The sequence below is a fragment of the Pseudomonas sp. Eth.TT006 genome (assembly GCF_054456575.1).
Genome location: NZ_JBTJEN010000002.1, coordinates 57,672 through 115,342, shown reverse-complemented (window position 1 = coordinate 115,342; position 57,671 = coordinate 57,672). Strand labels below are relative to the sequence as shown.

Annotated in this window: 50 protein-coding genes, 3 tRNA genes, 1 other RNA gene and 1 pseudogene (2 of these 55 cut by a window edge); 17 read left to right on the top strand and 38 right to left on the bottom strand. The window is 58.9% G+C overall.

From position 1 onward, the window contains the following. Positions 1-478, bottom strand: the start of a protein-coding gene (ptsP, locus tag ACXR0M_RS03705; RefSeq protein WP_458830024.1) for a phosphoenolpyruvate--protein phosphotransferase. Its footprint begins 2,384 nt before the window's first position; the window shows 478 of its 2,862 coding nt (coding positions 1-478); it begins with the start codon at positions 476-478; its stop codon lies beyond the left edge, outside the window. A 306-nt stretch (positions 479-784) separates the two neighbouring features. Between ptsP and cra the strand changes: the two genes are divergently transcribed. Then, entirely contained in the window at positions 785-1,780 is a 996-nt protein-coding gene (gene cra / locus ACXR0M_RS03700) for a catabolite repressor/activator (RefSeq protein WP_458830022.1), read from the top strand. A gap of 3 nt (positions 1,781-1,783) precedes the next feature. After that, positions 1,784-2,560, top strand: coding sequence for a TatD family hydrolase (locus tag ACXR0M_RS03695; protein WP_458830020.1), 777 nt, complete (start codon positions 1,784-1,786; stop codon positions 2,558-2,560). A gap of 95 nt (positions 2,561-2,655) precedes the next feature. Here ACXR0M_RS03695 and ACXR0M_RS03690 read toward each other — a convergent pair whose 3' ends face one another. From ACXR0M_RS03690 to ACXR0M_RS03670, 5 genes are all read right to left on the bottom strand, one after another. Beyond that, positions 2,656-3,045, bottom strand: a complete 390-nt coding sequence (locus tag ACXR0M_RS03690; protein WP_458830018.1) for a hypothetical protein — start codon at positions 3,043-3,045, stop codon at positions 2,656-2,658. A gap of 286 nt (positions 3,046-3,331) precedes the next feature. Continuing rightward, entirely contained in the window at positions 3,332-4,036 is a 705-nt protein-coding gene (locus ACXR0M_RS03685; protein WP_458830807.1) for a methyl-accepting chemotaxis protein, read from the bottom strand. Positions 4,037-5,606: 1,570 nt separating this feature from the next. After that, positions 5,607-6,446 (bottom strand): regulatory signaling modulator protein AmpE, encoded by an 840-nt coding sequence (gene ampE, locus ACXR0M_RS03680; protein WP_458830017.1) that lies wholly within the window; start codon positions 6,444-6,446, stop codon positions 5,607-5,609. Then, positions 6,443-7,003 carry a 1,6-anhydro-N-acetylmuramyl-L-alanine amidase AmpD gene (gene ampD, locus ACXR0M_RS03675; RefSeq protein WP_458830015.1) on the bottom strand — a complete coding sequence of 187 codons (561 nt, stop codon included), beginning with the start codon at positions 7,001-7,003 and terminating at the stop codon, positions 6,443-6,445. Before ampD ends, ampE begins: the two co-directional genes overlap by 4 nt. A gap of 64 nt (positions 7,004-7,067) precedes the next feature. Then, positions 7,068-9,254, bottom strand: a complete 2,187-nt coding sequence (locus tag ACXR0M_RS03670; RefSeq protein ID WP_458830013.1) for a DUF1631 domain-containing protein — start codon at positions 9,252-9,254, stop codon at positions 7,068-7,070. A gap of 388 nt (positions 9,255-9,642) precedes the next feature. On the opposite strand from ACXR0M_RS03670, the gene nadC reads away from it, so the two are divergent. After that, positions 9,643-10,491: a carboxylating nicotinate-nucleotide diphosphorylase gene (nadC, locus tag ACXR0M_RS03665; protein ID WP_458830011.1), complete on the top strand. Its 849-nt coding sequence runs from the start codon at positions 9,643-9,645 to the stop codon at positions 10,489-10,491. 88 nt (positions 10,492-10,579) lie between these two features. Here the strand turns inward: nadC and ACXR0M_RS03660 are convergent, their stop codons facing one another. Next, positions 10,580-10,879 (bottom strand): DUF6388 family protein, encoded by a 300-nt coding sequence (locus ACXR0M_RS03660; RefSeq protein WP_458830009.1) that lies wholly within the window; start codon positions 10,877-10,879, stop codon positions 10,580-10,582. Positions 10,880-11,155: 276 nt separating this feature from the next. Between ACXR0M_RS03660 and ACXR0M_RS03655 the strand changes: the two genes are divergently transcribed. Then, positions 11,156-11,650 carry a hypothetical protein gene (locus tag ACXR0M_RS03655; RefSeq protein WP_458830007.1) on the top strand — a complete coding sequence of 165 codons (495 nt, stop codon included), beginning with the start codon at positions 11,156-11,158 and terminating at the stop codon, positions 11,648-11,650. A gap of 6 nt (positions 11,651-11,656) precedes the next feature. On the opposite strand, the gene ACXR0M_RS03650 is transcribed toward ACXR0M_RS03655, so the two are convergent. From ACXR0M_RS03650 to rlmE, 16 genes are all read right to left on the bottom strand, one after another. Continuing rightward, positions 11,657-11,732, bottom strand: a tRNA-Thr gene (locus tag ACXR0M_RS03650). Positions 11,733-11,902: 170 nt separating this feature from the next. Next, entirely contained in the window at positions 11,903-14,008 is a 2,106-nt protein-coding gene (gene pnp / locus ACXR0M_RS03645; RefSeq protein ID WP_458830005.1) for a polyribonucleotide nucleotidyltransferase, read from the bottom strand. Between the two features lie 193 nt (positions 14,009-14,201). Then, entirely contained in the window at positions 14,202-14,471 is a 270-nt protein-coding gene (rpsO, locus tag ACXR0M_RS03640; RefSeq protein WP_003221553.1) for a 30S ribosomal protein S15, read from the bottom strand. Between the two features lie 115 nt (positions 14,472-14,586). Next, positions 14,587-15,504, bottom strand: a complete 918-nt coding sequence (truB, locus tag ACXR0M_RS03635) for a tRNA pseudouridine(55) synthase TruB (protein WP_203420702.1) — start codon at positions 15,502-15,504, stop codon at positions 14,587-14,589. A gap of 4 nt (positions 15,505-15,508) precedes the next feature. Further along, positions 15,509-15,910, bottom strand: coding sequence for a 30S ribosome-binding factor RbfA (gene rbfA, locus ACXR0M_RS03630; protein WP_007953741.1), 402 nt, complete (start codon positions 15,908-15,910; stop codon positions 15,509-15,511). Positions 15,911-16,069: 159 nt separating this feature from the next. Further along, positions 16,070-18,589, bottom strand: coding sequence for a translation initiation factor IF-2 (gene infB, locus ACXR0M_RS03625; RefSeq protein ID WP_458830003.1), 2,520 nt, complete (start codon positions 18,587-18,589; stop codon positions 16,070-16,072). A gap of 27 nt (positions 18,590-18,616) precedes the next feature. After that, positions 18,617-20,098: a transcription termination factor NusA gene (nusA, locus tag ACXR0M_RS03620; RefSeq protein WP_458830002.1), complete on the bottom strand. Its 1,482-nt coding sequence runs from the start codon at positions 20,096-20,098 to the stop codon at positions 18,617-18,619. 47 nt (positions 20,099-20,145) lie between these two features. Further along, positions 20,146-20,604, bottom strand: coding sequence for a ribosome maturation factor RimP (gene rimP / locus ACXR0M_RS03615; protein WP_458830000.1), 459 nt, complete (start codon positions 20,602-20,604; stop codon positions 20,146-20,148). 138 nt (positions 20,605-20,742) lie between these two features. Continuing rightward, a tRNA-Met gene (locus tag ACXR0M_RS03610) sits at positions 20,743-20,819 on the bottom strand. 97 nt (positions 20,820-20,916) lie between these two features. Beyond that, positions 20,917-21,002 (bottom strand) — tRNA-Leu (locus tag ACXR0M_RS03605). A 22-nt stretch (positions 21,003-21,024) separates the two neighbouring features. Then, on the bottom strand, positions 21,025-21,411 hold the full coding sequence (gene secG, locus ACXR0M_RS03600) for a preprotein translocase subunit SecG (protein ID WP_027610782.1): 387 nt from the start codon (positions 21,409-21,411) through the stop codon (positions 21,025-21,027). Between the two features lie 4 nt (positions 21,412-21,415). Continuing rightward, positions 21,416-22,171 carry a triose-phosphate isomerase gene (gene tpiA, locus ACXR0M_RS03595; protein WP_008088336.1) on the bottom strand — a complete coding sequence of 252 codons (756 nt, stop codon included), beginning with the start codon at positions 22,169-22,171 and terminating at the stop codon, positions 21,416-21,418. 65 nt (positions 22,172-22,236) lie between these two features. Beyond that, entirely contained in the window at positions 22,237-23,574 is a 1,338-nt protein-coding gene (gene glmM, locus ACXR0M_RS03590; RefSeq protein WP_458829997.1) for a phosphoglucosamine mutase, read from the bottom strand. A gap of 16 nt (positions 23,575-23,590) precedes the next feature. Further along, positions 23,591-24,442, bottom strand: coding sequence for a dihydropteroate synthase (gene folP, locus ACXR0M_RS03585; protein ID WP_458829995.1), 852 nt, complete (start codon positions 24,440-24,442; stop codon positions 23,591-23,593). 8 nt (positions 24,443-24,450) lie between these two features. Further along, complete coding sequence (ftsH, locus tag ACXR0M_RS03580) at positions 24,451-26,361, bottom strand: ATP-dependent zinc metalloprotease FtsH (protein ID WP_458829993.1); 1,911 nt, start codon at positions 26,359-26,361, stop codon at positions 24,451-24,453. Between the two features lie 202 nt (positions 26,362-26,563). Further along, positions 26,564-27,193, bottom strand: a complete 630-nt coding sequence (rlmE, locus tag ACXR0M_RS03575) for a 23S rRNA (uridine(2552)-2'-O)-methyltransferase RlmE (protein WP_458829991.1) — start codon at positions 27,191-27,193, stop codon at positions 26,564-26,566. Positions 27,194-27,294: 101 nt separating this feature from the next. On the opposite strand from rlmE, the gene ACXR0M_RS03570 reads away from it, so the two are divergent. Next, on the top strand, positions 27,295-27,603 hold the full coding sequence (locus tag ACXR0M_RS03570; protein WP_458829989.1) for a YhbY family RNA-binding protein: 309 nt from the start codon (positions 27,295-27,297) through the stop codon (positions 27,601-27,603). A gap of 9 nt (positions 27,604-27,612) precedes the next feature. Here ACXR0M_RS03570 and ACXR0M_RS03565 read toward each other — a convergent pair whose 3' ends face one another. The 8 genes from ACXR0M_RS03565 to grpE form a co-directional block, all read right to left on the bottom strand. Next, positions 27,613-28,017: an MFS transporter gene (locus ACXR0M_RS03565; protein WP_458829987.1), complete on the bottom strand. Its 405-nt coding sequence runs from the start codon at positions 28,015-28,017 to the stop codon at positions 27,613-27,615. 28 nt (positions 28,018-28,045) lie between these two features. Beyond that, positions 28,046-28,522 (bottom strand): transcription elongation factor GreA, encoded by a 477-nt coding sequence (gene greA / locus ACXR0M_RS03560; RefSeq protein WP_325719774.1) that lies wholly within the window; start codon positions 28,520-28,522, stop codon positions 28,046-28,048. 2 nt (positions 28,523-28,524) lie between these two features. Further along, positions 28,525-31,746, bottom strand: a complete 3,222-nt coding sequence (gene carB / locus ACXR0M_RS03555) for a carbamoyl-phosphate synthase large subunit (protein ID WP_458829985.1) — start codon at positions 31,744-31,746, stop codon at positions 28,525-28,527. Between the two features lie 126 nt (positions 31,747-31,872). Continuing rightward, positions 31,873-33,009, bottom strand: a complete 1,137-nt coding sequence (gene carA, locus ACXR0M_RS03550) for a glutamine-hydrolyzing carbamoyl-phosphate synthase small subunit (RefSeq protein WP_458829983.1) — start codon at positions 33,007-33,009, stop codon at positions 31,873-31,875. Between the two features lie 256 nt (positions 33,010-33,265). Further along, positions 33,266-34,072 (bottom strand): 4-hydroxy-tetrahydrodipicolinate reductase, encoded by an 807-nt coding sequence (gene dapB / locus ACXR0M_RS03545; protein ID WP_458829981.1) that lies wholly within the window; start codon positions 34,070-34,072, stop codon positions 33,266-33,268. Between the two features lie 9 nt (positions 34,073-34,081). Beyond that, a complete protein-coding gene (dnaJ, locus tag ACXR0M_RS03540) occupies positions 34,082-35,206 on the bottom strand; it encodes a molecular chaperone DnaJ (protein WP_458829979.1) in 1,125 nt (374 codons plus the stop codon). A 295-nt stretch (positions 35,207-35,501) separates the two neighbouring features. Beyond that, on the bottom strand, positions 35,502-37,418 hold the full coding sequence (dnaK, locus tag ACXR0M_RS03535) for a molecular chaperone DnaK (RefSeq protein WP_458829977.1): 1,917 nt from the start codon (positions 37,416-37,418) through the stop codon (positions 35,502-35,504). A gap of 102 nt (positions 37,419-37,520) precedes the next feature. Beyond that, entirely contained in the window at positions 37,521-38,087 is a 567-nt protein-coding gene (gene grpE, locus ACXR0M_RS03530) for a nucleotide exchange factor GrpE (protein WP_458829975.1), read from the bottom strand. Positions 38,088-38,327: 240 nt separating this feature from the next. On the opposite strand from grpE, the gene recN reads away from it, so the two are divergent. Continuing rightward, a complete protein-coding gene (gene recN / locus ACXR0M_RS03525; RefSeq protein ID WP_458829973.1) occupies positions 38,328-40,001 on the top strand; it encodes a DNA repair protein RecN in 1,674 nt (557 codons plus the stop codon). An 87-nt stretch (positions 40,002-40,088) separates the two neighbouring features. Here the strand turns inward: recN and fur are convergent, their stop codons facing one another. Continuing rightward, on the bottom strand, positions 40,089-40,493 hold the full coding sequence (gene fur / locus ACXR0M_RS03520; protein ID WP_016771770.1) for a ferric iron uptake transcriptional regulator: 405 nt from the start codon (positions 40,491-40,493) through the stop codon (positions 40,089-40,091). 97 nt (positions 40,494-40,590) lie between these two features. Here fur and ACXR0M_RS03515 point away from each other — a divergent pair, with 97 nt between their 5' ends. Next, positions 40,591-41,118 carry an outer membrane protein assembly factor BamE gene (locus ACXR0M_RS03515; protein WP_458829971.1) on the top strand — a complete coding sequence of 176 codons (528 nt, stop codon included), beginning with the start codon at positions 40,591-40,593 and terminating at the stop codon, positions 41,116-41,118. Positions 41,119-41,179: 61 nt separating this feature from the next. Here ACXR0M_RS03515 and ACXR0M_RS03510 read toward each other — a convergent pair whose 3' ends face one another. Genes ACXR0M_RS03510 through ACXR0M_RS03500 form a run of 3 tightly spaced genes read right to left on the bottom strand, consistent with a single transcriptional unit; the run spans position 41,180 to position 43,332 of the window. Beyond that, the gene (locus ACXR0M_RS03510; protein ID WP_458829970.1) at positions 41,180-41,494 is read right to left on the bottom strand and encodes an RnfH family protein; all 315 of its coding nucleotides are present in this window, start codon (positions 41,492-41,494) and stop codon (positions 41,180-41,182) included. Beyond that, positions 41,487-41,921, bottom strand: a complete 435-nt coding sequence (locus ACXR0M_RS03505; protein ID WP_458829968.1) for a type II toxin-antitoxin system RatA family toxin — start codon at positions 41,919-41,921, stop codon at positions 41,487-41,489. Before ACXR0M_RS03505 ends, ACXR0M_RS03510 begins: the two co-directional genes overlap by 8 nt. A gap of 7 nt (positions 41,922-41,928) precedes the next feature. Continuing rightward, positions 41,929-43,332: a sodium-dependent transporter gene (locus ACXR0M_RS03500; protein ID WP_458829966.1), complete on the bottom strand. Its 1,404-nt coding sequence runs from the start codon at positions 43,330-43,332 to the stop codon at positions 41,929-41,931. A gap of 119 nt (positions 43,333-43,451) precedes the next feature. Between ACXR0M_RS03500 and smpB the strand changes: the two genes are divergently transcribed. Next, a complete protein-coding gene (gene smpB / locus ACXR0M_RS03495; RefSeq protein WP_003221505.1) occupies positions 43,452-43,934 on the top strand; it encodes an SsrA-binding protein SmpB in 483 nt (160 codons plus the stop codon). A gap of 103 nt (positions 43,935-44,037) precedes the next feature. Here the strand turns inward: smpB and ACXR0M_RS03490 are convergent, their stop codons facing one another. Continuing rightward, positions 44,038-44,805, bottom strand: a complete 768-nt coding sequence (locus ACXR0M_RS03490) for a GntR family transcriptional regulator (protein ID WP_458829963.1) — start codon at positions 44,803-44,805, stop codon at positions 44,038-44,040. 261 nt (positions 44,806-45,066) lie between these two features. Here ACXR0M_RS03490 and ACXR0M_RS03485 point away from each other — a divergent pair, with 261 nt between their 5' ends. The 8 genes and pseudogenes from ACXR0M_RS03485 to ACXR0M_RS03450 all read left to right on the top strand — a co-directional run bounded on the left by ACXR0M_RS03485 (position 45,067) and on the right by ACXR0M_RS03450 (position 55,185). Then, entirely contained in the window at positions 45,067-46,761 is a 1,695-nt protein-coding gene (locus tag ACXR0M_RS03485; RefSeq protein WP_458829961.1) for a lactate permease LctP family transporter, read from the top strand. Positions 46,762-46,909: 148 nt separating this feature from the next. Further along, a complete protein-coding gene (locus ACXR0M_RS03480) occupies positions 46,910-47,734 on the top strand; it encodes a (Fe-S)-binding protein (RefSeq protein ID WP_458829959.1) in 825 nt (274 codons plus the stop codon). Further along, a complete protein-coding gene (locus ACXR0M_RS03475; RefSeq protein WP_458829957.1) occupies positions 47,731-49,185 on the top strand; it encodes a LutB/LldF family L-lactate oxidation iron-sulfur protein in 1,455 nt (484 codons plus the stop codon). Before ACXR0M_RS03480 ends, ACXR0M_RS03475 begins: the two co-directional genes overlap by 4 nt. Beyond that, positions 49,185-49,856, top strand: coding sequence for a LutC/YkgG family protein (locus ACXR0M_RS03470; RefSeq protein WP_458829955.1), 672 nt, complete (start codon positions 49,185-49,187; stop codon positions 49,854-49,856). The genes ACXR0M_RS03475 and ACXR0M_RS03470 overlap by 1 nt, the downstream gene beginning before the upstream one ends. Beyond that, positions 49,853-52,663, top strand: coding sequence for an FAD-binding and (Fe-S)-binding domain-containing protein (locus ACXR0M_RS03465; RefSeq protein ID WP_458829953.1), 2,811 nt, complete (start codon positions 49,853-49,855; stop codon positions 52,661-52,663). Before ACXR0M_RS03470 ends, ACXR0M_RS03465 begins: the two co-directional genes overlap by 4 nt. 130 nt (positions 52,664-52,793) lie before the next feature. Next, positions 52,794-53,072 carry a hypothetical protein gene (locus tag ACXR0M_RS03460; RefSeq protein ID WP_041066743.1) on the top strand — a complete coding sequence of 93 codons (279 nt, stop codon included), beginning with the start codon at positions 52,794-52,796 and terminating at the stop codon, positions 53,070-53,072. A 97-nt stretch (positions 53,073-53,169) separates the two neighbouring features. Next, positions 53,170-53,559, top strand: a transfer-messenger RNA (tmRNA) gene (gene ssrA, locus ACXR0M_RS03455). 535 nt (positions 53,560-54,094) lie between these two features. Continuing rightward, positions 54,095-55,185, top strand: a pseudogene (locus tag ACXR0M_RS03450) (beta family protein). On the opposite strand, the gene ACXR0M_RS03445 reads toward ACXR0M_RS03450, so the two are convergent. Further along, positions 55,182-55,727: a sce7726 family protein gene (locus ACXR0M_RS03445; protein ID WP_458829951.1), complete on the bottom strand. Its 546-nt coding sequence runs from the start codon at positions 55,725-55,727 to the stop codon at positions 55,182-55,184. The pseudogene ACXR0M_RS03450 and the gene ACXR0M_RS03445 sit on opposite strands and share 4 nt — an antisense overlap. Before the next feature lie 517 nt (positions 55,728-56,244). Then, positions 56,245-57,285, bottom strand: a complete 1,041-nt coding sequence (locus tag ACXR0M_RS03440; RefSeq protein WP_458829949.1) for a DMT family transporter — start codon at positions 57,283-57,285, stop codon at positions 56,245-56,247. 163 nt (positions 57,286-57,448) lie between these two features. Here ACXR0M_RS03440 and ACXR0M_RS03435 point away from each other — a divergent pair, with 163 nt between their 5' ends. Beyond that, on the top strand, positions 57,449-57,671 hold the start of the coding sequence (locus ACXR0M_RS03435; RefSeq protein ID WP_458829947.1) for a DUF2252 domain-containing protein. 1,184 nt of this gene lie beyond the right edge of the window; the window shows 223 of its 1,407 coding nt (coding positions 1-223); the start codon lies at positions 57,449-57,451; the stop codon falls past the right edge of the window.

Here is a 57,671-nt window from a genome sequence, read left to right as displayed (position 1 = left end):
CGGCCGACACCCCGAGGCCGATCATCTGCGCATCCAGCGCCAGTTCCTGCGGCGCACCCTGCAGCAGTTTCAGCAGCGCTTCCGGGGAACTGGCGCGACGCAGGGCCTGGCCCAGATCGGTCTCGCCGAGGGCGCGGGTCAGCAGTTGCAGCAGGCGCAAATGTTCGTCGGATTTGGCGGCAATGCCGATCGCCAGATAAACGATCTGCCCATCGCCCCAATCCACGCCCTCGGGAAACTGCATCAGGCGCACGCCGGTGGCGAATACCTGATCGCGGGTTTCCGGGGTGCCGTGGGGAATGGCAATACCTTGACCGAGAAAGGTCGAGCCCTGGGCTTCCCGGGCCTGCAAACCGGCGAGGTAGCCATCGGCAACCAGACCATCGGCGACCAGGTGATTGGCGAGCAATTGCAGGGCGGCGGGTTTATCCACAGCCGATTGGCCCATGGATATCTGCTCTATAGTGAGCTCGAGCATGCGATCTCCTTTTTGGCGCCTGATGACGCCAGGTATTGTTTTGGATTGTTTGCAGCTTAGGCGCTGGCGGCGATCCTTTTCAGGGGCAGTTTTGGCGGTTTCACGGCAGAACCGGCCAAAGGCGTCTAAAACGTAGAAAATACGCTTGCTGAAACGTTTAATCTAGATTGATCGGCACGTTACTCGATAATGTCTCATCCTTGAAGTCCAACTTGTCGGATGCGCTGCGACAATAGTCGCCTGCCCTTATCGGGTAGGATTGGCGAAAATGTCGCGGCTAGCTCGAAAAAACAAGGAAATACCGGGTTGAAACTCAGTGATATCGCACGGTTGGCCGGAGTGTCCGTGACCACCGCCAGCTACGTCATCAACGGCAAGGCCGAACAGCAACGCATCAGCAACGCCACGGTCGAGCGCGTGCGTGCGGTCGTCGAGCAACACGGCTTCACGCCCAACCCGCAAGCGGCCGGGCTACGCAGTCGGCACACGCGCACGCTGGGTTTTATTCTGCCGGACCTGGAAAACCCCAGTTACGCGCGGATCGCCAAACTGCTGGAGCAAGGCGCACGGGCGCGGGGCTATCAGTTGCTGATCGCCAGCTCCGACGATGCGCCCGACAGCGAGCGCCAGTTGCTGCAACTGTTCCGCGCGCGTCGCTGCGATGCGCTGATCGTCGCCAGTTGCCTGCCGGCCGGCGACGACAGCTACCGCCAGTTGCAGGCCAAGGGGCTGCCGATCATCGCCATCGACCGGGTCATGGAGCCGGAGCATTTCTGCTCGGTGATCAGTGACGACCGCGAAGCCAGCCTGCACCTGACCCAGAGCCTGCTCGACCCGCAACCGAAACAGATCGTGCTGCTCGGCGCGCGCCCGGAACTGAGCATCAGCCAGGAACGTGCCGCCGGCTTCAGGCAGGCGCTGATCGACTTCAAAGGCGAAGTGCTGGTCGAGCATGCCGAGTCGTTCAGCCGCGAGTGCGGCAAGCAGTTGATGGAAGAACTCCTGCAGCGCCTGGGGCATTTGCCGGACGCGCTGGTGACCACGTCCTACGTACTGCTGCAGGGCGTGTTCGATGCGCTGCATGACTTCCCGCTGAAGTCCCGGCCGTTGCGCCTCGGCACTTTCGGTGACACGCAGTTGCTGGACTTCCTGCCGCTGCCGGTCAATGCAATGGCCCAGCAGCACCAGTTGATCGCCGACAAGGCACTGCAACTGGCACTGGCTGCCGTCGAGCAATCCGAATACGAGCCCGGCGTGCAGGCCATCGCCCGTACCTTCAAGCAGCGTATTCACCGGGACTGAGCCGTGGAGCTGATCGACAGCCACACCCACCTCGACTTCCCCGACTTCGACGCCGACCGATCGGCGTTGCTCGCCGAAAGCCGCGCCCTCGGTGTGCAGCGCATGGTGGTGCTGGGGGTCTACGAGGGCAACTGGCAGCGGGTGTGGGATCTGGTGCAGAGCGATGCCGAGCTGTACGCGGCGTTCGGTCTGCACCCGGTTTATCTCGATCAGCATCGCCCGCAGGACCTGAGCACGCTGGGCGACTGGCTGACTCGCCTGCGTGGCCATCGGCAACTGTGCGCGGTGGGCGAGATCGGTCTGGATTACTTTATCGAAACCCTCGACCGCGAGCGCCAGCAAGCGTTGTTCGAGGCGCAGCTGCAACTGGCGGCAGACTTCGCCCTGCCGGCGCTGATCCACGTGCGCCGCAGCCACGCCGCGGTGATCGCCACGCTCAAGCGCTTCAAGCTCAAACGCGCGGGCATCATCCACGCCTTTGCCGGCAGCCGCGAAGAGGCGCGGGAATACATCAAACTCGGGTTCAAACTGGGACTGGGCGGCGCACCGACCTGGCCGCAGGCGTTGCGCATGCATCGGGTATTGGCGGATCTGCCGCTGCAGTCGATCGTGCTGGAAACCGATTCGCCGGACATGGCCCCCGCGATGTTCCCCGGAGTACGCAATACCCCGGTGCACTTGCCGGCGATCTGCACGGCGCTTGCCGAGTTGATGAAGATCAGCCCAGAGCAACTGGCTACTTCAAGCACTGCCAACTGCTGCGAAGTGTTCGGCTGGTAACCCACCCTCTGTAGGAGCTGCGGCACGCTGCGATCTTTTGATCTTGTTTTTCAGGGCCTGAATCAAAAGATCGCAGCGTGCCGCAGCTCCTACAGTCAGTCCGCGTGGGCCTTGGCCGCGTCGAGGATCAAGGTCATGCGCTGGCGATGATGAACAAAGCGCACCATCGCGAAGTACACGAAAATCACGATCAGTGAAGCGTTCAGCTGCTCGGTCACGCTGAGCAGCCCGATCCACTCCATGACCAACGCCACCAGCAACGCGGTGCACACCGTGAGTGACGCGCTGAAGCGCAACAGTCCCAGCGAATCGAGGGATTTGAAGCGTTTGATCTGTTTCGGGCAGCGCAGCTCCAGGCTTTTCTGGCAGTGCGCACACATGAACGGTTCGTTGATGGCGATGGCATTGAGTTGCCACGCCTTGAGCAACTGGGTGGTCTGACAATGCGCACAACGGCCCTGAACTCCCAGGGTTGCAACGGACATGAGCGGCCTCCTCGACGCAATCAACGGTATCGGGATACTGGCTCATTAGTGCCGAAAAGCCAGCCGTCGTCAGAAAACAGGAATTGGCTTACACGCGTGAGTTGCAAAGCATTACAAAATCTTCTGACATTGCCGCCTAACTTGTAGGAGTGAGCCCTGTGGTGAGGGGATTTATCCCCGATGGGCTGCGCAGCAGTCCCACGATTGATTGGCAGGGGACGCTTTGCGTCCGTCGGGGATAAATCCCCTCACCACAAGAGCTATTCCATGGGAGTTAACCCGGCCGTCACACGCGAAACGCGCTGATCAATTGTTTGAGCTCCACCACCTGCGCCGACAGCGCGCGGCTGGCGTCCTCGGTCTGATGCGCGCCTTGGGCGGTGCGTTCGCCGGCGCGGTTGATCTCGACGATGTTCTGGTCGATATCGTGCGCCACGGCGGTCTGTTGCTCCACGGCAGCCGCGATCTGCTGGTTCTGATCAACGATCATGCCCACTGCCCCCAGAATGTTTTCCAGCGCCTGCTGGACCTTTTCCGACTGGCCGACCGTGCCATTGGCCATCTGATGGCTGACGCCCATGGCTTTTACCGCTGCGCCAACCCCGCCCTGCAACCTGGCAATCATCTGCTCGATTTCCTCGGTCGATTGCTGGGTACGCCTGGCCAGAGTACGCACCTCGTCCGCAACCACGGCAAACCCTCGCCCCTGTTCACCGGCGCGGGCCGCTTCGATGGCCGCGTTGAGCGCCAGCAGATTGGTTTGCTCAGCGATGCTCTTGATCACTTCCAGTACGCGGCTGATCGACTGGCTGTCACTGGCCAACTGGTTGATCACCAACACCGACTGATCGATCTCACTGGCCAGCGCGGTAATGCTGCCCTGCTGCGCCTCGACCAGTCCGCGACCGCTGACGGTTTCTTCGTTGACGCTGTGCGCGCTGCTCACCGCTGCTGCCGCGCTGCGCGCCACTTCCAGCGAGGTCGCCGACATCTGGTTCATCGCAGTTGCCACTTGCTCGATCTGTGAGCGCTGGCCAGCCACGGCTTGATTGCTTTGCGCGGATACGGTTTCCACCTGCCCGGCCTGACGCTCGACTTCGGCCACGGTGTGACCGACCCGTTCGATCAAATCGTGAATCTTGCGCACGGTGCCGTTGAACACCTCGCCCAACTCGCCGAGTTCATCACGGCTCTGCGCGACGAAATTGACCGTCATGTCACCGGCCGCGACCTTGTCCATCATCGCCCCCAGGCGCTTGAGCGTGGTGCGGGTCGAGGCGTAGAAACCGCCGTAGAGATAAAAAATCAGCACGAACACCAGCGACAACGCCACCGCCTGCAACAGCATGTGCGTGCGGTTCTGCGCCAGGCGCTGTTGCAATTGGCTATCAAGGAATTTCAGGGTTGCGTCGTTGAGCTGGTAGGTGGCGTCCATCAGCCCGCTGACCTGATCGTAGAACCCTTGCCACGGCGTATCGAGGGTTTCGGCCACCACGACTTGCTGTTCAAACAGTTCGCTGGCCTGCTTGAGCGACGCCTTGCTGCCATCAGCCTGAGTGCTGAGGTCGGCGCGCGCGGCGTTGCTGGAATCAAGGGCATCCTGCAGTTTCAGCGCGTATTCGGCCTGGAGCTTTTCGATCTGTGCCAGCAACTCGTCAAACCGGGTGCTCGACGAGCTGTTGAGAAAGCCCTGACCCAACGAGTAAGAACCGATCGCCCGGCCCTCGCCAAGGGTTTGAGTCACGGCTGGTGTGATGTTGGTCAGCAGTTCGCTGAGTTGACGGATATCGCCCTGATTATCACGGCTCAGACCGGCCTGGCTGGCGATGATCTGGCTGAAAATCTGCGCGTTGCCGAGCAGTTTGCCGATCATTGCACTTTTGCTTTGCAGGGAGCTTTCCGCCTGCTGCGCCTTGAACGCGCTGAGCATTTCCTCGCGTTTGCCATCGAACAGCCTGATCTGCTCGGGGTCTTCGGTTGTCGCCTGCAGGCCTTGCAAGCGCGCAAGGACGGTCTGTTCCAGGCTGTTGATCTGCGCTTCGAGATTGTCAGCCTTTCCGGACTGGCCGAGGACGACGTTGATCTGCACTCGATTATTCAGGGTTTCCAGATCCCGGCGCAGGCTCAGGCTGCTGCCCAGCAGGTCGAGGCTCTGCAGTTCGACCCGGGTGCCCTGGAATTCGCGATAGGACTCGCGCACCAGATAGAAATTGGTCACCAGCATCGGCACCAGGAACAGCACGCTGATCAGGCTGAACTTCATGCCGAAGCTCAGGCGGTTCATCAGCGAGACGGCGGGATAGAGCAAGCTCTTCACTGGAAGTCTCCCTTGGCTTTTCTTGTTTTTATGGGCAGGCGCGGGGCGAAAGCAGATAGCCACTATCGGGCGCTGTCTCTGTATAGCGCAAAACGAAGGGAGGTTTTGTAACTTAAGGTTAACAACGATCGAGGTTGCCAGTTAACCCTGTGGTGAGGGGATTTATCCCCGATGGGGCGCGCAGCGGCCCCAAGGGTTTTAGGACCGCTGCGCAGCCCATCGGGGATGAATCCCCTCGCTACAATCAGTGAATCAGCACCGTCCACAAGGCAAACCCGGCATACCACAACACCGCCGCACGCAGCAGCAGTTCCCACAGGCAATCGAGGGTGTTGATGCCTTCCGGCCCGACCACTGGCGGTGGAATCTCACCCGCTGCCAGCCCGACCTTGTTGATCAGTTGTGCGGCGCTGATATTCCAGTTCAGCAGTTCATGCAACATCACCCGGCTGACCGCGACGAAGTTGCCGACCAGGGCCAAACTGGCGGCCAGCAGGCGCACCGGGACCCAGTCGAAGGCATGGCGCAACTGCCCTGCTCTTTCAGCCAGCGCCGGGGTCTGCGCGTGTTCTTCGGCCAGCGCCAACAAGCGATAGGCCAGCGCCGCCACCGGACCCAGCACGAAGTACCAGAAGATCACCGCAAAGAAGCTCTGATAGGCCTGCCACAGCAGGTGGCTTTGCACCTGTTCCAGCAACTGCTCGCCGCTGTCGGCGCAGAGGTCCAGGTCACGCTTGGCCACGTGCGCGGCGGCTTGCAGGTCTTCGCGACGCCAGGCGTCACGAAACGGCCCGAGTCCACCGAGCAGATCACCGCGACCCAAGGCGTAAATCACCACCAGCAAGTGCACCGGCAACGCCAGCAAGCCGTAGGCAACCGGTTCCAGCACCAACAGCAGCAAGCCGAGCATCGCCACCGGCAGTAACACCAGAATCGTCAGCACCAGCCATGGCCGATTGGCCAATCGTGGGCTGCTTTCGAGTTTGTGCAGTTCGCGGATCCATCCGCCATCGCGTTGAAGCCGATGGCGCAGGGCCGAGAACTTCTCGATCCACACCGCCAGCAGTAACACCAGAAAACTCATTGTCCTTCCTCTTGTGCCAGGGCCGCGCGGTAACGCGCCCAGTCGAATGCCGGGCCAGGATCGGTCTTGCGCCCGGGTGCAATGTCGCTGTGCCCGCAGATGCGGGCGCTGGTGATCGCCGGAAATGCCTTTTGCAGCTGACGGGTCAGCGTGATCAGCGCCTGATACTGCGCATCGGTAAAGGGCAGATCATCGGTGCCTTCCAGCTCGATGCCCACGGAAAAATCGTTACAGGTTTCGCGACCTTCGAACACCGACACGCCAGCATGCCACGCCCGCTCAAGACAGGAGACAAACTGGGTGACCTTGCCGTCACGTTCGATCAGAAAATGCGCAGAAACGCGCAGGTCGGCAATCCCGGCAAAATAGGGATGCTCGGTGACATCCAGACGATTCTGGAAAAACTCCTGGACCTTGCCGGTGGCAAATTGCGCCGGCGGCAGGCTGATGTTGTGAATCACCAACAGGGAAACTTCGCCCGCCGGGCGTTCATTGAAGTTGGGCGATGGGCAGACCTGCACCCCGTGACACCACCCGCTAGCGGGATCCAACTGCATACCGATTCCTTCAACGCCGACTGTGTTGGCGCCCAGTATGCCGCGATCGGCCCCCGGCGCGCGATCACTTGCCGCGATTGAGTCGCCGCAGATTGCCGAGCACCGACTCCAGCGCTCGATCGAACAGCAAGGTGTCGTCCAGCGCACGCACCGCGCCGCGGCGGAACTCCAGAGCCAGGCTGCTGCGGCTGCGCTCCAGGACTTTCATGCCGGTGCGGTCGACAAACACGTACTTGCCGGTGGTTTCGATGATCGCCGCCAGTTTGCAGCGCAGACTGTGCTCGTCATCTTCTTCGAACGCCACCCAACTGCCCACGCGCAACTGATCCACCTGGCGCAACGCCGCGTCATCATCGCCCAGACTGCTGGAGTTCAGGCTGCCCGAGCCCTCGTCGGCAGTGCGCAAGGTGATGTGCTGCGACACCTCGACCAGCGCCGCCGCGTCGGTCGGATCCGGCTCGGCAGCCGGATCGAGCAAGCGCACATGCAGCGCTTCGAGTTCACTGAAAAATTCGCTGGTGGCAAACGGATCGAACGCCGAACTGCTCAGACCGTCGCGCAATGACTTGAGCAATCCCGGCACCAGTGCCAGCAGACGCATGCCGGCGTCCGCCTCGGCATGCCGCTGCACGCTCCAGATCAGCTGTTCCATGGTCTGCACATCGGCCTGCCATTCGGCGGACTGGTCACCCTGCTTGAGGCAGGTCAGCAGCAGCACTTTGCTCCAGGCATCGCGCACGAACGTCACCACCGACGGCGGCAGGACTTTGCCCAGCAACGCCTGATTCAATGCCTGCTCCACCCGCTGGCGCGCCAGTTCGGTTTTCGCCCGGCCTTCTTCGGCGTCACGCAGACGCTGTTCGAGCAATTCACTGCGCCGACGCTCATCGCTGGTGAACGCGAGGAAATCGGCGAGCAGTTCAGAAAAGATCGCCGGGTCATCAACGAATTCGCTGAGCAAGCGCTGCACCACTTGTTCGATGCGCAGATACAAACTGTCCCGCGCCTCGCCGTTGCACTCGCCCCAGCCCAGCGCCGCATCGGCGATTTCATTGAGCAGGCGCCGCGCCGGGTGGCTGCTGCGGCTGAAAAAGCTTTTGTCGAGTACCGCTACCTTGAGCATTGGAATCTGCAGTCGCGCGATCAGCGCCTTGAGCGAATCCGGCAGGTTGCGATCCTCGAGGATGCAATCGAAGACCATGGCGATCAGGTTGATCACGTCCTCGTCGGCGCCTTCGACGATTCGCGACTTGCCGCTCCTGACGCTGACCCGCGTCAGCAACTGTTCGAGCTGGTTGCGCAGATCGAAGTCGTCCTGCGCGGCCAGTGCCGGCACGTATTGCTGCAAGTGCGAGAGCAACCGCAGCAGGTCGCGGGTGCTGATCGGTTGCGTCGCCATGCTCGGTTCCAGGGTCGGGGCGACGCTGCCGCGAACATGCCGGAGCAGTTCCTGTAACGCGGCGAACACTTCTTGCACGCCTTCGTCGGCGGGCTCCGGCTCGGCGCTTTCTTCGTTGCAGATACTCGCTGCGGCACGCTCGATCGCGCGGCGTGCCGGAGCCGGTTTCAACTCGGGCAACACACCGGTGGCAATCAGCAATTGATTGGCCTCGGCGTACAACTGCTCGGTGTCGGCCAGCACATAGCGCTCGAACAGTTTGAGCAGGATCAGCTTGACCTTGATCTCCACCCCCAGGTTGCGTCCGGCCTGCAGGAAAAACTCGCAGAGCATCGTCGGGCCGAGCGGGTTGTGCCGATCGTCAAAATTTTTGCCGAGCAGCGCGTTGAGCCGCGCCGTCAGTTGCTCGAGGGCAAAGCCGTCACGCTTGAGCACCCGGCCGACCATGGTGTCGACCGCCACGCTGCGCTCCATGTCATCGGTGCGCGGCGCGGATTCTTCGAATTTCAGCGAATCGGCCAGCGTGTGCTGGACGGGGTCGTACTGGATGAGCGCGACGAAGGCTTCGAAGAACTGTTCGAGAAACCCGCGCTCGATGTTCTTGCGCTTGAGGCGCAAGTCGCGCATGGCTTCGAAAAAGATGTTCTGTTCGACGTCATCGCGCGCGCGGTCGGCCATCTCGAACAGGGTGTCGTCGGCGTTATCGAACAACTCCTGCAAACCGTGGCGCAGTTGCTGCGCAGCCTTGTCGCGGACCTGAAGCAGAATCACAGGCAAGCGGGCGAGCGGCGAGTGATTCGCCTGATCGGTAGCGGCCTTGTGCAAAGGCACTACATTCCCGTCGTTGTGCATCCAAGCCTCCTGAAACGGTGATTCGTCGGTCACTCTCAACACAATTCCCCTGTGGGAGCGGGCTTGCTCGCGAAAGCGGGGGGCCAGAAAAATACATGTCGCTGACACGTCTTCTTCGCGAGCAAGCCCGCTCCCACAGTTTTAAAGCGACGCGCTCTAAATCGTCAAAGCCATGACGTCAAATGCAAGGCGGATTATCTGGCAAAAGTTGTCACGGGCGCCATAGTCGTCAGGGTTTCCCCTACACCTGCGCCCCTTCCAGTGACCACAAATATCGGTACTTTGCTCAAAGAAAATCGACCGGATGCACTCAGGCACCCGCGTTCTTGCCTTGGGTTGGCTCTGGCCATGCCCCTATAATCGGCGCACTTAGTTTGTGGAGCCCGTTATGCCGAATCTACGTCTCGCCGATCTGACCGCCGAAATCGAAGCCAACGTGCGCCGTGCGTTGTTCGAAGACGTCGGCAGCGGCGACATCACCGCGCAACTGATCCCGGCCGAACGTCTGGCCAAAGCCACCATCATCACCCGCGATGACGCCGTCATCTGCGGTACCGCTTGGGTGGACACGGTGTTCCGTCAGCTCGATCCGCGCGTTGCCGTGCACTGGCAAGTGGTCGATGGCCAGCGGGTCAAAGCCAATCAACCGCTGTTTCATCTGGAAGGCCCGGCCCGTTCGCTGCTGACCGGCGAGCGCAGTGCGCTGAATTTCCTGCAACTGCTGTCCGGCGTGGCCACGCGCGCGCAGTACCTGGCGGATTTCGTGGCGCAGACCCAGGTCAAGCTGCTGGACACCCGCAAGACCCTGCCGGGCCTGCGTCTGGCGCAGAAATACGCAGTGACCTGCGGCGGTTGCCACAACCACCGCATCGGCCTTTACGATGCGTTTCTGATCAAGGAAAACCACATCGCCGCCAGTGGCGGCATCGCCCAGGCCATCGCCGCCGCGCACAGGATCGCGCCGGGCAAACCGGTGGAGGTCGAAGTGGAAAGTCTGCAGGAGCTGAAGGAAGCGCTGGATGCTGGCGCCGACATCATCATGCTCGACGAGCTGAGCCTGGATGACATGCGCGAAGCCGTGCGCCTGAACGCTGGCAAGGCCAAACTGGAAGCCAGCGGCGGCATCAACGAAAGCACGCTGCTGCCGATCGCCGAGACCGGGGTGGACTACATCTCGATTGGCGCGATGACCAAGGATGTGAAGGCGGTGGACCTGTCGATGCGCCTGAGCCTTTAACAGCAGCGGCAAGATGCGAGCTACAAGCTGCAAGTCAAAGCGGTGGTGCTTTTACTTGTAGCTTGCGGCTTGTAGCTGGCAGCTCTCGTCAGACGACGAGATTGTTCATCTCGCAGTACTCGTCCCACTCGACACCCAACACCTCGGCCGCTTCCTTGTGCAGCACGAGACGCTGCGCCTCGAACGCTTCGGGAGTGCTGGTGTATTTGAGCGTCAGTTCCCACGGCTGCAGACCCTGAGCTTCGGCTTCGTCTTCGAAGGCCCACTGAATCTGGTCTTTCTGATCATCGGGACTCAGGTCCTTGATCTCTTCCTTCAGGTCCGGTACGTCCAGAAGGTATTTTTCCAGCGCTAGTTCGTGGCGTTGCTCTTGGGTTAATTCGGTCATGGTTTTCTCGCTGATCTTGAGAATGGAGGATGGATCTGGATCATCAAGGATCTCTCTGACGCGGACTGGCCGGCCTTCGGAACCATTCGGGATCATCTGAAAACTGCCAAGCGATGCTCATGCAGGCACCGAATATAGGACGTTTGCGTGACGAATTACACGGCTCTTTACATCTCTCGCACAAAAAGTTGACCTGCGGAACATAAATCCGGATCTTGAGTCATAGCAATGTGCCATAACGGCACTCACCCTCGCTGTTCACAAGGAAAACCAGTGATGCGCAGCTTTTCGAAAATGTCCGCCGTTGTCTCCACCACCGCTCTTATTGCGGCCATGGCTCTCCCCGCGAGTGCAATGGCACTGGAATTGAGCTCCAGCAGCCCATCCTACGGGGACAAGTTTTCGCTGATTCACAATGACTATGGCAAAGAGGTGGTGATCCGCAGCGATTTCAGCGTCGATGAATTGAAAAAGCTGCGCGATACCGTCAACGATCAATCTCGCCAGATCGAAGAACTCAAACGCAGCAGCGGTTCGAGCTCCAGCTCCAGCGGGAAGGAAATTGAAGAACTGAAAAACAAGGTCAAGGAACAGGATCGCAAACTTGAAACCCTCGGCCGTCAGGTCGAAGACCTCAAGCGTAACAGCGGCTCCAGCTCCAATTCGAACAGCAGCGAGATTTCCAGCCTGAAGCAGAAAATCAACGATCAGGATCGCGCCATGGATCAGCTCAAACGTACCGTCGAGGATCTGAGTCGCAAGGTGAAATAAGGGAAGTGGTGCCCGAGACAGGAATCGAACCTGCGACCTTCGCGTTACGAGTGCGCTGCTCTACCGGCTGAGCTACACGGGCGGTGGGCTAAACCTAGCACCGGTTTTCACAAAAGCAAAGATGCCCGGGCTTCACATCGCTTCTGTAGGAGCTGCCGCAGGCTGCGATCTTTTGATCTTTTATCGCGGCCAAAAAAATGCCCCGCCGTTTTCACGGCGGGGCATTTTTATTGCGCTAAAGCTGCGGGGTGATTAAACGCCCGAAGCCTTGGCCGCTGCCACGTCTTTGATGGACAGCTTGATACGGCCGCGGTTGTCCACGTCCAGTACCAGCACTTCCACTTCCTGGCCTTCTTTCAGGATGTCGGTGACTTTCTCTACGCGAGCGTCGCTCAGCATCGAGATGTGCACCAGACCGTCCTTGCCCGGCAGGATGTTGACGAATGCGCCGAAGTCGACGATACGCTCAACCTTGCCGACGTAGATCTTGCCGATTTCAGCTTCTGCAGTGATGCTCAGAACACGCTGACGGGCAGCTTCTGCTGCATCCTTGGTTTCGCCGAAGATCTTGATCGAGCCGTCGTCTTCGATATCGATCGAAGCCTTGGTCTCTTCGCAGATCGCACGGATGGTCGCGCCACCTTTACCGATAACGTCACGGATCTTGTCGGTGTCGATCTTCATCGCGATCATGGTCGGAGCGTTGGCCGACAGTTCGGTACGCGACTGGCCGATGATCTGGTTCATCTGGCCGAGGATGTTCAGGCGCGCTTCCAGGGCTTGGCCCAGAGCGATTTCCATGATCTCTTCGGTGATGCCCTTGATCTTGATGTCCATCTGCAGCGCAGTAACGCCTTTGGCGGTACCGGCCACTTTGAAATCCATGTCGCCCAGGTGATCTTCGTCACCCAGGATGTCGGTCAGGACGGCGAACTTCTCGCCTTCTTTAACCAGACCCATGGCGATACCGGCAACCGGCGCCTTCATCGGCACACCAGCGTCCATCAGGGCCAGGGAAGCGCCGCAAACGGAAGCCATCGAGCTCGAACCGTTGGATTCGGTGATTTCCGATACCACACGGATGGTGTACGGGAACACGTCAGCGGCTGGCAGCATGGCCGAAACCGAACGACGGGCCAGACGGCCGTGACCGATTTCACGACGACCGGCACCACCCATGCGACCACACTCGCCCACCGAGAACGGCGGGAAGTTGTAGTGCAGCATGAACGGGTCTTTTTTCTCGCCTTCCAGAGTGTCCAGCAGTTGCGCGTCACGGGCGGTGCCCAGTGTTGCAACAACCAGCGCCTGGGTTTCACCACGGGTGAACAGCGCCGAACCGTGAGTCTTCGGCAGTACGCCGACTTCGATGTTCAGCGGACGTACGGTCTTGGTGTCGCGACCGTCGATACGTGGCTTGCCGTTAACGATGTTTTCGCGAACGGTGCGGTATTCGATTTCACCGAAAGCGGCTTTGACTTCGGCAGCCGAAGGCTGGCCTTCTTCACCGGACAGCTTGGCAACGACCTGGTCTTTCAGCTCGCCCAGACGTGCGTAGCGGTCAGCCTTGACGGTGATGGTGTAAGCCTGGGAGATCGCTTCGCCGAACTCGGCACGGATCGCGCCCAGCAGCTCGGTGGCTTCTGGAGCCGGAGCCCAGGTCCAGGTCGGCTTGGCAGCTTCGGCAGCCAGTTCTTTGACAGCGTTGATCACAACCTGGAATTCGTCGTGAGCGAACAGTACCGCGCCCAGCATCTGGTCTTCGGTCAGCTCTTTGGCTTCCGATTCAACCATCAGCACGGCGTCGGAAGTACCGGCAACGACCATGTCCAGGCTCGAAGCGGCCTGCTGCTCGTAAGTCGGGTTCAGCAAGTAGCCGGTGCTTTCGTGGAAAGCAACGCGCGCGGCGCCGATCGGGCCGTCGAACGGGATGCCCGAGATCGCCAGGGCAGCCGAGGTACCGATCATCGCAGCGATGTCCGGATCGGTCTTCTTGCTGGTGGAAACGACGGTGCAGACAACCTGCACTTCGTTCATGAAACCTTCTGGGAACAGCGGACGGATCGGACGGTCGATCAGTCGGGAAGTCAGGGTTTCTTTCTCGGAAGGACGGCCTTCGCGCTTGAAGAAACCGCCAGGGATCTTACCGGCAGCGTAAGTCTTTTCCTGGTAGTGAACGGACAGAGGGAAGAAGCCCTTGCCTGGATCGGCTTGCTTGGCACCGACTACGGTCACCAATACGCTGACGTCGTCGTCAACGGTGACCAATACTGCGCCGGAGGCCTGACGGGCGATACGGCCAGTCTCGAGGGTAACGGTCGACTGACCGAACTGGAATTTTTTGATTACCGGGTTCACGGTGTCCTACCTTCTTTGTGGCTCTTGGGGGAACTGGTTTCTTGCGAAATTCTTGGGCAATGTCGGGAATCGGCCCGCTGACTGTCCGGGTAAAACGGTAGTGCAGATAAAACTTGAGGCTGGGAGCCTGCCAAGCTCCAGCGGAAAACCGCTGATGCCTGACAGACAACCAACCTCATAGCGCAATCGCTGATTAGCGACGCAGACCCAGGCGGCCGATCAGAGCGCTGTAACGGCTCAGATCCTTGCCTTTCAGGTAATCCAGCAGCTTGCGACGCTGGTTTACCATGCGGATCAGACCACGACGGGAGTGGTGGTCTTTACCGTTGGCCTTGAAGTGACCCTGCAGCTTGTTGATGTTGGCGGTCAGCAGTGCAACTTGCACTTCTGGCGAACCAGTATCACCAACAGCTTGCTGGTAGTCGGCAACGATTTGAGCTTTTTCTTGAACGTCGAGAGCCATGAGGCAATCCTTTTATCAGGAAACTGTTTCAGAAACAGTTTCAACAGGCCAGGGACAAATCCCTGTATCTATAAATGAGTAGTGACCGTGCCTGTTAACAGCCACACTCGTTCGGTCATTCTGACCGAATCAGTCGACGCGGCGCGATGCGCCCGTCTTCGCTCACTTCACCGATACCGATGAAGCGACCATTGTGATCCTGTACCCGTACCATGCCGAACTTCGGAGCATCCGGGGCACGTACCGGCTGGCCGTTGAGCCAGTAGAACGCGCTCGCTTCGGAGAAGTGCAGCAACGGCCAATCCTGCAGGCCGCTGTCCGATGGCATCAGGAAGCGATCAACCGCTTCGTTGCCGCCTTCGGCATGTACCGCTTCCAGCTCTTCGAGGGTGACGGTCTGCGCCAGGGTAAAAGGCCCGGCCTGGGTACGCCGCAGTTCTGCGACGTACGCACCACAACCGAGTTGCTCACCGATATCCTCCACCAGGGTGCGAATATAGGTGCCCTTGCTGCAATCCACCGCAAGACGCGCAGTATCGCCTTCGAAGGCCAGCAATTCCAAGCGCGCAATAGTAACAGAACGCGGTTCGCGCTCCACTACTTCGCCTGCACGGGCGAGCTTGTACAGCGGCTGCCCGTCACGCTTGAGTGCCGAGTACATCGGCGGTATCTGGCTGATTTGACCGCGAAAATTCGGCAGCACCGCTTCGACATCGGCGCGACCAACGGTCACCGGACGCTCCTGCAAAACCTCACCTTCGGCATCCGCCGTGGTGGTGGTCTTGCCCAGTTGCGCCAGGGTTTCATAACCCTTGTCCGAATCAAGCAGGTATTGCGAGAACTTGGTGGCCTCGCCAAAGCACAACGGCAAGACGCCGGTGGCCAACGGGTCGAGACTGCCGGTGTGACCGGCCTTCTCGGCGTTGAGCAACCAGCGAACCTTCTGCAACGCGGCATTGGAGGTGAACCCCAACGGCTTGTCGAGCAGGATGATGCCGCTGACGTTACGACGGATACGTTTGACCTGAGCCACCGAATTACTCCTTGGTGTCTTCAGGTTCAGCAGCGGCCACGTGCTGATTGTCTTCAGCCACGGCGCGCTCGATCAGGGCCGACAGGTGCGCACCACGCACGACGCTTTCGTCGTAGTGGAAGTGCAATTGCGGCACGCTGCGCAGCTTCATTTCACGGGCCAGCTGCATGCGCAGGAAACCTGCGGCAGCGTTGAGCACCTTGATGCTTTGCGCGATGTCTTCGGCGTTGTCCTGCCCCATCACGGTGATGAAAATCTTTGCGTGACCGACGTCACGGCTGACTTCCACAGCGGTAATGGTGACCAGACCAACACGCGGATCTTTGACTTCACGACGGATCAGTTGGGCCAGCTCACGCTGCATCTGATCGCCGATACGCTGGGTACGGCTGTATTCTTTTGCCATGATTTGTTACCTGTTACTGCCCTGCGGTGAAACCCGCAAGGTCTGAAAGCGGCAAACGCCCGGCCTGACAAATGCCAGACCGGGCGTTGCGTTTAGAGTCCTGACGCCGTGACGCGCATCTGCATGCGGCGGCTCGGCGTGGCCCTTGAAGTGCGCGAGTCAGAGGCTGCGAGCAACCTGAACCTTCTCGAAGACTTCGATCTTGTCACCGACTTTGACGTCGTTGTAGCTCTTCACGCCGATGCCGCATTCCATGCCGGCACGTACTTCGGAAGCGTCATCCTTGAAGCGGCGCAGGGATTCCAGCTCGCCTTCGAAGATAACGATGTCTTCACGCAGTACACGGATCGGACGGTTACGGTGCACAACACCTTCGATCACCATGCAACCGGCGATCGCGCCAAACTTCGGCGAACGGAACACGTCACGCACTTCGGCCACACCCAGGATGTTCTCGCGAACATCACTGCCGAGCATGCCGGTCAGGGCTTTCTTGACGTCTTCGATGATGTCGTAGATCACGTTGTAGTAACGCATGTCCAGACCTTCCTGCTCGACGATCTTCCGTGCGCCGGCATCGGCACGCACGTTGAAGCCGAACAGTACAGCGTTGGAAGCCAGTGCCAGGTTGGCGTCGGATTCGGTGATACCACCGACACCGCCACCGACCACGCGCACTTGCACTTCGTCGTTGCCCAGGCCGTTCAGAGCGCCCTGCAAAGCTTCCAGCGAACCACGGACGTCGGATTTGAGGACGATGTTGAGCGTCTTCTTCTCTTCCTGGCCCATGTTTTCGAAGATATTTTCCAGCTTGCCGGCGTGAGCGCGAGCCAGTTTGACTTCGCGGAACTTGCCTTGACGGAACAGAGCCACTTCACGGGCTTTCTTCTCGTCAGCCACCACGCTCATCTCGTCGCCAGCGTCCGGCGTACCGTCCAGGCCCAGGATCTCGACCGGAATGGCCGGACCTGCTTCCTTGATCGGCTTGCCGTTCTCGTCGAGCATGGCGCGCACACGGCCGTAGTTCGAGCCAACCAGCACCATGTCGCCTTGACGCAGCGTACCGTCCTGAACCAGAACGGTTGCCACCGGACCACGGCCCTTGTCCAGACGCGATTCGACAACAACACCACGGCCAGGAGCCGATGGAGTGGCGGTCAATTCGAGGACTTCGGCCTGCAGCAGAACCGCTTCGAGCAGTTCGTCAACGCCGGTACCCATCTTCGCCGACACCGGTACGAATGGAGTATCGCCACCCCACTCTTCCGACGTCACGCCGTGGGCCGACAGCTCGCTGCGGATGCGATCGAGGTCAGCACCTGGCTTGTCGATCTTGTTCACTGCAACCACCAGCGGAACGCCAGCCGCCTGAGCGTGCTGAACAGCCTCGATGGTTTGCGGCATCACGCCGTCGTCCGCCGCAACCACCAGGATCACGATGTCGGTCGCCTTGGCACCACGGGCACGCATTGCGGTAAACGCGGCGTGACCCGGCGTGTCGAGGAAGGTGACCATGCCGCGCTCGGTTTCAACGTGGTACGCACCGATGTGCTGGGTGATACCGCCGGCTTCGCCAGCAGCTACCTTGGCACGACGGATATAGTCGAGCAGCGAGGTCTTACCGTGGTCAACGTGGCCCATTACGGTCACGACTGGCGCACGAGGAACCGCTTCACCTTCGAACTTCAGGGACTCTGCCAGGGAATCTTCCAGGGCGGTGTCGCTGACCAGGGTCACTTTGTGGCCCAGTTCTTCAGCAACCAGTTGGGCAGTTTCCTGATCCAGTACCTGGTTGATCGTGGCCGGAGTACCCAGCTTGAACATGAACTTGATGATTTCGGCAGCCTTGACCGACATCTGCTGAGCGAGATCGCCAACAGTGATGGTTTCGCCGATCTTCACTTCACGCACGACAGGGCCGGTCGGGCTCTGGAAACCGTGAGCGTTGCGCTTCTTCAGCTTGGCCTTGCCGCGACCACCGCGACGGAAGCCATCGCTTTCTTCGTCAGTGGTGCGTGGTGCCACACGTGGCGCCGGCGCTTTTTCTTTGACCGATGCACGATGCGGAGCGTTTTTGCGCTCGCCATCACCACCGCCGCCACGACGATTGTTATCGTCGGCACGTGGTTTGTCCGGACGGCGCTGTTCGTCGCGCTTGCGAGTGTCAGCAGCTGGCGCAGCAGCAACCGGCGCAGCTTCGCGCGCAGGTTCGGCCACTGGCGCAGGTGCGGCAACAGCTTCGGCAGGAGCGCTTGGCGCGGCAGCAGGCTGGCGACGCGCTTCTTCTTCAGCGCGCTGCTTGGCTTCTTCTTCAGCCTTCTGACGGGCAGCATTCTCTACTGCGCGACGCTCTTCCAGTTCACGCTGGCGCTCGGCTTCGATTTCTTCCGCGCTACGCTGTACGAAAACTTTCTTTTTGCGAACTTCTACGCTGATGCTTTTGCTACCAGCCACACGCAGGGTGCTGGTGGTTTTACGCTGCAGCGTGATCTTGCGTGGTTCTTCCACTTTCGCCTTGTGGCTGCTTTTCAAGTGAGTCAGCAGGGATTGCTTCTCACTGTCAGTCACATGTTCTTCGGCGGCGGTGTGCGGCAGACCTGCCTCACGCATCTGCTGCAACAGGCGCTCTACCGGTGTTTTGACCTCATCGGCCAGTTGTTTCACCGTGACTTGCGTCATGCACTTCTCTCCTCAGGCCGCGCCTAATTACTCGAACCAGTGGGCTCGGGCGGCCATGATCAACTTGCCGGCACGATCATCGTCAATGCCGTCGATGTCGAGCAGGTCGTCAATAGACTGCTCGGCCAGGTCTTCGCGGGTAATTACGCCGCGCACCGCCAGTTCCACCGCCAAATCGTTGTCCATACCCTCAAGCGAGAGCAGGTCTTCGGCCGGATGGGCGTCTGCCAGCTTTTCCTCAGTAGCGATGGCTTTGGTCAACAAGCGATCCTTGGCACGAGCGCGAAGCTCGTTGACGATGTCTTCGTCAAAGCCGTCGATGTTGAGCATTTCTTCCAACGGTACGTAGGCAATCTCTTCCAGGCTGGTGAAGCCTTCATCAACCAGCACCTGAGCCAGTTCTTCGTCGACTTCCAGCTCGTCGATGAAGTTGCGCAGGATGTCGCCGGTTTCTGCTTGCTGCTTGGCCTGGATGTCCGATTCGGTCATCACGTTCAGGGTCCAGCCAGTCAACTGGCTCGCCAGACGCACGTTCTGACCACCACGACCGATGGCCTGAGCCAGATTGTCTGCGCCAACGGCGATGTCCATTGCGTGGGCATCTTCGTCAACGATAATCGCCGCAACCTCGGCCGGGGACATGGCATTGATCACGAACTGCGCCGGGTTATCGTCCCACAGGACGATATCGACACGCTCGCCACCCAACTCGCCCGACACGGCCTGGACGCGCGAACCGCGCATACCAATGCACGCGCCCTGCGGGTCGATGCGTTTGTCCTTGGAGCGGACAGCGATCTTGGCACGCGAACCCGGATCACGGGACGCGGCCATGACTTCGATCAGGCCTTCAGCGATTTCCGGCACTTCGATACGGAACAGCTCGATCAGCATTTCCGGCGCGGTACGCGACAGGATCAGCTGCGGGCCGCGGTTCTCGGTGCGGATTTCCTTGAGCAGTGCACGCAGGCGCACACCGACACGGAAGGTTTCGCGAGAAATGATGTCTTCACGGGCCAGCAACGCTTCGGCGTTGTTGCCCAGATCGACGATCACGTTGTCGCGGGTCACTTTCTTCACGGTGCCGGAGATGATTTCTCCCAGGCGCTCGCGATAGGCGTCGACCACTTGAGCGCGCTCGGCTTCACGTACTTTCTGCACAATGACTTGCTTGGCAGTCTGTGCGGCAATACGGCCGAACTCGATGGATTCGATTTTTTCTTCGACTACGTCACCGACCTTGGCGCCAGGGTGCGTTTCGGCAACCTTGCTCGGCCAGGTTTCGATCGCCGGATCGTCGAGATCATTTTCTTCGACGACTGTCCAGCGACGGAACGTTTCGTAGGAACCGGTGTGGCGGTTGATTTCCACACGCAGGTCAACTTCGTCTTCAAAACGCTTTTTGGTAGCAGTGGCCAGGGCCAGCTCCAGCGCTTCAAAAATTACGCTTGCCGGTACACCCTTTTCATTGGATACCGACTCAACAACCAGCAGTACTTCTTTGCTCATCGTACGCCTCGCCTTTCGCAAGCCATTGGATCCGCGGGATCCGCGTCTCAGTCAAAACTGGGAATAATGTTGGCCTTGTCGATCATGTCGATCGGCAACAGGAATTCATGGTCATCTACCTGCACCACGACGTCCTGCTCTTCTACACCGCGCAGAAGGCCCTGAAAGTTGCGTCGGCCTTCAAAAGGCGAGCGCAGCCTGATCTTTACCTGTTCACCGGCAAATTTTGCAAACTGCTCAATAGTGAACAGCGGGCGTTCCATGCCAGGCGAGGAAACTTCAAGCGTGTATTCAACGGCGATCGGATCTTCAACATCCAGCACGCCGCTGATCTGACGGCTGACGATGGCGCAATCGTCCACCAGCACACCGCCTTCTTTATCGATATAAACGCGCAACATTGAGTGGCGACCTTGAGCCGAAAACTCAATACCCCAGCATTCATAGCCTAGGGCCACGACCACCGGGGCCAACAAGGCCTGCAACTCTTCTAGCTTGCTCGACACCTGAACCCCCTCGTGCATGTATGTGCATGCTATGCAAAATAAAAAAATGGGCGAAACGCCCATCCTTGAAACGCCGTCGAACAGCGGCGCAGAAAGTGTCCAGCTAACAAAAAGCCCCTTAAAAGGGGCTCCTTAAACTGGTTGCGGGGGCCGGATTTGAACCGACGACCTTCGGGTTATGAGCCCGACGAGCTACCAGACTGCTCCACCCCGCGACAAAGCTGGGGCGGAAGTATACGACCGATCCCTTATAGGGTCAATGTAACCTTCCACCTGCAAGAAAGCCCGCAACAGCGGGCTCTCCTGACTAATTGGTACCGAGAAGGGGACTCGAACCCCTACACCCTATGGGCACAACCACCTCAAGGTTGCGTGTCTACCAATTCCACCACCTCGGCAAAACTACGTTTGAAACCCTTCTTACTTCTGCTCTTGAGCTGGAGGCACGTCAGTCGCTGGAGTAGCCGACTTTTGCTCTTGAAGCACCGGGACATCATCAGAAGCCGGTTGTTGTTGCTTAGGTACTTCCAACACTGCTGGATCTGGCAAACCTGCTTGAGTCAGCTGATGAGCTTTCTCTTTAGCAAAGTAACCTAACCCCAAGCTGGTTATGAAGAAACCGGCGGCAAGTATAGCAGTAAACTTACTAAGAAAGGTAGAGGAACCTTGGCTTCCGAACACAGTATTTGAAGCACCTGCTCCGAAAGACGCGCCAGCGTCCGCACCCTTACCCTGCTGCAGCAAAACCAGAGCAACTACGCCCAATGCACCCAGCAGATGAAAAACGACTACGACTGTTTCCAGCATTTTTTCAGTTTCCCGCGGCGCGACAAATCGCACCGAACTCATCTGCATTCAGGGAAGCTCCACCAATGAGCCCCCCATCGATATCCGGCATGCCGAACAGTTCGACCGCATTGGCCGCCTTCACGCTGCCGCCGTATAGAAGCCGCACACCTCGTGCGACTTCAGAATTCTCTGCCGCCAACTGCTCGCGAATGGCTTTGTGCACATCCTGAGCCTGTTGCGGCGTTGCAGTCAGTCCGGTACCAATGGCCCAGACAGGCTCGTAAGCAATAACTGCTTTTGCAAAGGCACCCACACCCAGCTCCTCGATGATGCTGCCCAGCTGACGCCCGACAACCTCAAGAGTTTTTCCGGCTTCGCGCTGCTCGAGGGTTTCCCCTACACACAACACCGGAATCAAGCCACATGCCTGCGCCGCTGCAAACTTGCGATTCAGCATCCCGTCTCGCTCGCCCATTATCTGGCGGCGTTCGGAGTGCCCGACAAGCACCAGGGAACAACCTGCATCCACCAACTGACTGGGAGCAATCTCACCCGTCAATGCACCTTGCATCGATTCCACCGCAGAGTTCTGCGCGCCGACCGAAATCGACTTGCCCTTCAAACCATCAATCACTTGATTGATATGCAAGCAAGGCGGGAATACCGCGACATCAACACCGCTTGGCAAGGCCAGATGACGAAGGCCGTTGATCAGCTCAGCGACGCTGGCGCGGGTACCGTGCATCTTCCAGTTACCAGCTACCATAGGGCGACGCATGCTGTACCTCGTCGGTCAAAGTGGGCGCAGATGTTACCCAACACAATCATGGCTGGCAAGCCGAATCAGGCAGAAACTTCACTTACCAGTTTTGCCAGTTCTTCGGCATAGGTACGAACCTGAGTTTCATCCTCTCCTTCGACCATCACGCGCACCAAAGGCTCTGTGCCGGACTTGCGCAAAAGAACCCGGCCACGACCGGCCATTGCCTGAGTGACACGCGCACTGGCTTCCTTGACAGCCGGATGCTCAAGCGGGTTTTCACCGCCACCGAAACGCACGTTAATCAGCACCTGAGGACACTTGCGCAAGGCCTGACGCGTTTGTGCCAACCCTTCATTACGGGTTTTAAGCGCCATCAGCACCTGCAGCGCAGCGATAATCGCATCACCTGTAGTGGTGTGATTGAAGCAGACGATATGCCCGGAGTTCTCGCCACCGACCAGCCAGTTACGCTCAAGCAGCTCGGCGATCACGTAACGGTCGCCGACGTTGGCGCGAACAAATGGAATCGATAGCTCGGCAAGTGCCAGCTCAAGCCCCAGATTACTCATCAGCGTACCGACAACACCGCCCTGCAGCTTTCCGCGCTCGTGCAAATCGCGCGCGATGATGAACAGCAAATCGTCACCATCGACAATGGTACCGGTGTGATCAACCATCAACACCCGATCACCGTCACCGTCAAAGGCAATACCCAGATCGGCATGCTCGGCCAGAACCGCGGCCTGCAACTGCCCCATATGGGTCGAACCGCAATTGTCATTGATGTTAAGACCATTGGGCTGGGCCGACAGAACGACCACTTCAGCGCCCAGCTCACGGAATACGCTTGGTGCCACCTTGTAGGTCGCGCCGTGTGCACAGTCGATGACGATCTTCAGACCGGAAAAGTTGCTGCCGGTTGGCACGCTGCTTTTGCAGAATTCGATGTAGCGACCGGAAGCATCGTTGATTCGCGAGACTTTACCGATCTTGCTCGACTCAACGACGGTCATCGGCGTATCGAGCAACTCTTCGATCATCAGCTCCAGTTCATCAGGCAGCTTGGTGCCCTTGCCGGAGAAAAACTTGATACCGTTATCGTCATGCGGATTGTGCGAAGCGCTGATCACGATACCGGCTTCCGCCTGGAAGGTACGCGACAGATAGGCGATGGCTGGCGTTGGCATCGGGCCAAGCAGCATGACGTCGGCACCGGCCGAGGTCAGACCTGCTTCAAGTGCCGACTCAAACATGTAGCCAGAGATTCGCGTGTCCTTGCCGACCAGCACCTTGCAGGTGCCCATCTTGCGAAAGGCCATGCCTGCCGCCCAACCGAGCTTGAGCATGAAGTCAGGGGTAATCGGGTATTCACCGACACGACCACGAATGCCGTCAGTACCAAAGTATTTCTTGCTCATAAGTGCTCCATCATTCTTATTCGGCTGATTCCACGGCCGCAAGCATGCGCACCACGTCCATCGTTTCTGCCACGTCATGGACGCGCAATATACGCGCTCCTTTCACGGATGCCAGTGCCGCCAGCGCGAGACCACCATGCAGACGTTCGCCCACAGGCCGACCCAGCGCCTGACCGATCATACTTTTTCGTGAAACGCCAACCAACAGAGGACGCCCCAGCGCATGCAGGGCTTCCATGTGCTTGAACAAGCTCAGGTTGTGCTGCAGGTTTTTGGCGAAACCGAAGCCGGGATCAAGAATGATCCGCTCGGCAGGAATGCCCGCTTGTGCGCATTGCGTCATACGCTCGGCGAGAAACTCAGCCACTTCGCGAGTCACGTCCTGATAGTGCGGATTATCCTGCATGTCACCCGGTTCACCGAGCATATGCATCAGACACACCGGCAGACCGGTCGCCGCTGCGGCATCCAGCGCGCCATCACGGCGCAGCGAACGTACATCGTTGATCAAACCGGCACCAAGGCGTGCGGTTTCGCGCATTACCGCAGGTGTCGAGGTGTCGACCGAGATGATGACATCCAGTTCGCGATTGATCAGCTCAACGATCGGCGCCACACGCTCCAGCTCTTCCAGCGGCGAAACCGCGCGGGCGCCGGGCCGAGTCGACTCCCCGCCGACGTCGATCAACGTCGCACCGGCTGTCACCATCGCTTCGGCGTGACGCAAAGCTGCATCCAGCTGGCTATAGCGACCGCCATCGGAGAAAGAATCAGGGGTGACATTGAGAATGCCCATGACATGCGTCTGGGCCAAATCAAGAACCCGGTTGCCGCAAGGCAACCGGGTCAGGGACTGTACAGAAGTCATTTCAAACCTTAAACGTCAGCAGCAGGACCGCCAATCGGTGTTTCCGGACGCTGATCCTGAACCACTGGAGGCGGCGTACCGGTGCCGGTACCGCCCGACCAGTCACGAGGCTCGCGAGGGGTGCGACCCGCCATGATGTCGTCGATTTGCTCGGCATCAATTGTTTCGTACTTCATCAGCGCATCAGCCATGGCGTCAAGCTTGTCACGGTTGTCCGTGAGGATCTGCTTGGCCGTGCCGTAGCACTGGTCAATGATGCTGCGCACTTCGGAGTCGATCAGCTTCGCCGTTTCACCGGAGAAACTTGCATTCTGACCACCACCGCCGCGACCAAGGAACACCTCGCCCTCTTCTTCGGCGTACATCAGCGGACCGAGTTTTTCCGACAGGCCCCACTTGGTCACCATGTTCCGCGCAATCTGACTGGCACGCATGATGTCGTTGGAAGCGCCGGTGGTGACACCGTCGAAGCCAAGGGTCATCTCTTCAGCGATACGGCCGCCATACAGCGAGCAGATCTGACTGATCAGCGCACGCTTGGACAGGCTGTAGCGATCTTCTTCCGGCAGGAACATCGTCACGCCCAGCGCGCGACCGCGCGGAATGATCGAAACCTTGTACACCGGATCATGCTCAGGCACGACGCGACCAACGATGGCGTGGCCGGCTTCGTGGTAAGCGGTGTTCTGCTTTTCTTTCTCGGACATGACCATCGATTTGCGCTCGGCGCCCATCATGATCTTGTCTTTGGCCAGTTCGAATTCTTTCATCTCGACGATGCGCTTGCCGCTGCGCGCAGCGAACAGCGACGCTTCGTTGACCAGGTTCGCCAGATCCGCACCGGAGAAACCCGGGGTACCGCGCGCGATAACTGCCGGAGCAACGTCATCACCCATTGGTACTTTGCGCATGTGAACCTTGAGGATCTGCTCGCGACCACGAATGTCCGGCAAGCCAACGACCACCTGACGGTCGAAACGGCCCGGACGCAAAAGCGCAGGGTCGAGCACGTCAGGACGGTTAGTGGCAGCAATCACGATGATGCCGTCATTCATTTCGAAGCCGTCCATTTCAACCAGCAACTGGTTGAGGGTCTGCTCGCGCTCGTCGTGACCGCCGCCCATGCCGGCGCCACGATGGCGACCGACGGCATCGATTTCGTCGATGAAGATGATGCATGGAGCGTGTTTCTTGGCTTGCTCGAACATGTCGCGAACACGGCTCGCACCGACACCCACGAACATTTCGACGAAGTCGGAACCGGAAATGGTGAAGAACGGTACCTTGGCTTCACCGGCAATCGCCTTGGCCAGCAAGGTTTTACCGGTACCCGGAGGACCGACCATCAGCACGCCACGAGGAATGCGACCGCCCAGGCGCTGGAACTTGCCCGGATCACGCAGGAACTCGACGAGCTCGCCAACTTCTTCCTTGGCTTCGTCGCAACCGGCAACGTCGGCCAGAGTGGTTTTCACCTGATCTTCGGAGAGCAGGCGTGCCTTGCTCTTGCCGAAGCTCATCGGTCCGCCCTTGCCGCCGGCACCGCCCTGCATCTGGCGCATGAAGAACATGAACACCGCGATGATCACCAGGATCGGGAAGCTGGCCACCAGGAGCTGGGTCCAGATGCTTTGCTGTTCCGGCTGCTTGCCTTCAACCACCACGTGATTGTCGACCAGATCACCGATCAGGCCATTGTCCTGGATCGCCGGACGAATGGTCTTGAAGCTGTCGCCATCGTTGCGCTTGCCGGTAATCACATAACCGTCAACGGCTACGCGCTCGACCTTGCCATCCTTGACCTGCTGGATGAAGTCGGAATAGTTGAGGGTCTGCGGCTCGTTAGGGCTGGAGAAGTTGTTCATCACCGTCACGAGGACTGCCGCGATGATCAACCACAGGATCAGATTCTTTGCCATATCGTTCAATTAACTACCCTCTGAAGCAAGCTCCGCTACTGGCGCGCGCTTCGCATGATATTCACCGGCCTAACTTACTACATTACCTACAACTCTGGCAGGCGCCGTCTGTAACCCTTTGTGAAACACTTTCTACACAATATTCGCTTATGCAGGCAGGGCGAAATACGAAAAAGCTATCGCCCCGCCAAAAAACCTCGTTTTACTCATTGCCGCCGCGATAACCCCAAGCCAGCATGTATTGCTCGCGAGAGCTGCCGCGGGACGAGTCTGGCTTGATCATCTGGATCTTGTCGAATTTGCGACGAGCATCCTTCAGGTACACATCAAAGCCTTCGCCCTGGAAAATCTTGATCACGAAATTGCCACCCGGCTTGAGTATCCGCTCCGCCAGATCAAGTGCCAGCTCGCAAAGGAACATGGCCTTGGGCATATCCACTTCGGGCGTACCACTCATATTGGGGGCCATATCGGAAATCACAAGGTCCACCTGCGAATTACCCACCGCCTCCAGAATCCGCGAGAGCACTTCGTCCTCGGTGAAGTCACCCTGGATGAAGGTCACGTCCGGAATACTGTCCATTTCCAGAATGTCCGAAGCAATCAGACGTCCCTGACCACCGATCAGTCGACTAGTGACCTGCGACCAGCCGCCGGGCGCCGCGCCCAGATCGACAACGCTCATGCCGGGACGGATCAGCTTGTATTTCTCCTGAATCTCCAGAAGCTTGTAACTCGCACGCGAGCGGTAGCCATCCTTCTGCGCCTGCTTCACATAAGGATCGTTGACATGTCGTTTCAGCCAACCAAGGCTTGTCTTGGAACGCGCCATTGGGCACCTCGATGATTAGGGTCGTGATTTAGTGGGCGGATCCACGAACCCTCGGGTAAAATGACCGCCATTTTACAGAATCCAGACGAAAGGGTCAGATTATGCCGCTCACTCCAGAGCAGAAGAAACAGTACAAATCCATCGGCCATCACCTGAAACCGGTGTTGACGGTGGCGGACAACGGTTTGACTGAAGGTGTGTTAGCCGAACTCGAACGCGCACTGGCCGATCACGAACTGATCAAGATCAAGCTGAACATTCTCGATCGCGAGTCGCGCCTGGCGCACATCACCGAACTGTGCAAAGTCGGCAAGGCGGACCTGGTTCAGGTCATCGGCAAGATGGCACTGGTTTACCGCAAGAACTTCAGCGTCAACAAGCAGCTGTCGAACGTTCATCGCTTCAAGTGATGACAAGGGTCAAGGGTGTGCTTCGCGCACCCTGCCACTCCACCCCGGCACTGGCTGCAACACCAGCACCAGACCGGAAAAGCCCAATACCAGAAAGCTGAATTCCTGCCAGCGCTGCGCCTGCGGCCAGCCGACACGCACGGCGACAAACATCGCACACGCGTAAAGCGCCATCAGCAACACCTGCCCGCGAAAATCCCGCCATAGACTGACAAGGCCCTCGGCCTGTACCAGCACCAAAGCCTGAAAAATCACGCCAACAGCGGCGAATCCCACTACCGACACCTGTACTGCGCTTGCCACTTCATCGATCAACAGCGGTGCCAGGCCAATCCTGCCCAACACCGACTGCAGACCGAGATGAATCAACCAGAAGCCGCCGACCCACAACATCTGGGCCAGCTGCCAAAGCATGGCGCTCGCACGTAGCGGGCGCCTGCCTTCAGATGTGACGGACTTCGACAATCTCATACTCGATATCGCCGCCCGGCGTTTTCACGACGACGGTGTCGCCTTCTTCCTTGGCAATCAAGGCACGAGCGATCGGCGATCCGACAGAGATCTTGCCGAGTTTGATGTCCGCCTCGTCTTCACCAACGATCTGGTAAGTGACGCTTTCATCGGTCTCGACGTTGGCGATTTCGACGGTGGTGCCGAAAATCACTTTGCCGGTGTGCGGAATGGTCGTGACGTCGATGATCACCGCGTTCTGCATACGGCCTTCGATATCACGAACCCGCGCCTCGACCATGCCCTGCTCTTCACGAGCGGCATGGTATTCAGCGTTTTCCTTGAGATCGCCGAGTTCGCGCGCTTCGCCAATCGCCTGGCTCAAACGCGGACGCTCGACCTTGGTCAGAAACGCGTGCTCTTCTTCCAGGGCTTTGGCGCCCTGAACGGTCATTGGGTACTTGGTTATGCTCATGCCTTCAATCCTGCGTGTAGATCCTGCAAGCGGCGCACGGTCTTCTCGGGACCGAACTTCAGCGCTTCACAGATAGCTTCGCCCGCAGCAATGGTCGTGGTGCAGTAGATCTTGTGCTGCAGGGCATTACGACGAATGGAGTAGGAATCAGCGATCGACTGACGGCCTTCGGTGGTGTTGATGATCAGGGTGACTTCGTCATTCTTGATCATGTCGACCACGTGCGGACGACCTTCGGTCACCTTGTTCACACGGCGCACTTTCAGGCCTGCGGCTTCAATCAGCTTGGCAGTGCCGGCAGTGGCGACCACTTCGAAGCCCAAGTTGATCAGATCACGGGCCACGCCTGCAACCAGCGGCTTGTCGTCGTCACGCACGCTGATGAACGCGGTACCGCCGGTCGGCAGCACTTCGCTGGCGCCCATCTGGGCTTTGGCGAATGCTTCACCGAAGGTGTCGCCGACGCCCATCACTTCACCGGTCGACTTCATTTCCGGGCCGAGGATCGGGTCAACGCCAGGGAATTTGGCGAACGGGAACACCGCCTCTTTCACGCTGTAGAAGTTCGGGATGATTTCTTTGGTGAAGCCGATTTCTTTCAGGGTCTTACCGGCCATCACGCGAGCAGCGATCATGGCCAGGGACACACCGATGCACTTCGACACGAACGGCACGGTACGGGAAGCACGCGGGTTGACTTCGATGACGTAGATGTCTTCGCCCTGCAGCGCCAGTTGCACGTTCATCAGGCCGACAACGCCGAGTTCCAGGGCCATTTTCTTGACCTGTTCGCGCATCTCGTCCTGGATGTGCGCCGGCAGCGAGTACGGCGGCAGCGAGCACGCGGAGTCACCGGAGTGAACGCCTGCCTGTTCGATGTGCTGCATGATCGCGCCGATCACTACATCTTTGCCGTCGCAGACTGCATCCACGTCCATCTCGATGGCGCAGTTGAGGAAGTGGTCGAGCAGCACCGGGCTGTCATTGGACACTTGCACCGCGTCACGCAGGTAACGCTTGAGTTCGTCTTCCTTGTAGACGATTTCCATCGCGCGACCGCCCAGTACGTAGGACGGGCGCACCACCAGCGGATAACCGATCTTGGCGGCAGCGCGAACAGCTTCGTCTTCGCTGCGCACGGTGGCGTTTGGCGGCTGACGCAGGTTCAGACGCTCAACCATTTGCTGGAAGCGCTCACGGTCTTCGGCACGGTCGATGGCGTCAGGGCTGGTGCCGATGATCGGCACACCGGCGGCTTCGAGGGCACGCGCCAGTTTCAGCGGGGTCTGGCCGCCGTACTGGACGATCACGCCTTTCGGCTTTTCGACACGGCAGATTTCCAGCACGTCTTCCAGCGTTACCGGCTCGAAGTACAGACGGTCGGACGTGTCGTAGTCGGTGGAAACGGTTTCCGGGTTGCAGTTGACCATGATGGTTTCGTAGCCGTCTTCGCGCAGCGCGAGGGCCGCGTGAACGCAGCAGTAGTCGAACTCGATGCCCTGGCCGATACGGTTCGGACCGCCACCCAGAATCATGATCTTGTCGCGGCCGGACGGCGCAGCTTCACACTCTTCCTCGTAGGTCGAGTAGAGGTAAGCGGTGTCGGTGGCGAACTCGGCGGCGCAGGTGTCGACGCGCTTGTAGACCGGGAACACTTCCAGCTTCTGACGGTGAGTACGCAGGTTCTTCTCGGTCACACCCAGCAGCTTGGCCAGACGCTGATCGGAGAAGCCTTTGCGCTTGAGCTTGAACATCAGGTCGCGGTCGATTGCGGACAGACCGAGGGTCTTGACCTTCTCTTCTTCCTTGATCAGATCTTCGATCTGCACCAGGAACCACGGGTCGATCATGTTCATGCCGAAGATGTCTTCGACTGACAGGCCGGCGCGGAACGCGTCTGCCACGTACCAGATACGCTCGGCGCCCGGCACGGTCAGTTCGCGCTTGAGCACGCTCATGCTTTCCGGGTTGCTCAGGTCGAGCTTCTCGTCCAGACCGCACACACCGACTTCCAGACCGCGCAGGGCTTTCTGCAGGGATTCCTGGAAGGTCCGGCCGATGGCCATGACTTCGCCCACCGATTTCATCTGGGTGGTCAGGCGCGCGTCAGCCTTGGCGAACTTCTCGAAAGCGAAGCGCGGCAGCTTGGTCACAACGTAGTCGATCGACGGTTCGAAGGACGCCGGGGTCTTGCCGCCGGTGATGTCGTTCGACAGTTCGTCGAGGGTGTAGCCCACAGCCAGTTTGGCCGCGACCTTGGCGATCGGGAAACCGGTGGCTTTCGACGCCAGCGCCGAGGAACGCGATACGCGCGGGTTCATCTCGATCACGACCATGCGGCCGGTGTTCGGGCAGATACCGAATTGAACGTTGGAACCGCCGGTCTCGACGCCGATCTCGCGCAGTACCGCCAGCGAGGCGTTACGCAGGATCTGGTATTCCTTGTCGGTCAGGGTCTGAGCTGGGGCCACAGTGATCGAGTCACCAGTGTGCACGCCCATCGGGTCGAAGTTTTCGATCGAGCAGACGATGATGCAGTTGTCCTTTTTGTCGCGGACAACTTCCATTTCATATTCTTTCCAGCCGATCAGCGATTCGTCGATCAGCAGCTCTTTGGTCGGCGACAGGTCCAGACCGCGGGCGCAGATTTCTTCGAACTCTTCACGGTTGTACGCGATACCGCCACCGGTGCCGCCCATGGTGAAGGACGGACGGATGATACACGGGAAGCCCAGCGTCTCGAGGACGGCATAAGCCTCTTCCATGCTGTGGGCGATACCGGAACGCGGGCACGCCAGGCCGATGGATTTCATCGCCTTGTCGAAACGCGAGCGGTCTTCAGCCTTGTCGATGGTATCGGCATTGGCGCCGATCATTTCCACGCCGAACTTCTCCAGAACGCCTTCGCGCTCCAGGTCCAGGGCGCAGTTCAGTGCGGTCTGGCCGCCCATGGTTGGCAGCACCGCGTCCGGACGTTCCTTTTCGATGATCTTGGCCACGGTCTGCCATTTGATCGGCTCGATGTACGTGGCGTCGGCCATGTCCGGGTCGGTCATGATGGTGGCCGGGTTGGAGTTCACCAGGATGACGCGGTAACCCTCTTCGCGCAGGGCTTTGCAGGCCTGGGCGCCGGAGTAGTCGAATTCGCAGGCCTGGCCGATAACGATCGGGCCAGCGCCGAGAATCAGGATGCTTTTAATGTCTGTACGTTTTGGCATGGGTTTGTCACTCAAATCCGCAGGTCAGTCGGCAAGCCGTCTTGATCGATTTCTGAAGCCCCGAGGGGCGCCACCGGTGTCGGGGCCGCCCTCGAGGGCTTCTCGCTACAGTCTCAAGGCGAACGCTCAGCGTCGCTTGGCCATCTCGTTGATGAAGCGGTCGAACAGTGGAGCCACATCGTTCGGGCCCGGGCTCGCTTCAGGGTGGCCCTGGAAGCTGAACGCGCTCTTGTCGGTACGCTCAATGCCTTGCAGGGTGCCGTCGAACAGCGACTTGTGGATCGCACGCACGTTGGCCGGCAGGGTCGCTTCGTCAACCGCGAAACCGTGGTTCTGGCTGGTGATCATGACGACGCCAGTGTCCAGATCCTGCACCGGGTGGTTGGCACCGTGGTGGCCGTGACCCATTTTCAGGGTCTTGGCGCCAGAGGCCAGAGCCAGCAGTTGGTGACCGAGGCAGATACCGAATACCGGGATCTCGGTTTCCAGCACTTCCTTGATCGCCTTGATGGCGTAGTCGCATGGCTCCGGGTCACCAGGGCCGTTGGACAGGAACACGCCGTCCGGCTTGAGGGCCAGCACGTCGGCAGCCGGGGTTTGCGCCGGCACCACGGTAACGCGGCAGCCGCGCTCGACCAGCATGCGCAGGATGTTGACCTTGACGCCGTAGTCGTAGGCAACCACGTGGTATGGCAGCTCGGAGGCTTCGAGGGTCGCGTGGCTGTCGGTTTTCAGATCCCAGACAGTCGAGCGCCACTCGTACTTCTCCTTGGTGCTGACAACTTTCGCCAGATCCATGCCTTTCAGGCCCGGGAAGCCTTGCGCCGCGGCGATTGCCGCCTCTTCGGAGATGTTGTCGCCGGCCATGATGCAGCCGTTCTGTGCGCCTTTTTCACGCAGGATGCGGGTCAGGCGGCGGGTGTCGATACCGGCGATTGCCACAACGTTGTTGGCTTTCAGGTAGTCGGACAGGGACATCGTGTTACGCCAGTTGCTCGCTACCAGCGGCAGGTCACGGATGACCAGGCCAGCGGACCACACGCGGTCGGACTCGGCGTCTTCCGGCGTGGTGCCGGTGTTGCCGATGTGCGGGTAAGTCAGGGTAACGATCTGCTGGGCGTAGGAAGGATCGGTAAGGATTTCCTGATAGCCGGTCATTGCGGTGTTGAAAACGACCTCACCAACGGTCTGACCGTCGGCTCCAATGGCTTCGCCGCGAAAAATGCTGCCATCAGCAAGGGCGAGTATGGCTGGCTTAGTCAAGAAGACCTCCCGTAAGTAACGCATGAAAGGGCAATCGCAGGTTGTAAAAAAGCGGAGTGACGTATGGACACGTCACTCCGCTTATTCACTGAATTATTCTGCGCGCTTTTAGTGAACACACTAAAGCTGCAGCTTACAGAAAAAGGCTTTTTTGGTCCACCGCTAAAGTGCCTTAAAGGCCGGAGAATGCGACGGAGCGTCGCGCGGTGGTGAAAACCAGCGCAAACAGAGCGTTTGCGCTGGGGAAAATCGTCAATCAATGCAGGCCGAGCACGTCCTGCATGTCATACAGACCCGGCTCACGAGCATCCAGCCACAGCGCCGCACGCACCGCACCCTTGGCAAAGGTCATGCGACTCGAAGCCTTGTGCGTGATTTCCAGACGCTCGCCTTCACAGGCGAACAGCACGGTGTGATCCCCCACCACATCACCACCGCGAACAGTGGCGAAACCGATGGTTTCGCGCTCGCGCGCGCCGGTGTGACCTTCGCGTCCGTAGACCGCAACTTTCTGCAGATCACGGTCCAGCGCATCAGCGATCACTTCACCCATACGCAGCGCCGTGCCCGAAGGCGCGTCGATCTTGTGCCGGTGATGCGCTTCGATGATCTCGATGTCGGCGTCATCACCCAGCACCCGAGCAGTCATCTCCAGCAGTTTCAGCGACAGGTTGACCCCGACGCTGAAGTTGGCCGCGAAGACGATCGGAATATCCTTGCCCGCCTCGGCCAGCAATTGCTTCTGCGCCGCATCCAGCCCGGTAGTGCCGATGACCATGGCCTTGCCGGCCTTGCGGCAGAACGCGAGGTTTTTCAGCATGACTTCCGGCAGGGTGAAGTCGATCAGCACGTCGAACTCTTCCGCGACCGATTCCAGATTGCCGGACAACGGCACGCCGATCCGCCCCAGCGAAGCCAGCTCACCGGCGTCGACGCCGATCAGCGTACTGCCGGGACGCACGATCGCCGCGGTCAGACCGGTCAATGGCGCGCGCTGCTGCACGGCCTCGACCAGAATCTTGCCCATGCGCCCGGCGGCGCCCATCACAGCTATACGTCGCATGCCGACTCCTTACAGATCGCCGAAGAAACGCTTCACGCCGTCGAACCAACCAGTGGTTTTCGGCGAGTGGCTGTTGTCGTCCGCCAGCGAGCTGCGGAATTCTTCGAGCAGTTCGCGCTGCCGACGATTCAGATTGACCGGAGTCTCGACCGCCACACGACACATCAGATCCCCCGCACCGCCACCACGTACCGGCGCTACGCCTTTGCCGCGGACACGGAACTGCTTGCCGGTCTGGGTGCCTTCAGGGATTTTCAGTTTGACGCGACCATCGAGGGTCGGAATTTCCAGCTCGCCGCCCAGTGCCGCATCGACGAAGCTGATCGGCACTTCGCAGAACAGATGCTTGCCATCGCGCTGGAAGATGTCGTGCTCGCGCACATTGATCACAACGTACAGGTCACCGGTTGGGCCGCCCTGCGTACCCGCTTCGCCTTCGCCGGACAGACGAATGCGATCGCCGGTATCGACGCCAGCCGGCACTTTGACCGAGAGGGTTTTGTACTCTTCGACGCGACCGTCGCCGTGGCAGGAATCGCACGGATCGGAAATGATCTTGCCCTGGCCATGGCAGCGCGGGCAGGTCTGCTGCACCGAGAAGAAGCCTTGTTGCATGCGCACCTGACCGATGCCGCCGCAGGTCGGGCAGGTCGTTGGCGACGAGCCTTTCTTCGCGCCGGAGCCGTCGCACGGCTTGCAGTTGACCAGCGTCGGAACGCGGATATTCACGGTGGTACCGCGCACTGCTTCTTCCAGATTCAGCTCCAGGGTGTAGCGCAGATCACTGCCACGCTGAGCGCCGCCACGGGAACCGCCGCGACCGCCGCCGAAGAAGTCACTGAAGACATCGCCAAAGATGTCAGAGAAGTTCTGCCCGCCAAAACCGGCGCCGCCGCCACCCATGCTCGGGTCGATGCCGGCATGACCGTACTGATCGTACGCCGCGCGCTTGCTGGAATCGGACAATACTTCGTAGGCCTCGTTGGCCTCTTTGAACAGCTCTTCCGACGCTTTGTCATCGGGATTACGGTCCGGGTGGTGCTTCATCGCCAGACGGCGATAGGCCTTCTTCAGGTCGGCTTCACTTGCGCCACGCTCGACACCCAATACTTCGTAATAGTCACGCTTTGCCATAAGTCTTTTGCACTCTTGAGGACGTCCGGCAAACCCCTCCTGAGGAAGGCCAGACTCGTTGAGCCCCAATGCAGGCCCGGACCCAACTCACGTCAATTCAACGATCCTGGTCTTGTTTCTTGTGGTACTTGCGGCGCGAAAAGCAGGAGCATTTTCGGCCATACCTCAGCACACGAAGCTTGTCGCATGCTGTAAAAATTCGCGTATTCCAGATACGCCAACGCGGGAGCAAGCTCCCGCGCGGCGACATCCTACCAGTCACCGCCGCGAGGCAGTCAACCGGCCGACCAACAACTTACTTGTGGTCTTTGACTTCTTCAAACTCGGCATCGACAACATCGTCAGCCTTTTCAGCTTTCTCGTCATGCGGTGCCGCGCCATCAGCAGGCTGAGCCTGTTCGGCGTACATCTTCTGGGCAACCGGTGCCGAGACTTTCGACAGCTCTTCAACCTTGGCTTCGATCGCAGCCTTGTCGTCGCCTTTTACAGCGGCTTCCAGAGCAACCACAGCAGCTTCGATCGCGGTCTTCTCTTCGGCGGTGACTTTGTCGCCCGCGTCAGCCACCATTTTACGAGTCGAGTGAACCAGTGCATCACCCTGGTTACGGGCAGCGGCCAGTTCTTCGAACTTGCGGTCTTCCTCGGCATTCGCCTCGGCGTCACGCACCATGCGCTCGATCTCTTCGTCGGACAGACCGGAGTTGGCCTTGATCACGATCGACTGAGTCTTGCCGGTGGCCTTGTCTTTCGCACCGACGTGCAGGATGCCGTTGGCGTCGATGTCGAAGGTCACTTCGATCTGCGGCACACCACGTGGAGCTGGTGGAATGTCGGCCAGGTCGAACTTGCCCAAGGACTTGTTCTGCGCGGCTTGCTTGCGCTCACCTTGCAGGACGTGGATGGTCACGGCGCCCTGGTTGTCGTCGGCAGTCGAGAACACTTGCGATTTCTTGGTAGGAATCGTGGTGTTTTTCTCGATCAGCGCGGTCATCACGCCACCCATGGTTTCGATACCCAAGGTCAGCGGGCTGACGTCGAGCAGCAGAACGTCTTTCACGTCACCGGCCAGAACCGCGCCCTGAATGGCAGCACCCATGGCAACCGCTTCGTCCGGGTTCACGTCTTTACGGGCTTCTTTACCGAAGAAATCGGTAACGGCCTTCTGTACCAGTGGCATACGGGTCTGACCGCCGACCAGGATCACGTCGTCGATCTTGCTGGCGTCGATGCCGGCGTCTTTCAGCGCGATGCGGCATGGCTCGATGGTGCGGGTCACCAGGTCTTCGACCAGCGATTCGAGCTTGGCACGCGAAATCTTCACGTTCAGGTGCTTAGGACCGGTCGCATCTGCAGTGATGTACGGCAGGTTGACGTCGGTCGACTGCGAGGAAGACAGCTCGATCTTGGCTTTCTCGGCGGCTTCTTTCAGACGCTGCAGAGCCAATGGATCGTTCTTCAGGTCCATGCCCGACTCTTTCTTGAACTCGTCGACGAGGTAGTCGATCAGGCGCATGTCAAAGTCTTCGCCACCCAGGAAGGTGTCACCGTTGGTAGCCAGTACCTCGAACTGGTGCTCGCCATCGACTTCAGCGATCTCGATCACGGAAACGTCGAAGGTACCGCCACCCAGGTCGTAAACGATCACGGTGTGATCGCCCTTGGCCTTGTCCATACCGTAGGCCAGAGCCGCTGCGGTTGGTTCGTTGATGATACGTTTAACGTCCAGACCGGCGATGCGGCCGGCGTCTTTGGTCGCCTGACGCTGGCTGTCGTTGAAGTAGGCCGGAACGGTGATCACCGCTTCGGTCACTGGCTCGCCGAGGTAGTCTTCGGCGGTCTTCTTCATCTTTTTCAGGACTTCGGCGCTGATTTGCGGCGGAGCCATCTGCTTGCCGGAAGCCTCGACCCAGGCGTCACCGTTGTTGGCCTTGACGATCTTGTAAGGCACCAGCTTGATGTCTTTCTGCACGACTTCTTCTTCGAAGCGGCGACCGATCAGACGCTTGACCGCGAAAAGGGTGTTGTGCGGGTTGGTCACAGCCTGACGCTTGGCCGACTGACCGACCAGGATTTCGCCATCGTTGGCGTAAGCGATGATCGACGGCGTGGTGCGCGCGCCTTCAGCGTTTTCAATAACTTTGGCTTTGCCGTTTTCCAGCACGGAGACGCAGGAGTTGGTAGTCCCCAGGTCGATACCGATAATTTTGCCCATGTTCACTCTCCCGAAACTTTGGATTTGGTTGCCGCAGCAGTGGTGGCTAACTGCGGTAATACTTAAACGCTTGACTTCTAAATGGGGGCCTTGCGGCTAATTTCAAGCCTTCTCGTCAATCGAAGGCGAAATTGGCGCTGGCGCCTTGCTGACCACCACCATCGCCGGGCGCAACAGGCGACCATTGAGCAGGTAGCCCTTCTGGAACACCTTCAGCACGCTGTTCGGTTCGACGTCGGCGCTTTCCTGCATGGCCATCGCCTGATGATGAACGGCGTTGAACGGTTCGCCATGCGGATCGATCGCTTCAAGCTGATAGCGCTTGAGGGTGTCGTGGAACATTTTCAGGGTCAGCTCGATGCCTTCACGCATCGGACGGATGCTTTCGTCGTCCGGGCTCGACAGCTCGAGGCCGCGCTCCAGGCTGTCGACGATCGGCAACAGGTCGCCGGCGAATTTCTCCAGGGCAAACTTGTGCGCCTTCTCGACGTCCTGTTCGGCACGACGGCGGACGTTCTGCAGATCGGCAGCTACGCGCAACGACTGATCCTGCGCGGCGGCCAACTGCTCTTCGAGCACTTGTACACGGGTCGCCAGGTCGTCACCCGAAGTCTCGGGCGCCGGAGTGGCTTCTGGATTTTGCGTATCTACTGTCTGTTCGTCAGCCATAGAATTCTCCTTTCAATTACGTCCGCGAGCTCGACTCGCGCTTCTGCCCCGGTATATGGGGCCGCAAAATCAGGCTTCAAGGGCCTGCAACGATTAACCCTACAAAAAAGTGCTGCATTGATATTTCCGGCAGGAACCCGCCTTTGATCGGATCGGGCAAATCGAGCTGAACGAGGCCATTGTCAGCCCGAAACAAAACACTGTATAAATAACCAGACCTCAAGCCTGGGAGCGGCCTTTATGCTGGTGCACCTGTCCGTCCACAACTACGCCATCGTTGAACATCTCGATCTCGAACTCGATCGCGGAATGAGCGTGATCACGGGGGAAACCGGCGCCGGCAAATCGATCATGCTCGACGCGCTGGGTCTGACCCTAGGTGATCGTGCCGACAGCGGCGTGGTCCGCCCCGGCGCCGACAAGGCCGACATTCTGGCCACCTTCGATCTGGTCGATATTCCTGAAGCCCACGCTTGGCTGGCCGAGCGCGACCTGGAAAACGACGGCCCGTGCATCCTGCGCCGGGTCATCACCGCCGAAGGCCGTTCGCGTGGTTACATCAATGGCACGCCCTGCCCGCTCGGCGACCTCAAGGCTCTCGGCGAACTGCTGATCGATATCCACAGCCAGCACGAACACCAGTCGCTGCTGAAAACCGATACCCACCGGCGCCTGCTCGATGAGTACGCCGGCGCGACCGATCTGGCCCGCCAGGTACAACTGGCCGCCCAGCGCTGGCGCCAGACCCGTCAGGAGCTGGAGCGCCTCTCCAACTCCGGCGACGAACAGCGCGCGCGTCATCAACTGCTCAGCTATCAACTGGAAGAGCTGGAAAACCTCGGCCTCGGCGAAAACGAGCTGGAACAGCTGGAGCAGGAACACAAGAACCTGACCAATGCCGAAACCCTGCTCGGCATCTGCCGACAAGTGGTCGAGCAATGCAGCGAGAGCGATTCCGGCAATGTGCTGAATGCCCTGACCGCCAGCCTCAACCGCTTGTCGAGTGTGAACAACTCGGTCGGTGCACTGGGCGAGGCCAGCAGTCTGCTGACCAGCGCGCAGATTCAGGTCGAAGAAGCAGTCGGTGAACTCAACCGCTTCCTCGATAACTTCGATGCCGATCCGGCGCGCCTGCAGTATCTGGAAGAACGCCTCGACGCGATCTACACCTTGGCACGCAAACACCGGATCCAGCCGACCGAAGTCGCCGAGATGCAGCAGAAGCTTCTGGATGAAATCGAAACGCTCAACGCCAACGACGAATCCATCGAGCGCCTGGGCGAAGAGCTGGCCTCTTATGCACGCCATTACCAAGAGAAGGCACAGGAACTGAGCGACTTGCGGCATCAGGCAGCCGGCAGCCTCGCCAGCGCGGTGGAACAGGAAATCCAGCGCCTGGGCATGCCTGGCGGCCGCTTCACTATCGAACTGCGCGCCAACAGCAGCGACGAACTGCAGCCTAATGGCCTGGAACACGTCGAACTGCTGGTCAGCGCCAACCCCGGTCAACCGCTGAAAGCGCTGTCCAAAGTTGCCTCCGGTGGTGAACTGTCGCGGATCAGTCTGGCGATTCAGGTGATCACTGCGCAGACTTCGCGGGTGCCGACGCTGGTATTCGACGAAGTGGATGTGGGCATTGGCGGGCCGACCGCGGAAATTGTCGGCCAGTTGCTGCGACGCCTGGGCGATCGCGGGCAAGTATTGACCGTGACGCACTTGCCGCAGGTGGCAGCTCAGGGGCACCAGCATTTATTCGTGCACAAGGTACGCGGCGAGCAAGCGACTCACACCGCCGTGTCCAAGCTGAGCAAGAACGACCGCATAGAAGAAGTGGCGCGGATGCTCGGAGGCATCGATCTGACCAAGGAATCCCTGGCGCACGCGAAAAAGATGGTGGTTACCGCAAAGGCCTGACCTCGGTTTCAGGTACGGCAGAAAGCACGAAGGCGACCCTTGGGTCGCCTTCGTTCGTTTCGCGAACCTGAAATTCGCGCGACATGCTTACTTTTTCTTGCGGACGTACAGCACGAGGTTGTGATCAACCATCTCGAAGCCATGCTTCTCGACAATCGATTTCTGAAGCTTTTCAATTTCTTCGTCGAAGAATTCGATGACTTCACCCGACTCCACGTTGACCATATGGTCGTGGTGACCACCGTCGGCCAATTCGAATACCGCGTGGCCACCGTCGAAGTTATGACGGACCACGAGGCCTGCGGCTTCGAACTGGGTCAGAACACGGTAAACCGTGGCCAGACCGACGTCCTCGCCCGCTTCCATCAACGCCTTGTAGACGTCTTCGGCACTCATGTGACGCTGCTCGGTAGAGTCGAGCATTTGCAGGATCTTGACCCGTGGCAGGGTCACTTTGAGGCCGGCTTTGCGTAGTTCGCTATTTTCAACCATGGTCAGCTTTCTCGCGATGCTGCTTCGCAGCTTCTCTTAATGCGGGTATGATCGGCGTTTACGTTGTCCCAGCCAAGATAGTGGAAGTCGCCCACCGATGCAAAACACCAAGCTCTTGCTAACCAGTTTCACCTTTGTGGGACTGCTCGCACTCGCCGGTTGTTCATTCCCCGGGGTTTACAAAATCGACATCCAGCAGGGCAATGTCGTCACGCAGGACATGATAGACCAGTTACGCCCGGGAATGACCCGCCGGCAAGTACGGTTTATCATGGGCAATCCTCTGCTGGCCGACACGTTCCATGCCGATCGCTGGGATTACCTGTATAGCCTGCAACCTGGTGGCGGTGAACGCCAGCAGGAACGCATGAGTGTCATTTTCAACTCTAACGACCAGCTCGTCAGCCTGTCCGGTGACTTCATGCCGGGCGTAAGCCGTGACGAAGCGATTCTCGGCAAGGACAGTGGCACCAGCGTGACCGCCCCTGCTGAAAACGCCGAGAAGCCGAAACCGGAAGAACCGGCCAAACCAGGCTCCTTGCTGGATTCGATCCAGAAGGACGTGGACGGTGTTGAAACCGTTCCGGTTCCGACGCCTGAGCCGCTGGACACCTCGCCGCAATAATCTGCGAAGCAATAAAAAACCCGGAAATTCCGGGTTTTTTATTGGCCGCGATTTGCGCAACCTACTGATTTCGCGCTTTGGCCTCGGCTGCCTTGGCCGCGCGCAGGCGACGTACTTCTTTCGGGTCCGCCAGCAATGGCCGGTAGATCTCGATGCGATCCCCCGCCTGAATCAGGCGAATCTGCGGATCCGTCACCACTTTGCCGAAGATGCCCAGCGGGCACTCGTGCAAGTCCAGCTGCGGAAAATCAGTCCCGATACCGGACTTCAGCGCCGCTTCACGCACGGTCGTTCCCTCTGGAACGCTAACAGCGCGCAAGACCTGGCGATCCACGGCGGCATACACCACCTCTATCTCGATCACCGGCTCAACCATGCATCTGCTTGGCGCGCTGGCAGAACGCATCCACCAGCGTATTCGCTGCCTGATTGAACAGGGGACCAAGGGTCGCGCGCACGATCGGGCCGGCGTAGTCGAACGACAGGTCGAGGCTGATCTTGCAGGCTTTCTCGTTCAACGCCTTGAACACCCAGACGCCGTGCAACTGGTTGAACGGGCCTTCTTCCAGATCCATTTCAATCGACTGTCCCGGCACCAACGTATTGCGCGTGACGAAATGCTGGCTCAGACCGCCCTTGGCCACGCCGACACTGGCACGCATGTGCTCAGGCGAGCTTTCCAGCACCTCGGCCGACGAACACCAAGGAAGAAACTCCGGGTACCGCGCCACGTCGTTGACCAGGTCATAGAGAAATTGCGCCGGATACGGCAGCAGCGCTGATCGTTGAATATGTGTCGTCATGTAAGCGTCACTTCCAGAGCTGAGTGGCAAACACTACGAGAATGCCGATGGGCGCCACATAGCGCATCAAGAACAAGGACAGGGTAAACAGTAGCGGATTGCGGATCGACAATTCGTCGCGCACCGCATCACGCCCCATCACCCAGCCGGCAAACAGCACGAAGCACAAGCCACCGAGCGGCAGCATGATCCGCGAGGTGAAGAAGTCGATCACCCCGAAGAAGTCCAGACCGCCTGCCGCACCCCATTGATAGAGATGGAACAGTCCGCCTTCGTTCACGAAAAATTTGGCTTCCTTCCAGATATTGAAGGAGAACACCGTGCCCAGACCGACGAACCAACAGATGAATGCCAGCCAGAACGTTACCCAGCCGCGGCTGATTCTGGTGCGTTCAACCAGGTAGGCCACCATCGGTTCGAGCAGGGAAATCGCCGAACTCCAGGCAGCAATCGCCACTAGCACAAAGAACACCACGCCCATCAATTGGCCGAACACCACGTTGCCGAAGGCAAATGGCAGGCTGACGAACATCAGGCCCGGGCCTTCGCTAGGGTTCAGACCGCCAGCAAATACGATCGGGAACAGCGCCAGACCGGCCACCAGCGAGACAAAGGTATCGAGCAACGCCACACCGACCACGGTGCCGGACAGCGAGGCTTCCTTGGTCATGTAAGCGCCGTAGATCATGATCGAGCCGACGCCGACACTCAGGGAAAAGAACGCGTGGCCCATGGCCGGCAGCAAGCCGTCGAGGACCTTTTCCGGGTGGAAGTCGAACATGAAATGCACGCCTTCCATAAAATGCCCGGTGGTCATGCTGTAACCCAGCAACACCAGGACCATCACGAACAGCAGCGGCATCATGATGCGCAGGCTGCGCTCAAGGCCTGCGACCACGCCTCTGGCGATCACCACCGCTGACAGCAGCATGAAAACTGTATGCCAAAGTGTCAGGCGCCAAGGATCGGCGATGACATTGCCGAAATACGCGCCGACCTGCTCCGCCGAAGCACCCTGGAAGTCGCCGCGCCCCATGTCGATGATGTAATCCAGCGACCAGCCGCCGACCACGCTATAAAAAGACAGGATCAGCAGCGCGGTGATCATCCCGGCAAACGCGCCCCACGACCACTTGCCCGAATGCCCGGCCTCGCGGGCCAGCACCTTCAAGGCGTTCGCCGGACTCTGCCGCGCGCGCCGGCCGATCAGGGTTTCCGCCAGCATCACCGGGATCCCGATCAGGGCGATGCAGGCCAGAAACATCAGCACGAAGGCACCGCCACCGTAGACCCCGACCATGTAGGGGAATTTCCAGATGCTGCCCAGTCCTACGGCCGAACCGGTCGCGGCGAATATGAAAACCCAGCGGCTAGCCCAACTGCCGTGGACAGAAACCTTGTCTGTCGACATTGAATATCACGCCCAAGCGTTAGAAAAAGAGGCCGCATTGTCCGGGATTCACTCAACCTGCTCAAGCACGCAGCATCACCGTAGCCGAGGACCGTTTATCTCCATATAATGCCGCCCCTATGGCTAAACAGAAGAAACACCCAACAGGGACCATCGCGCAGAACAAAAAGGCGCGACACGATTACTTCATCGAACATCGGTTCGAGGCTGGTCTGGTCCTGGCCGGCTGGGAAGTAAAAAGTCTGCGGGCAAGCAAGCTGCAACTGGTCGACAGTTACGTGCTGCTCAAGGACGGTGAAGCCTGGTTGCTCGGCAGTCACATCACACCGTTGATGACCGCCAGCACCCACGTCATCGCCGACCCGACCCGCACCCGCAAACTGCTGCTCAACAAACGCGAGCTGGAAAAACTCGCCGCTGCGGTGCAACAGAAAGGCTACGCCTGCGTCTGCCTGTCCTTCTACTGGAGCAAGCACATGGTCAAGTGCGAGATTGCTCTGGGCAAGGGCAAGAAGGAATATGACAAGCGTGACACCGAGCGCGAACGCGACGCCGGTCGAGAGCTGCAGCGCGCCGTGCGCAACAAGGGCAAGGAAGAATAATTTCTTCCGCCTGAAAAGATCGCAGCCTGCGGCAGCTCCTACAGGGAAATACAAATCCCTGTGTAGGAGCTGCCGAAGGCTGCGATCTTTTTGCTTCTAAAAGCTACATCCCCTTGCGCCGCTCCGCCCGAGCCATGCGCTGAACTTCCTGCCGTACTTCTTCCAGCACTTCCTGCACATACAGAATGTGCCGACTGGAGACCTCCCGCGCCTGCTCCGCACGCCCCTCGATAATCGCCAGATACAGCTCGCGATGCTGAGCAATCAACATGTCACGGGTTTCCGTGCGCTGTTTGTACATGCCGCCGATGTTGGTCACCACGTTGCGCTTGAGCAGATCGAACAGCCCGCGAATGGTGTGCAGCAACACCGCGTTATGACTGGCCTCGGCGATCGCCAGATGAAATTTCGCATCCGCCGCCCCCTCCTCCGCCCGGCTCACTTCGTCGTGCCGGGTATAGCAATCCTGCAACTCATTGAAGGCTGCCGTCAGGCGTTCGCGATCCACATCCGTCGCGCGTAATGCTGCGTAATAGGCGCACGATGCCTCCAGAGTGTGTCGAAACTCCAGCAAGTCGCGCTGCGCGTCAGGATTGCTTTCCAGCAGCGACAGCAATGGATCGCTGAACGTCGACCCGAGGGTTTCCACCACATAGTTGCCGCCGCCCTGACGACTGACCAGCAAACCCTTGGCCGCCAGTTTCTGAATCGCTTCACGCAACGACGGGCGCGATACGCCGAACTGCTCGGCCAGCGCACGTTCAGCAGGAAGCCGCTCCCCGGACTTCAGCGTGCCCTCGAGGATCATCCCCTCGAGGCGCTCGACAATATCGTCAGACAAACGGCGCTGACGTATCTGATCAAACCCCATAACTCAATTCTCCACGATCCCGACCGCGCGCCGGGCTCTCTATTCTGGCCTATCGGCGCCCCGCCGACACCTGTCAGCGCACATTCGCCAAACCGGATCAGATGCCATCTGCACCGCTTATTCGACAAAAGTTTCAGGGCGACAAATTGACACACCGTCATCAAGGCTTTTACCCTAGCCAACAGCGATTGTAAATTGGTATTACCAATTATCCAAGAACGCTGACAGTGCCTGACCAACAACAATTAGGGGCCACCCCATATGCAAACCTGGCAACAGCTCTATACCCCGCTCGGCAGTCTTGGCGTTTCCGCGCTCGCGGCCGTGATTCCCATCGTGTTCTTCTTCCTCGCGCTGGCGGTGTTCCGCCTCAAGGGCCATGTGGCCGGCAGCATCACGCTGGCACTGTCGATTGCCGTGGCGATCTTCGCCTTCCACATGCCGGTCGACATGGCTTTCGCCGCCGCCGGATACGGCTTTGCCTACGGCCTGTGGCCGATTGCCTGGATCATCGTCGCGGCAGTGTTCCTCTACAAACTGACGGTCAAGAGTGGTCAGTTCGAGGTCATTCGCAGTTCGGTACTGTCGATCACTGACGACCAGCGCCTGCAGGTACTGCTGATCGGTTTCTGCTTCGGTGCGTTCCTCGAAGGCGCCGCCGGTTTCGGTGCCCCCGTGGCAATCACCGCCGCGCTGCTGGTCGGCCTCGGCTTCAACCCGCTGTACGCCGCCGGCCTGTGCCTGATCGCCAACACCGCGCCGGTGGCCTTCGGTGCACTGGGGATACCGATCATCGTCGCCGGGCAGGTCACCGGGATCGACGCGTTCAAGATCGGCGCCATGACAGGTCGCCAACTGCCGCTGCTGTCGCTTTTTGTGCCGTTCTGGCTGGTGTTCATGATGGACGGCCTGCGCGGCGTGCGTGAAACCTGGCCGGCAGCACTGGTCGCCGGCCTGAGCTTCGCCGTGACCCAGTACTTCACTTCGAACTTCATCGGCCCGGAACTGCCGGACATCACCTCGGCCCTGGCCAGCCTGATCTGCCTGACCCTGTTCCTCAAAGTCTGGCAGCCAAAACGCGCCGCCGGCCAACACATTGCCGGTGCAGTCTCGGCCTCGGTGGTAACCGCCAGCGTCGGCGGTTTCGGGCAAAAGCGCAGCACTGTGGCTTCGCCTTACAGCTTCGGGGAAATTTTCAAAGCCTGGTCGCCGTTCCTGATCCTCACTGTGCTGGTAACCATCTGGACGCTGAAGCCCTTCAAGGCGATGTTCGCCGCCGGCGGTTCGATGTACGCCTGGGTGTTCAACTTTGCCATCCCACACCTTGATCAGCTGGTGATCAAGACCGCGCCGATCGTCGCCACCCCGACCGCCATCCCGGCGGTGTTCAAACTTGATCCGATTTCCGCGACCGGCACCGCGATTTTCTTCTCGGCGCTGATCTCGATGCTGGTGCTGAAGATCAATTTCAAAACTGGTCTGACCACTTTGAAAGAGACCTTCTACGAACTGCGCTGGCCTATTCTGTCAATCGGCATGGTGCTGGCCTTCGCTTTCGTCACCAACTACTCGGGCATGTCTTCGACCATGGCTCTGGTGCTGGCAGCCACTGGCGCAGCGTTCCCGTTCTTCTCGCCGTTTCTTGGCTGGCTGGGTGTGTTTCTTACCGGCTCGGATACCTCGTCCAACGCGCTGTTCAGTTCGCTGCAGGCAACCACTGCACACCAGATCGGCGTCAACGACACCCTGCTGGTGGCGGCCAATACCAGCGGCGGCGTGACCGGCAAGATGATTTCACCACAGTCGATCGCCGTGGCCTGCGCCGCGACCGGTCTGGTAGGCAAGGAATCCGATCTGTTCCGCTTCACCCTCAAGCACAGCCTATTCTTTGCCACCATCGTCGGCCTGATCACCCTGGCTCAGGCCTACTGGTTCACCGGCATGCTGGTGCACTAAACCTACACGCAACACGGAAATAACCGACGCCGGTTCGTGATGCCGGCGTCAGCAATTCACACCCCGGTCTGTAAGGCTGCTGAAAGCAATGCGCTTTATATTCAGCAGCCTCAGCGGACGGACAACCGGGACCACCCGGAGACGCCTGATGAGCGAGCTTTTTTACAACGCTGTGCCCAACGCGACCCGCGTCGCACCGCCACTGCCCGAACCCCGGCAATACCCCAGCGAGAAACCGTCGCGGGTCTATCTGTTCGGGACGTGCGTGGTCGATCTGTTCTACCCGGAGGCCGGGATGGACGCGATCCACTTGCTCGAGCGCGAAGGGATCAAGGTCGAGTACCCGCAAGGGCAGAGTTGCTGTGGGCAACCGGCGTACACCTCGGGTTACACCGAGCAGGCGCGGACGGTGGCGCGCGCGCAACTGGCGCTGTTTGCCGGGGACTATCCGGTGGTGGTGCCGTCGGGTTCCTGCGCGGGCATGCTGCGCGAACATTACGCCGACTTGTTCAAGGACGAGCCGCAGACGTTGCAACAGGTGCAGGCTCTCGCGGCCCGGACCTATGAACTGGCCGAGTTTCTGCTGTTCGTCTGCAAGGTGCAGCTCAAGGACAGCGGCGAGCCGGTCAAGGTCGCGCTGCACACCTCCTGTTCGGCCCGGCGTGAAATGAACACCCACCTGCACGGCCGCGAGTTGTTGGCGCAGTTGAGCAACGTGGAGCGGGTCAACCACGATCACGAAAGCGAATGCTGTGGCTTCGGTGGGACATTCAGCGTCCGTATGCCAGACATTTCCGGCGCGATGGTGGCCGACAAGACCCGGGCGCTGCAGGAATCCGGCGCGCATCAGGTCTTGAGTGCCGACTGCGGCTGTTTGATGAACATCAACGGCGCATTGGAGAAACAACAGGCAGCGCTGCGCGGGCAACATCTCGCCAGCTTCCTGTGGCAACGAACCGGAGGTGCGCAATGAGCACCTCGACGATTATTCCTACGGTTGCCGTGGAAGAAGATTTCCGCACCCGGGCGCACAACGCCCTGGGCGATGCGCAGTTACGGAACAACTTCCGCACTGCCATGGATTCACTGATGACCAAGCGGGCAGCGGCTTTCAGCGATGCCCACGAAAGAGAACATTTGCGTGCCCTGGGCAACTCGATCAGGGCGCGTGCGCTCTCCAGGTTGCCCGAACTGCTCGAGCAACTGGAACAGAACCTGACCCGCAACGGTGTGACCGTGCACTGGGCGGAAACGGTGGACGAGGCCAATGGCATCGTCCTTTCGATCATCCGCGCTCACGAGGCGCGGCAAGTGATCAAGGGCAAATCGATGGTCAGCGAAGAGATGGAGATGAACCATTTCCTCGAGGCTCAAGGTGTTGAATGCCTGGAGTCCGACATGGGGGAATACATCGTCCAGCTCGACCACGAGAAGCCTTCACACATCATTATGCCGGCGATCCACAAGAATGCCGGTCAGGTCGCGTCCTTGTTCCACGACAAACTTGGCGTGGAGTACACCAAGGACGTTGACCAACTCATTCAGATCGGTCGCAGAGTCCTGCGGCAGAAATTCTTCGAAGCGGACATCGGCGTTTCCGGGGTCAACTTCGCCGTCGCCGAAACCGGCACCCTGTTGCTGGTGGAAAACGAAGGCAACGGGCGCATGACCACCACCGTGCCGCCGGTGCACATCGCCGTCACCGGCATCGAAAAGGTTGTGGAAAACCTGCGCGACGTAGTGCCGCTGCTGTCGTTGTTGACCCGCTCGGCGCTGGGCATTCCGATCACCACTTACGTCAACATGATCTCCGGCCCGCGCAAGGCCCACGAACTCGACGGCCCGCAGGAAGTGCATCTGGTGCTGCTCGACAACGGTCGCAGCCAGGCCTTCGCCGACAGCGAATTGCGCCAGACGCTGAACTGCATTCGCTGCGGCGCGTGCATGAATCATTGCCCGGTCTACACCCGCGTCGGCGGCCACACCTACGGCGAGGTTTATCCCGGCCCGATCGGCAAAATCATCACCCCGCACATGGTCGGCCTGGCGAAAGTCCCGGATCACCCGAGCGCTTCGTCGTTGTGCGGCGCCTGCGGTGAAGTGTGCCCGGTAAAAATTCCGATCCCTGCCCTGCTGCGTCGCCTACGCGAAGAGAACGTCAAAGCCCCGGACGCGCCGCATCAGGTGATGCGCGGCCAGGGCAGCAAGTATTCGCGCAAGGAACGTTTTATCTGGAACGCCTGGGCGAAACTCAACAGCTCGCCGACCCTTTATCGACTGTTCGGCTTCTTCGCCACGCGCCTGCGTGCGCTGACGCCAAGCAATATCGGCCCGTGGACGCAGAACCACAGCGCACCGAAACCCGCCGCCCGCTCACTGCACGACATGGCCCGCGAGCATCTGGCCAAACAGGGAGACCGCTGATGAGCGCCAAGCAAAACATCCTCGCCAAGCTACGGAAAAGTCTGACCGGCACCACGCCGATTGCCGACGACTTCGACGTCGATCTGGTGACGCAGCCCTACACCTACAGCGCCGAACAGCGCATCCCGCAACTGCGCAAACTGATGGAAGCGGTGCACACCGAAATCCATCTGACCACCGGCGCAGAATGGCCGGCGCTGCTCGCGCAATTGCTGCGGGATCGCCAACTGCCAAGCCTGCTGATCGCACCGACCACGCCTCACGGACAGCGCATCTCACAGCACTGGGCGAATAATCCTGGTCTGCCGGCTCTGAAGTCCTACGACCGGCCGATGGAGGAGTGGAAGGCCGAGCTGTTCAATGACACCCCGGCCAGCCTCACCGGCACCCTCGGGGCCATCGCCGCGACCGGCAGCCTGATCCTCTGGCCAAGTCGTGAAGAACCACGGCTGATGAGCCTGGTGCCACCGGTGCATTTCGCCCTGCTCAAGGCCAGCGAAATCCGCGACAACTTCTATCAGGTGCAACAGGAATTCGAATGGGCGCAAGGCATGCCGACCAACGCGCTGCTGGTGTCCGGCCCGTCGAAAACCGCCGACATTGAACAAGTGCTGGCCTACGGCGCCCACGGCCCGAAAGACCTGGTGGTGCTGATCCTGGAGGACCAATGACGTTACCGGCGACTTTCCTGCGCGATGCACAGCAACTGATCCCGGCCGAGCGCCGCTTTGACGATCCGTTGTCGACGCTGGCCTTCGGCACCGATGCCAGCTTCTATCGGCTGATTCCCCAACTGGTGATCCGCGTCGAATCCGAAGACGAAGTGGTGGCGCTGCTGCAACTGGCGCAGCGCGATCAGGTTTCGGTGACTTTCCGCGCCGCCGGCACCAGCCTGTCCGGGCAGGCGATCAGCGATTCTGTGCTGATCGTCCTGGGGGATAACTGGAACGCCCGTGAGATTCGTGACCAGGGCAGGCAGATCCGCCTGCAACCGGGCGTAATCGGCGCGCAGGCCAACGCCTGGCTGGCACCGTTCGGGCGCAAGATCGGCCCGGATCCGGCGTCGATCAATGCCTGCAAGATCGGCGGCATCGTCGCCAACAATGCCAGCGGCATGTGCTGCGGCACCGCACAGAACACCTATCACACCCTGGCCGGGATTCGTCTGGTGCTGGCAGACGGCACGCGCCTCGACAGCGAAGACGCTGCCAGCGTCGCCGCGTTTCGCCAATCCCACCGCGCATTGCTGGAGCGTCTGGCGACATTGGGCCGTGAGACTCGCGCCAATGTCGAACTGGCCGCCAGAATTCGCCACAAATACCGTCTGAAAAATACCAGCGGCCTGTCGCTCAATGCGCTGGTGGATTTCGACGAGCCTGTGGATATCTTGAGCCACCTGCTGGTCGGCTCCGAAGGCACCCTCGGATTCATCAGCGCGGTGACCTACGACACGGTGATCGATCATCCGAACAAGGCTTCGGCGCTGATCGTGTTCCCCGATGTGGAAACCTGCTGCAACGCGGTCACCGTACTGAAAAGCCAACCGGTGTCGGCGGTAGAGTTGCTGGATCGACGCAGCCTGCGCTCGGTGCAGGACAAACCCGGCATGCCGGATTTCGTACAGCACCTGTCGAATAATGCCTGCGCCCTGCTGATCGAATCCCGCGCTGCCTCGTCCTCTTTGCTGCAGGAACAACTGGCGCAGATCATGGCGTCGCTCGCGCGCTTCCCGGTGGAAAAACAGGTCGACTTCACCGAGGATCCGCTGGAGAACGCCCGTCTATGGGCGATCCGCAAGGACACCTTCCCCGCCGTCGGCGCGGTGCGCAAAACCGGGACCACGGTGATCATCGAAGACGTGACCTTCCCGGTCGAACAACTGGCCATCGGCGTCAATCGCCTGATCGAGCTGTTCGACAAACATGCCTACGACGAAGCGATCCTTTTCGGACACGCACTGGAAGGCAATCTGCACTTCGTCTTCACCCAAGGCTTCAACAGTCCGGAAGAAGTCGCACGCTATCAGGCGTTCATGGACGACGTGGCGCAACTGGTGGCAGTGGAGTTCGGCGGTTCGCTGAAGGCCGAGCACGGCACCGGACGCAACATGGCGCCATTCGTTGAGCTGGAATGGGGCAGCGACGCCTATCAGTTGATGTGGCAGCTCAAACGCCTGCTCGACCCCAACGGCATTCTCAACCCGGACGTGGTGCTCAGCGAAGATCCGCAAATCCACCTCAAACACCTGAAGCCGCTGCCGGCGGCTGACGAGATTGTCGATAAGTGCATCGAATGCGGCTTCTGCGAACCGGTCTGCCCGTCGAAAGGCCTGACCCTCAGCCCGCGTCAGCGCATCGTGATCTGGCGTGACATTCAGGCGAAAAAACGCGCCGGTGTCGACACGACTGAGCTGGAAAAAGCCTACGAATATCAAGGCATCGAGACCTGCGCGGCGACCGGGTTGTGCGCGCAGCGTTGCCCGGTCGGGATCAACACCGGAGATCTGGTGAAAAAACTGCGCGCCCGTGACGCCACGCATCAGAAAACCGCCAACTGGATCGAAGGAAATTTCGCCAAGACCCTGCAAGGCGCACGCTTCACCCTGCACGTGGCCAACGGCACACGGATGCTGCTGGGTGCACCGCGTCTGGCAAAACTTTCGGCGACCCTGACTCGCCTGTCCAAAGGCCAGGTGCCGCTGTGGACCAACGCGATGCCGCAACCGGAAAAAGCCATTCGCTTCAGCCCGAGCGTCGCCGACGAGCGCCCGCGCGTGGTGTATCTGGCGGCGTGTGTGTCGCGGGTGATGGGCCCGGCAGCCGGCGATTCAGAGCAGACATCGCTCTACGACAAAACCCGTGGACTGCTGGAAAAGGCCGGTTACCAAGTGGTGTTCCCGGACAACCTGGACAACCTCTGCTGCGGGCAGCCCTTCGCGTCCAAAGGCTATGCCGAACAGGCCGAACACAAGCGCCAGGAGTTGATCAGCGCGCTGCTGCACGCCAGTCGCGGCGGGCTCGATCCGATCTATTGCGACACCAGCCCCTGCACTTTGCGTCTGGTTCAGGACGTGGGAGATGTGCGCCTCGACCTGTACGACCCGGTGCGTTTCATTCGTACGCACCTTCTCGATCGCCTGGAGTTCACCCCGCTGGACGCACCGATTGCGGTCCACGTGACCTGCAGCACCCAGCATCTGGGCGAAAGCCAGGCATTGATCGATCTGGCGCGCAAATGCAGCAAAACCGTGGTCATCCCCGAAGGCATTCACTGCTGCGGGTTCGCCGGCGACAAAGGCTTCACCACGCCGGAACTGAACAGCCATTCACTGCGCACCCTCAAGGACGTGGTGCAGCATTGCAGCGAAGGGATTTCCACCAGCCGTACCTGTGAAATCGGCCTGACGCAACACGGCGGCATCGACTATCACGGGCTGGTCTATCTGGTGGATCGAGTGACCCGGCCCAAGGCCTGCTGAAGAAAAATAGAACCCTTGCGCACGACCGTAGTCCACAGAACAGACCCCGAAAATCGGGGCTTTTCCTCCACTCGGTTGCCCGTCCTGACGGCCAGCGAAAGTCTGGATCCCTCAGCTCAAGGAGATACACATGAAACGTTCTGTACTGTTAGGTCTGTTCGTTACTGCCTCGATGATGGCGTCCACCTCGTTCGCCGCCGACAAGCCTGCTGACCTGTGCGATGCGAATATCCAGACCATCAACAATGCCAAAGGCCAGCTCTCGGCGAATCCGGAACTGAGTCAGCGTGCCGAGGCCAGCGTGAGCAAGGCCCAGGCCCTCAAGGCGCAGGGCAAGATCGATGACTGCGTCGCGGAAACCTCGCAAACCATTACCGAGCTGCGTAAATCCACCGGCACCAACAACTGATTCAAGGCCTAGGCCAACCTTCGGGTTGGCCTCGCCGGCCGTTTGGCGTACACTGCACACGCTTGTTGCCTCACCCGATGTACGAGGCAATGAGTTCGGGGCCGATTAGGATTCGACGCCGGTGACGAAACTTTAGGTGCATGCCGACTTGGTAACAGAAGTCGTAAATCCACTGTTGCAACTTCTTATAGTTGCCAATGACGACCAATACGGTGCTGCTCTCGCTGCTTAATTGCAGCTGACATGCACTCCTGGTGCCTTCGGGCCCAGCAATCATCAGGGGATGTCTGTAAACCCGAAATGATTGTCATATAGAACAGAATCGCCGTGCAGTACGTTGTGGACGAAGCGGCTAAAACTTACACAACTCGCCCAAAGCACCCTGCCCGTCGGGTCGCTGAGGGTTAACTTAATAGACACGGCTACGCATGTAGTACCGACAGCGGAGCACTGGCGGACGGGGGTTCAAATCCCCCCGGCTCCACCAACTCTCGACGACAAAGCCCGCCTTGTGCGGGCTTTGTTGCATCTGGCGTTTCATTATTCGCAAAAAGGGCCCCAAGAGGCCCTTTTTGTTGTCTGCGATTTTTTGCACATCTCTAATTTGTGCGTTCTCTCAGCCCATCCAATATTTTCCACAAATCCAAGGTTAGGGACAGGTGGAGGCAATCATGGCCCATGAACATCGTAGGAAAGGCTGTAGTTGCGTGGATTGAGGCAAGAAGAAGCCGCGAGATAATCATTCAACCGGTCAGTCGATTCAGGCGAAAGCGACCTGACATCAGGTCGGAGCAAGGGGGGGACGACTATTTCAGGCTGAACCAGAAACAGATCAGCTTGCCTACTCGGCTAGCTACCCGTTGCAAAACTTAGTGAGAATGGCTTTTTGCCAGCGTTGAGCTAGCATCTATGATCGGCATGCTGGGCGTAACGATAAAACACGTTATTCAAAACATAAAACGCCCAATATATATTGGGGCAGTTGGAGTTTTATTTACCGCCCCCATAGCCCAATTTTCCTCATGGAATGCAAGGAGCGCGACATGCAATACGTAGCATGCTTAAGAGTAGGGCAAAACGATATAAAAGCTCTCACCAATCTGGAGCCTGTGAGGAGAGATGTGTTTACTCCTTTACTAGATATGAGAGGAGATGACGACCGACACTTACAGACATTTCTAGCAACCTGGACTGATCACCCGTTTTTCCTAGATGTATCTAGAGCAAGAAAGGATGTCGCAGAGGATTTTATTGGAAGTAACGATCTCCACAATCCTAACGAGGCCTTCGAAAACAAACAACGTTTTTTTCTAAACACGCAAATAACGAATAACAATATAATCCCAGTAATATCCTGGACTGACGATGACCCGCAGAGAGACGTTATTCAATTGGCGCTTTCTGCAGAGCGGAACTTTAATCAAATCGCAATTCGAGTTTTCTGCCCTGAGAAACCAACTTCTACATCTTGGGCAAGACTTTTATCAGTGCTAGATTCTCTAAACTCCCCAACTTCGCACATGTTATATTGGATTTTGGAGCTACCTCACCAGCAAGTACGGCTGCTGGCTCTGAATTCAACCATTCCTTAAAGCAGCTTAGCGATTACAATTTACAAAGTATTGTGCTGCTTAGCACTTCATTTCCTATCGACAAACCAGCTTCGAATACCTCACGATCTTCTGCTTGTTATGATGTCGCTTGGCAGTCAAACATTGACCGCAACGGTATAAATCCGAGCCCTATATATGGCGACTACGCAGCAACAAATCCTAGCGCGCCTATGGAGTATATTCCAGGTATGCCGGTACTACCATTCGCCTGTTACTACACCCCAACGGAATGGTGGCAAAGACGGAAAGGAGGAAATAAAGAGTTTGTAAACTATATCGAAATAGCACAAGAGGTTAGAAATCTACCAGGCTATCACGGTGATGACTTTTGCTGGGCTACTCGTGAATACTCCCGGATTGTTGCCACTTCTACTGGATATGGTAACAATGGGACATGGAACGGTTACAGAATTAATCAGCATATCTGCGCAATGATCTTATCCATAACCGATGACACAAATGTAGAGTTTGACGATTTAGATTTTGACGATCTCATCTAAGAATATCTTTTCTTCAGAGATTGCAAAACACAAGCTCTAATATCTACCAATGGAAGTGCGTCGCTAATCTTATGGCGCACATCCTTGATTAAATCTTTAGCACGAATATTGACACCGAAGCTCTTAGCCAGAGAGTCAAGCTCCTCCCGCCACAAAAAACCGGTCAAATGAAATTTATCCTGAGACCTATTAGATTTCGCATTTCTTACCATTGCCATTCCAGAATAATCGTCCACTATCAGTATCCCTACAGTGGGAGTGGACAATTCTAGCGCTTTAATCAAATGCTTCGAATGGCAGCAGAGCCATACCTCATCAAAACAAGCTAAATAAGCTTCTTGCTGCCCGCCCCATCTACTCAAAGTATCCGCGTGAGACTTTATCTCAAAGGCGCTCAACTTCCCGTTGGCGTGAACAAGGTCAGCACGCCGCGCTTTATCAATAAAGCAGAGCTCTTCAATGAAGACATCCTGCGCATCATGGGGCATCACTCTCGTGATCCACTGCTTAAGGAGAGGTCGTATTTCGGTTGGATTTAGCATGGAGCGATTATAGCCTTCGGTTTCAAGGTCTTCCCAGTAGATCTGACAGGTGCTCGACGAGAGGATGTCGGCCCCCTTCCAAGCCGATCGGCTACAGTTTCACCAGATCTCAGCTCGCCTCAGCAAAACGCCAAGCACTAGCTTCGAGCAAGGCTAGTCCCGCGATACTCCTCAGCATGTCTTTACGTAAAATAAACGTGTCCGAAGAAACACTCCCCTGATCCGGGGTAGTAGTGAGCATCCCTTTGCTTCGACTACGATTCGAAGAGACAAGCTCACCGCCCGTCGGGCGGATGAACTCAGATATTTTGCACATCATCCGGCGATGAAAAATCCCCCAGCAGAAAGCACTGTGTATCTCAATCTATATCCCTACAAAAACGGGCAGACTAAAAGCCCAGTGTTCACAGCGTAAAATCATTCCAGTTCAAACGCCCCCGGCCCACCAACTTTCGACGGCAAAGCCCGCCTAGCGCGGGCTTTGTTGCATCTGGCCACCCCACTCCCCCACCCCTCATCAATGCCCGTGCCGATGATGCACATCCGGAAAATGCGCATGGCTATGCCGCATCGCCGTATGCACATGCCCATGACTATGCGGCTCCACCCCATCCCACTCAAACCCATGCGTATGTTGGTGATGCTCATCGTGTATATGCCGATGATCATGCTCAAGCGGTTCGTGCTGATGCTCGTGAACATGGTTTTCCATCAGATGAATCCATACCCCCGCCGCCATTAACCCCGCAGCAAGCAGGAACATCAACGATACCGACTCCCCCAGCAGCAGAATTGAAATGCAGGCACCGAGGAACGGGGCGGTGGAGAAGTAGGCGCCGGTGCGTGCACTACCGAGGCCGCGCAGGGCGAGGACGAACATTACCAGGCTGACGCCGTAGCCGAGAAAGCCAACCAGCAGGATGGGCACCAGTGAGGTGGTGGTGGGCAGTTGGGAGCCGATGAGTAAGGCCAGGCTGCAGTTGACCAGGCCGGCCACCAGGCCTTTGCTGCCGGCGATGAACAGGGCATCCGAGGCGGAGACTTTGCGGGTCAGGTTGTTGTCGATGGCCCAGCACAAGCAGGCGAAGGCGACGGCCAGCGGGCCGGTCCAGTCCTGCGCCGATACGGCCTCTTGCGGCCAGGACAGCACGATGCCGCCGGCGACGATGGCGAGCATGCCGATCACGATTCGCCGGTCGGCATTTTCCTTGAACACCAGCCACGCCAGCAGCGCCGTGAGCACTGACTCCAGGTTGAGCATGAGTGACGCGCTGGCGCCGGAGGTTCGGGTCAGACCGAACATCAGCGCCACCGGGGCCAGCACGCCGCCAAAGCCGATGGCGCCGATCAGCCGCGGCCATTCACCCGGCCGGAGTCCGGAGGGCTGCCAGCCTCGATCGCGGGCAAAACGCAGGACGCTAAGGCCCAGACCGCTACCCAGATAAAGCAACCCGGCGAGCAGAACCGGTGAAATCTGCACTCCCAGCAGTTTGGCGAGAGGCGTGCTGGCGCCAAACAGCGCGGCCGCAACCAGCGCGTAGAGAACGCTTACATTCATGACGGAAATCACTCGCTCGGGCCGCTGAAATACTGGCAACGAGCATGGCAAAACTCAGGTGAGAATTCTGTGAAGGGTTAATTGTTTCGTCGTGCATCAACTGCGGATAACTGCTCAAACCCTTCTACACTCACAACCGCCCCCACCGCCCAAACGAGCCCCCATGACCACCCTTCAGGACCGCCTCCAGCAAGGCAAGAATGCCCGCAAACAATGCTCACGCAGCACCCACGCCACCACCGGCAAGATGAACCGCGACCCAATCCCGCTGATCAAGGCTTCCAGCCAGGGCCGGGTCGCCTCGCTGGTTGAATTGCGCTACGGACGAATGCTGGTCTCGCCCTTCACCTTCTTCCGTGGCAACGCATTGTTGCAGGCGCATGATC

Bases quoted from the DNA above. Each gene is read 5' to 3' on its own strand.
- ACXR0M_RS03690 (WP_458830018.1), bottom strand. From the start codon at position 3,045: ATGTCCGTTGCAACCCTGGGAGTTCAGGGCCGTTGTGCGCATTGTCAG.
- ACXR0M_RS03685 (WP_458830807.1), bottom strand. From the start codon at position 4,036: ATGTCGGCGACCTCGCTGGAAGTGGCGCGCAGCGCGGCAGCAGCGGTG.
- ampE (WP_458830017.1), bottom strand. From the start codon at position 6,446: ATGAGTTTTCTGGTGTTACTGCTGGCGGTGTGGATCGAGAAGTTCTCG.
- ampD (WP_458830015.1), bottom strand. From the start codon at position 7,003: ATGCAGTTGGATCCCGCTAGCGGGTGGTGTCACGGGGTGCAGGTCTGC.
- ACXR0M_RS03670 (WP_458830013.1), bottom strand. From the start codon at position 9,254: ATGCACAACGACGGGAATGTAGTGCCTTTGCACAAGGCCGCTACCGAT.
- nadC (WP_458830011.1), top strand. From the start codon at position 9,643: ATGCCGAATCTACGTCTCGCCGATCTGACCGCCGAAATCGAAGCCAAC.
- ACXR0M_RS03660 (WP_458830009.1), bottom strand. From the start codon at position 10,879: ATGACCGAATTAACCCAAGAGCAACGCCACGAACTAGCGCTGGAAAAA.
- ACXR0M_RS03655 (WP_458830007.1), top strand. From the start codon at position 11,156: ATGCGCAGCTTTTCGAAAATGTCCGCCGTTGTCTCCACCACCGCTCTT.
- rpsO (WP_003221553.1), bottom strand. From the start codon at position 14,471: ATGGCTCTCGACGTTCAAGAAAAAGCTCAAATCGTTGCCGACTACCAG.
- rbfA (WP_007953741.1), bottom strand. From the start codon at position 15,910: ATGGCAAAAGAATACAGCCGTACCCAGCGTATCGGCGATCAGATGCAG.
- infB (WP_458830003.1), bottom strand. From the start codon at position 18,589: ATGACGCAAGTCACGGTGAAACAACTGGCCGATGAGGTCAAAACACCG.
- nusA (WP_458830002.1), bottom strand. From the start codon at position 20,098: ATGAGCAAAGAAGTACTGCTGGTTGTTGAGTCGGTATCCAATGAAAAG.
- secG (WP_027610782.1), bottom strand. From the start codon at position 21,411: ATGCTGGAAACAGTCGTAGTCGTTTTTCATCTGCTGGGTGCATTGGGC.
- tpiA (WP_008088336.1), bottom strand. From the start codon at position 22,171: ATGCGTCGCCCTATGGTAGCTGGTAACTGGAAGATGCACGGTACCCGC.
- glmM (WP_458829997.1), bottom strand. From the start codon at position 23,574: ATGAGCAAGAAATACTTTGGTACTGACGGCATTCGTGGTCGTGTCGGT.
- folP (WP_458829995.1), bottom strand. From the start codon at position 24,442: ATGACTTCTGTACAGTCCCTGACCCGGTTGCCTTGCGGCAACCGGGTT.
- ftsH (WP_458829993.1), bottom strand. From the start codon at position 26,361: ATGGCAAAGAATCTGATCCTGTGGTTGATCATCGCGGCAGTCCTCGTG.
- rlmE (WP_458829991.1), bottom strand. From the start codon at position 27,193: ATGGCGCGTTCCAAGACAAGCCTTGGTTGGCTGAAACGACATGTCAAC.
- ACXR0M_RS03570 (WP_458829989.1), top strand. From the start codon at position 27,295: ATGCCGCTCACTCCAGAGCAGAAGAAACAGTACAAATCCATCGGCCAT.
- ACXR0M_RS03565 (WP_458829987.1), bottom strand. From the start codon at position 28,017: ATGCTTTGGCAGCTGGCCCAGATGTTGTGGGTCGGCGGCTTCTGGTTG.
- carB (WP_458829985.1), bottom strand. From the start codon at position 31,746: ATGCCAAAACGTACAGACATTAAAAGCATCCTGATTCTCGGCGCTGGC.
- dapB (WP_458829981.1), bottom strand. From the start codon at position 34,072: ATGCGACGTATAGCTGTGATGGGCGCCGCCGGGCGCATGGGCAAGATT.
- dnaJ (WP_458829979.1), bottom strand. From the start codon at position 35,206: ATGGCAAAGCGTGACTATTACGAAGTATTGGGTGTCGAGCGTGGCGCA.
- dnaK (WP_458829977.1), bottom strand. From the start codon at position 37,418: ATGGGCAAAATTATCGGTATCGACCTGGGGACTACCAACTCCTGCGTC.
- grpE (WP_458829975.1), bottom strand. From the start codon at position 38,087: ATGGCTGACGAACAGACAGTAGATACGCAAAATCCAGAAGCCACTCCG.
- recN (WP_458829973.1), top strand. From the start codon at position 38,328: ATGCTGGTGCACCTGTCCGTCCACAACTACGCCATCGTTGAACATCTC.
- fur (WP_016771770.1), bottom strand. From the start codon at position 40,493: ATGGTTGAAAATAGCGAACTACGCAAAGCCGGCCTCAAAGTGACCCTG.
- ACXR0M_RS03515 (WP_458829971.1), top strand. From the start codon at position 40,591: ATGCAAAACACCAAGCTCTTGCTAACCAGTTTCACCTTTGTGGGACTG.
- ACXR0M_RS03510 (WP_458829970.1), bottom strand. From the start codon at position 41,494: ATGGTTGAGCCGGTGATCGAGATAGAGGTGGTGTATGCCGCCGTGGAT.
- ACXR0M_RS03505 (WP_458829968.1), bottom strand. From the start codon at position 41,921: ATGACGACACATATTCAACGATCAGCGCTGCTGCCGTATCCGGCGCAA.
- ACXR0M_RS03500 (WP_458829966.1), bottom strand. From the start codon at position 43,332: ATGTCGACAGACAAGGTTTCTGTCCACGGCAGTTGGGCTAGCCGCTGG.
- smpB (WP_003221505.1), top strand. From the start codon at position 43,452: ATGGCTAAACAGAAGAAACACCCAACAGGGACCATCGCGCAGAACAAA.
- ACXR0M_RS03490 (WP_458829963.1), bottom strand. From the start codon at position 44,805: ATGGGGTTTGATCAGATACGTCAGCGCCGTTTGTCTGACGATATTGTC.
- ACXR0M_RS03485 (WP_458829961.1), top strand. From the start codon at position 45,067: ATGCAAACCTGGCAACAGCTCTATACCCCGCTCGGCAGTCTTGGCGTT.
- ACXR0M_RS03480 (WP_458829959.1), top strand. From the start codon at position 46,910: ATGAGCGAGCTTTTTTACAACGCTGTGCCCAACGCGACCCGCGTCGCA.
- ACXR0M_RS03475 (WP_458829957.1), top strand. From the start codon at position 47,731: ATGAGCACCTCGACGATTATTCCTACGGTTGCCGTGGAAGAAGATTTC.
- ACXR0M_RS03470 (WP_458829955.1), top strand. From the start codon at position 49,185: ATGAGCGCCAAGCAAAACATCCTCGCCAAGCTACGGAAAAGTCTGACC.
- ACXR0M_RS03465 (WP_458829953.1), top strand. From the start codon at position 49,853: ATGACGTTACCGGCGACTTTCCTGCGCGATGCACAGCAACTGATCCCG.
- ACXR0M_RS03460 (WP_041066743.1), top strand. From the start codon at position 52,794: ATGAAACGTTCTGTACTGTTAGGTCTGTTCGTTACTGCCTCGATGATG.
- ACXR0M_RS03445 (WP_458829951.1), bottom strand. From the start codon at position 55,727: ATGCTAAATCCAACCGAAATACGACCTCTCCTTAAGCAGTGGATCACG.
- ACXR0M_RS03440 (WP_458829949.1), bottom strand. From the start codon at position 57,285: ATGAATGTAAGCGTTCTCTACGCGCTGGTTGCGGCCGCGCTGTTTGGC.